This is a genomic window from [Clostridium] colinum (assembly GCF_940677205.1).
GTDB lineage: Bacteria > Bacillota > Clostridia > Lachnospirales > CAG-274 > Tyzzerella > Tyzzerella colina.
Genome location: NZ_OW712331.1, coordinates 115,344 through 173,014, shown reverse-complemented (window position 1 = coordinate 173,014; position 57,671 = coordinate 115,344). Strand labels below are relative to the sequence as shown.

The following is a 57,671-nucleotide window of genomic DNA, read 5'->3' as shown; positions in this document are numbered from 1 at the left end:
AAAAATAAAAAAGCCTAATTAATTAGGCTTTTTTATTTTTTATATATTATTTATTAATTGAAAGTAAAGTATCATATAATTTAGACATTATAGTAGCCATTTCTGCTCTAGTAACAGGAGCAGTAGGGTTTAATTTACCGTTATTTCCAGATATAATACCTGAGTTAACTAATATAACTACACTTTCTTTTGCATAAGATGATATTTCATTTGAATCGTTAAATTTATTTAATACACTTGCATCTGCATTAACATCTAAATCTAATGATTTTAATATTTGTGCTATCATAACCATTGTATCTTGTCTAGATATTATACTTTCTGGTTTAAACATACCGTTAGACCCATTTACTATACCATACGTAGATGCAGTTCCTACATATGGTGCATAATATGCAGAAGGATTAACATCTGTAAATTTATTGTTAGCTTGTGGTTGTAATCCTAAAAGATTAACAAGCATAACTGTAACATCTGCACGTTTTGTTTGACCATTAGGATTAAAGTTTCCATTTGAACCGTTTATAATACCTGCTTTAGATAATTTATCAATATGAGCTTTTGCCCAATGATTAGCAGAAACATCTCCAAATGCTTTAGCTTCACCTTCTACACTAGGTAATTTAATAATATCTAATGTAAGTTTTTTATCTTCTACAACTGTTTGATTATTTTCTGTGTTTGTATTGTTTTCTGTCGTATTATTATTGTTAGTAACACCTATGTTAGCTCCACTACCATTATCATAAGAGCCTGTTGAGCTTGAACCTGAACCATCTGTTGAAACACCACCACTTGGGTTGCTTGGTTTTACTGTTTCTGTATTATTACCATTAGCAACTGTTACATTATTTGAGCTGGAATTATTAACTGCTGATATAATAGTATTTTTACTTTCACTATTAGTTTCAACTTTATCAAGGTTTTTAACTCCTGTAAATATATCTGATGCTACAGAAGTGCTTGTTGCTTCTTTACCTAAATTAGCTGTACGAACATCAGTATCTGCAAATGCTTTAGATTCTATGTTTGTAACTTTAGGTAATTCAACAGTTGTTACTTTAGATGCACCTTCAAATGCACTAGCTCCTACAGTTGTAACATTTTTAAAGTTTACATTTGTAATGTTTGTATTTCCTTTAAATGCATTATCTGCTATAGTTGTTACATTATCTGTATGGCCTTTTAAAGCTTCATCTGTTAAAGTGGTTATAGGATTAGTTCCGTTACCTATTTGTGTTAATTTATATTCTTTGTTTTCATAGTTTAATGTTCCGTTATTAAATGAAGCTACCTCTCTTCTAGCTCTTGCAACTGGTTGAAAATCTACTAATGTAACTTCATTATCTTTATTACCTACTTCAAAAATATACCCATCAACAATAGCTTTTTGATTTGAAATTTTAACATTTTTATTTGTTAAATGATTTTTAAGTGCCTCTATATCTTCTTGAGAAGTATTAAAAGGTACTACTAAATTAATTGGTGCTCCGTTTTCATCTCCAAAAGCATTAGCATCTATTGTAACTGTATTTTTTTCATAAGTTGGTAAGTAAATATTAACTGTTTCTGTATTAGCTACATCAAATGCATCTTTTTCAATTTTTGTTACTTTTTCAAGAAATATATCAGATGGTACTGTTACACCTTTTAATAAAGCAGTTGGTATAATAGATTCTTTAGAGATATTACCTAAATTTTTGATAGTTGCTCCTCTAAAGAAACCTTTGTCTTCAAACTTAACATTATCAAATTCTATATTAATATTTTCAATAATTGCATTTTTAAATGCATCATCTACACTTTTAAACATTCTATCTTTTGTTTGAGATTTAATATTTAACTGATATACTTTAGAATTTTCAAAAGCACTTTTTCTAACATTAAATTCATTGTTGAATTTAGGCATAATATTTACAATACCGTTAATAGTTGCTCCTTTTAAATTCCCTTCTTTAAAATAGTCTTGAACAGTACGTATTAATTCAACTTCTTCAGTTTCTTCACTACCTATTGTTGCATTTTTATATAATTCTTTTATATCTGTATCACTAACTGCTATTTTTAATTCTTTTCCTATTGTAACATTTTCAAACTCATTGTTTTGTAATTTATGTGTTTTAGGTAATGGTTTTTCATTTTTATAAGTAATTAATGAACCATCAACCATAACCCCTTTATTATTTTCATCACCTTTAAAAGGTTGTTTAGATAAATCAATACTACCTTCTTTGTTTGTTTTATCTTTTATACTTGAAAAATCTAAATTGCCTTTTACATGTGCATTTTGGAAAGCTTTCTCACCTATTTTAAAATCTTTATCAACAATTATTTCTGGGAATACTAAATCACCCTCTACTGTAACACCATTAAAAGCATTTGCTCCTATTTCTGTAGCATCACTTGTAAGAACTGTTGATATATCGTTAGCCTTAATAGTTGTAGCAGTAGTACTATTTCCAGATAAATTGTTTGTTCCATCACCTATTTTAGTTATTTTAAACGAATAAGTTTTTGTTTCTCCATCAAGTACTTTTACTCTAATAGTTTTTGAGTCTAAAGTTCCTTGAAAAATATTATTTTCTGCTTTATCTGATACTGTATTATCTATAGAAACAAGATCTACAGTCCCTGCATAGCTTGTGCTATCCCCTACTACATCAGAAACTCCATTATTGTCTGGTGTAATTACTTTAAAAGTATAATTTACCCCTTCTTGTGTTGTAACATTAATTATATCATTTTCCTTAGGTGCTGGTGCTACATTTACAACATCCTCTTCTCCATCTTCATTAACAGCTGGTAATTCTTCTGCATAAGCAGTTGTACTCATAGTAGCTGTACTCCCCATAGTAACAGCCATACTAATAGCCATAGCTTTAATAATTTTACTTGAAATATTTTTTTTCATTATTTCAACCTCCATAAAAAATAAATATTAACTTCTCATATACAATTCATTTTATCATAAGTATGTTTATATAATATACCCTGTATAGTATTTTGTCAATGAGTAAAATATTACGTATTTGTTACAATTTTCTTTATTAATAACTTTAATTTTTTTAATATATTAATTATACTAAAATCCCAAAATTTGTAAATTAAATTACTTAAAGTTTATTATAATATAAATATTAATTTAAACTATTTTATACATTTTTTATATAATAATTAATTTATAAATATTAACCTTAAAAGTTTTATAAAAAATATGATTTTAAATAATTTTTATATTTTTTAATTTAATTAAATATTTTTAATAAATTTTTATTTTTAATTTGAATACAAAATTTTATATGCTACATCAAAAAAATAATCTTGCTATTTTCTTGAAATATTATATACTTTATCTACATTCTCAAATATAAAAAATCCTATTTATTTAAAATAAATAGGATTTTTTATATTTGTTTTTAGCTTTAATTATTATAAAAGGTTTTTTATTTAGAATAATATATAAATTTTCCATAAATTAAGAGGTTTGGCATATTTATTAAAATTTATCATTCTTCTAACTCGTTAGTGTTTGCTAACTATCTATATGTTAGCATATACTAACACTTTTGTCAATAAATTTTTTAAATTTTTTTATAAAAATTTTTAAAATAATAAATATCCTTTTTCTATACTTTCATCTATTATGCTTAAAACGTATTGTTTTAGCCTTTCATCTGCCTCTTCAAATATTATATTCCCTTTTTGTAAAATAGTTTCTTTTTTTATATTATATTTTTTCCATGTGCCACCTTCTGTTAAATAGTTTAATATAATAGGTTGAATTCGGTCTAGTATACCACAAAATATAGCCTCATTTGTTTTCTTTTCTTCAAATTCTTGCCACAAGGCTTTTATTTCCTCCCCTTGTTGTTGTGGTAAAATAGAATATATTTTTTTAGCAGCCTCTTTTTCTCTTTTTTCTTTTGTTTTTATCATTTCTTCATCATACAAAAAAGTGTCTCCTGCATATATTTCTATTATATCGTGTATTAAAGCCATTTTTATAACCTTTAATATATCTGTACCCTTTGGTGCATATTCTTCTAATATTATTGCATACATAGCCATATGCCAAGAATGCTCTGCATCATTTTCATTTCTAGATTTATCATATATTAAAGTTTGTCTAAATACATTTTTTAATTTTTCTATCTCTATTAAAAAAGACATTTGTTTTTTTAACTTTTCCATTACTATCTCCTATATTTACATTAAAACTTATAAAAAGGTTGATTTTATAAAAACTAAAAGCTCTTTAAAAACCAACCTTTTACATAATATAAATTATTTATTTAAAATATTTTTAACTTTATCACATACATTTTGTGCTGTAAATCCATATTTTTCAAATAATTGTGCAAATGGTGCCGATTCGCCAAAATTATCCATAGATAGTATTTCTCCATCTATTCCTATATATTTATGCCAACCAAAAGAGCTACCAGCCTCTACACCTACTCTTTTAGTAATATTTTTAGGTAAAACGCTTTCTTTATATTCGTTGTCTTGTTCTTCAAATATTTCAAAACTAGGCATACTTACTACTCTTACATTTATGCCTTCTTTTGCTAAAATTTCACTAGCCTCTACAGATATTCCAACTTCAGAGCCTGTAGCTATAATAATAGCCTCTGGTGTTTGACAGTCTTTCACAATATATCCACCTTTAAGTGCTTTTTTAGCATCTCCTACTGGTTTTGTGTTTTGTCTTGTAAAAATTAATCCTGTTGGACTTTCTTTTCTTTTAATAGCAAGATACCACGCTGCCGCAGTTTCGTTAGTATCACAAGGTCTAATAACTGTATAATTTGGTATACTTCTAAGTCCTGCTAAATGTTCTATTGGTTGATGCGTTGGTCCGTCTTCTCCAACTCCTATACTATCGTGTGTAAATATGCTAACTACACCTAAGTTCATAAGAGCTGATAACCTAAGACCTGGTTTCATATAATCAGTAAATACAAAGAAACCTGCTATATATGGTCTAAGTCCACCATGAAGATAAATTCCGTTTGCAATAGCTGTCATAGCGTGTTCACGTATTCCAAAATGTATATTATCGCCTTCTGGTGTTTCTTTAGAATATTCTCCTCTACCTTTCATAACAGATTTATTAGACGGAGATAAATCGGCAGACCCACCAAACATATTTGGCATAACTTTAGCTAATTTATTTAAAACTATTTCAGATGATAATCTTGTAGCTGTTTCTTCTGTATAGCTCCAAAAGCTTTCATCATTTTCTATATCTTTTAAGAAATCATCTGCATACCATTTTTCATATTCTTCATATAATTGGCTATAATCTTTTTTATAGTTTTCTAAAAGTTCATTCCACTCTTTTTCATAGCCTTCTAAAGTATTTTGAATATTTTGCATAGTAGATTTAACTTCTTCATCTACATAAAAATCTTCATCTTTTAGGCCTAAATATTCTCTCATAGCTTTTATTTCATCTTTGCCTAAAGGCTCGCCGTGTGCTGATGCTTTACCAGCCTTATTAGGAGCACCATATCCTATAACTGTTTTTATTTCTATTAAAGAAGGCTTGTCAGATTTTTTAGCATTTTCTATTGCTTTTGATATTGCTTCTATATCATTTCCATCATTTACAACTTGTGTATCAAATCCACAAGCTTCAAATCTTTTACAAACATCTTCTCTAAATGCAATATTTGTGTTTCCTTCTATTGTTATGTTGTTGCTATCATATAATATAATTAATTTATTAAGACCTAATGTGCCTGCTAAAGATATTGCCTCATAAGCTACCCCTTCCATAAGACAACCGTCACCACAAAGCGCATATGTATAATGGTCTACTATGTTATAACCTTCTTTATTAAATTTGCTAGCAAGGTGATTTTCTGCCATAGCCATACCAACTGCATTTGCTATACCTTGTCCTAAAGGTCCTGTTGTAACCTCTACCCCTACTGTATGTTTATATTCTGGGTGTCCTGGTGTTTTAGAATCTAATTGTCTAAATTGTTTTAAATCGTCTAAAGACAATCCATATCCAAAAATATGTAATAAGGAATATAAAAGAGCAGACCCATGCCCTGCAGATAGTATAAATCTATCTCTATTTCTCCAGTTTGGATTTTTAGGGTTATGTTTTAAATGTTTAGCCCAAAGAGTATATGCTGTTGGTGCTGACCCAAGTGCAATACCAGGATGACCTGAATTTGCTTTTTGAATAGCATCTACGCTAAGGCTTCTAATAGTATTTATAACTTGTATATCTTTATCTATCATTTTTAAGTCCTCCTAATTATATTATTTATTTTAGTTTATCATAAAAAATATTCCTTGTCGATAGGTTAAAATGTATTAAAATATTTTAATATTATATTAACTATAATACACAAAATATTAGATTGAAGACAAAATATTTTAGGCTAATTTTTTCATTTTTATGATTTGCATAAAAAATTTATGCAGGCATAAACATTCTAATCATAAGACATGACTTTGCCTCAAATTATGTAAAAAGCTAAATTTCTAAAAACTTTAACCCTTGTATGAATAAATATACTTTTTCATACATTGCATCAAAATATTTTAATATTTTTTACCTATTCATAATCATTTTTTATATTAATATAATAAAATATAATATGATAAATTATATTAATTTTAACTTTTTTATTATATTAAATGTTTATTTTTTAAATATTATAAAAATATATTGACATTTTTTATAATATTTCATATACTTTAATATAAATAAGAACAAAGGCGTTCAAAACACTTAGGTGTTTTACGCCTTTTTTAGTATAAAATAATATTTTAGGTTTTATGGGAGGTAGTTATGGCAAAATATAACAAAGAAGATATTAAAAGAATTATTAAAGAAAATGATGTAAAATTTATTAGGCTACAATTTACAGATGTTTTGGGAAAATTTAAAAATGTTGCTGTTACCTCATCTCAAATAGACAAAATATTAGATGATGGTATGATGTTTGACGGTTCGTCTATAGAAGGTTTTGCTAGAATAGAAGAATCCGATATGTATCTTAAGCCAGATTTAGACACTTTTGTTATATTCCCTTGGCGTCCTCAAACGGGAAAAGTTGCTCGTTTTATATGTGATGTTTATAAACCAGATGGAACTCCTTTTGAGGGTTGCCCTCGATATATATTAAAGAAAACTTTAGAAGAAGCTAAAGCTATGGGCTATGATTTTAACGTTGGTAACGAGCTTGAATTTTTCTTATTTAAAGTTGATGAAAATGGTAACCCTACTACAGAAACAAATGATAGAGCTGGTTATTTTGATTTAGCTCCAATAGATAGTGGCTCCAATGCACGTAGAGATATTTGTTTAACATTGGAAGAAATGGGATTTGAAATAGAAGCCTCTCATCACGAGGTAGCCTCTGGCCAACACGAAATAGACTTTAAATATGACAGTGCTTTAGCTACGGCAGACAATGTAACAACATTTAGAATGGTTGTAAAAACTATTGCTCAAAAATATGGTTTACACGCTACTTTTATGCCAAAGCCTATTTATGGTATAGCTGGTTCTGGTATGCACACTAATATGAGCTTGTTTAAAAATGGTAAAAATGCTTTTTATGACCCACAAGATAAACTAGGCCTTAGTAAAGATGCTTATAGCTTTATAGCAGGCGTTTTAGCCCACGTTAAAGGTATTACTGCTATTACAAACCCTCTTGTAAATTCTTATAAAAGGCTTGTACCTGGATATGAAGCACCTTGTTATATAGCTTGGAGTGCATCTAACAGAACAGATATTATTAGAATACCAGCTAGTAGAGGTGTAGGAACAAGAATAGAGCTTAGAAGCCCAGACCCTACTACAAACCCTTATCTTTGCTTAGCCCTTTGTTTAGCTGCTGGTCTTGATGGTATAAAAAGAGGACTAAAATGTCCAGACAGTGTAGATGAAAACCTATTTAAAATGAGTAAGGAAGAACGTCAAGCAAGAGGTATAGAAAACTTACCAGAAACATTAAGCGAAGCTTTATATTATATGAAACAAGATACAATGGTTAAAGAAGTTTTAGGCAAGCATGCTTATAAATCTTACAGAGCTTGTAAGAAAAAAGAATGGGAAGCCTATAAAACATATGTTTCTAACTGGGAACTTGAACAATATATGACTATATATTAAAAATTGTAAATAAAATTTACTTTCCTTTTAAATGCTAAAATTTTATTTTTTACAAAAGATAAAGCTAAATCAAAGTTTTATAATACAAAAAGCTAATTTTTTCTCACAAGGGTAAAAAGCTATAAAAATCTAACTATTAAGCCAACTAAAAAGATAGTATTAGTTTAAAATTTAAGTACTAATACTATCTTTTAGTTTATGTATTAAAATTTTATTATTTTTTATTATTTTGATTATTTAATATACTATTTATTGTAATATTCATTTTTTCACGCATTTCATCTTCTTGTAAAAATATAGTTGTTAACACATCTATAATATATAATGTGGAAAATTGTGTATTAACAAAAGAATTTTTTGTTAATAAGTTGGGATTAGGTACAATAATAAAAAAGTCCGAATTTTCCGATAATGTACTCGTAGGAAAACTAGTAATAGATGCTACAAAACACTTATTTTTCTTTGCTAGCTTAACAGCATTTATTACATCTAATGTTTCACCAGATGAAGAAAGCGCTATAACCAAATCATTTTCATTTAAAATAGAACTATTTATAATCATAAGGTGAGAATCTGTAATGGCTTGGCAATGAAAGCCCATTCTAATAAGCCTAAGCATAAACTCTATGCCAGTTAAACCAGAACTACCAACACCATAAATATATATTCTTTTTGCACTTTTTATTTTATCGTATAATACCTCTAAATCTTTTAAATTAACTAAATCTTTACTAATATTAAGAATATCTTTATAAAATGAATATACTTTATTTAAAGGGTCATTTATTGTAGATATAGAAGGTGATGTTAAATTTATAGAACTAAGTTTTATTTTTAAATTAACAAAACTTTGACAATCTAATTTTTGACAAAATCTAGTTACTGTAGCTGTAGATACATTACAATTTTGAGCAAAAACAGTAATATTCATATTTTCAATATATTTTACATTTTCTAATATATAATCTGCTATTTTTTGTTCTTTTATAGAAAATTCTAAATATTTTAATTGTATTAATTCTAAAATATTCATTTGTCATCCTACTTTCATCATTTGTATAAAAATATTATATCATAATTACCATAAAATTCAAGTATATAAAAACTTTAAACATATATTTTTTATGCATCTTGCATATTTTATTTTATAAAAATATATTTAAGGCTTATATAATTTGTATTATATGTATATTTTTTATAATTACATATTCTTCTGTTATTAAAACTATATAATTTTTAATATATATTTTTTTACAACATTACCATTGATTAAAATAATTTTCAAAAATATAATATATATATAAATTATTTTAATATTATATTAATATTAAATTTTAAAAGGAGCGATTATTATGAAAAAAGAAGAATTAAAAGGTATTTTTAGCGCTTTATTAACCTCTTTTGATGAAAATGGTAACATCAATGAAAATGGTATAAGACAAATTGTACGACATAATATTGATAAAATGAAAGTAGATGGGCTATATGTTGGAGGTTCAACTGGAGAAAACTTTTTAATATCAACAGAAGAAAAGAAAAAAATTTTTAAAATAGCTAAAGATGAAGCTAAAAATGATATTAAACTTATAGCTCAAGTAGGTTCTTTAAATATTCACGAGTCTATCGAACTTGCAAAATATGTTACAGAGCTTGGATATGATGCTATATCGGCAGTTACTCCTTTTTATTATAAATTTAGCTTTGAAGAAATTAAAGATTATTATAATACAATTATAAATAGCGTAGATAACTACCTTATAATATATTCTATACCTTTTCTAACAGGCGTAAATATTAGTGTAGAACAATTTGGAGAACTATTTGAAAATGATAAAATAATCGGTGTTAAATTTACTGCCGCAGATTTTTATCTTTTAGAACGACTTAGAAACGCATATCCAAACCATCTTATTTATGCTGGATTTGATGAAATGATGCTTCCTGCTACTGTATTAAACATAGACGGTGCTATAGGTTCAACATTTAATATAAATGGTATAAGAGCTAGACAAATTTTTGAACTTGCAAAACAAGATAAAATAGAAGAAGCATTAAAAATTCAAAATGTAACAAATGATTTAATTACAGATATTTTAAATAATGGTTTATATCAAACAATAAAATATATACTACAATTACAAGGTGTAGATGCTGGATATTGTAAAAAACCTATGGCCGTTATAACAGATTCTCAAAAAGAAAAAGCAAAATGTATGTATGAAAAATATTTACAAAATATTTAAATAAACCTAGGAGATAAAAGCTTATTAATACAAAGTTTCTTTATCTCCTCAATGTCATTTTAATAGTAAAGGAGAGAGAATTATGAACACTAACGAATTAGGCTTTACAACAATAGATTTAATTATTTTAATAGTATATTTATTATCCGTTTTAGTTGTTGGTATACTTTTTTCCAAAAAAGATATGAAAGGCAAAGAGTTTTTTAAAGGTGATGGAACAATACCTTGGTGGGTAACTAGTGTATCTATATTTGCCACTCTTTTAAGCCCTATCTCCTTTCTATCTTTAGCTGGTAACTCTTATGCTGGAACGTGGTTTTTATGGTTTGCTCAATTAGGCGTTATTATCGCTGTGCCTCTTACTATAAAATTCTTTTTACCTATATATAGCAGACTAGATATAGACACAGCTTATCATTATTTAGATATAAGATTTGGTAGTAAAGGTCTTAGAATATTAGGAGCTTTAACATTTATTGTATATCAAATAGGACGTATGTCTATAATAATGTTTTTACCTTGTGTAGTATTATCTGGTCTTATGGGTATAAACGTAAATATATTAATAATCGTAATGGGTATAATTGCTATTATTTATTCTTATACTGGTGGTTTAAAATCTGTATTATGGACGGACTTTATACAAGGTGCTGTTTTAATAATAGGTGTATTATTTGCTTTAATATATCTTATTAATGGTATTGACGGTGGCTTTGGTGAAATTTTAAAACAATTTACTCAAAATCACAAATTCTTAGCAGAAAATGAAGTTTTATTTGACCCTAATATATTTAAAACAAGTGTATTTATTGTTGTAGTTGGTGCAGGCTTTAATACCTTTGCTTCATATGTATCAAGCCAAGACATAGTTCAAAGGTTTACTACAACAACAGATAGAAAAAAATTAAATAAAATGATGCTTACAAACTGTTTATTATCTTTATTTGTAGCAACTGTATTTTATTTAATAGGTACTGGTTTAAGTGTATTTTACACACAAAATCCGTTACCTGCTATTGCAAAACAAGACCAAATATTTGCTTCTTATATATCTTTAGAGCTACCAGTTGGTATAACAGGTATATTATTAGCTGCTATATATGCTGCTAGCCAGTCTACATTATCAACAGGGCTAAACTCTGTTGCAACAAGCTGGGCTTTAGATATACAACCTTATATAAGTAGCAAAATAGATGAACATAAACAAACAAAACTTGCTCAATATATTTCTCTTGGTGTAGGTATAATTACTATTGGTATATCTATGCTCCTTGCAAATGGTGGTATAAAATCTGCTTATGAAACATTTAATGCTTTTATGGGGCTTGTTTTAGGTGTATTAGTAGGTATATTTGTTTTAGGTGCATTTACTAAAAAAGCAAATGCAAAAGGTGCATTTATAGGATTTATATCTGCTAGTATAGTAATAATTTTTATAAAATATAATGTTCCAAGTGTATCTAGCTGGTCTTATGCTTTAATATCTATTTTTGTTTCTTTAGTTGTTGGTCTTTTAGCTAGTTCAATGTTTAAACCTAATAAAGAGCTTGATGAAAGAGCAACCATATATTATAAATAGGAGGTATTATTATGATATATAGTAATATAAAAAATATTGAAGAATATAAATTTTTACCTGAAAATATACAAAAATGCTTTGAATATATAAAACAAAACAATTTAAAAGCCTTACCTAAAGGTATATATGAAATATGTGGGAAAGATTTATTTGTAAATATAGTAGAATATGAAACAACAACAGAAGATAAACGCTTTTTCGAAGCTCATAAAAATTATTTAGACCTACATTTTATGATAGATGGCGAAGAAATTATTAATATAAACTTTATAAAAAATATGGAACAAAAGCCTTTTGTAGAAGAAGAAGACTTTTTACCTCTAGAAGGAGCCAAAAAAAGTAGTATTGTTTTACAAGAAGAAGATTTTTTAATATTATATCCTAATGATGGTCATATGACAGCTGTTAAAATTTCTGAACCTAAAAAAATAAAAAAAGCAATATTTAAGGTGAAACTATGATTAAGCAATATATAACAATAGATATAGGTGGTACTATGATTAAATATGGTATCATAGATGAAAATGGTAATATTTTAGAAGCTAATGAAATAGAAACGGAAGCTTTTAAAGGTGGTAGCCATATTTTTGATAAAGTAAAAAATATATGTAATGGATATATATCACAAAAAAGTATAAGTGGTATATGTATATCTACTGCAGGTATGGTAAATGCAGATACTGGTGCAATTATATATGCCAATAGTTCTATACCTAATTATACAGGTATAAATTATAAAAAATCTTTTGAAGAAATATTTAATATTCCTTGTGAAGTTGAAAATGATGTAAACTGTGCCGGAATTTGTGAAAATTATGTTGGTGCTTCAAAAAATACTCATTCTAGCTTGTGCCTTACAATAGGCACAGGCATAGGTGGGTGTATTATTATAAACAATACTGTTATAAATGGATTTTCTAATAGCGGTTGTGAAATAGGCTATATGAATATGCTAGGAGATACTTTTCAAAATTTAGCTTCTACAACCTCATTAATAAAAAATACGGCAAAAGTCTTAGGTGCCACCCCAAACAGTATTAATGGAAAAGTTATTTTTGATAAAGCAAAACAAGGTAATAAAGTTTGTATAGAACAAATAGACACTTTATGTGATTATTTAGGTTATGGTATAGCTAATATTTGCTATGTTATAAATCCAGAAGTAGTTGTATTAGGTGGTGGTATAATGGCCCAAAAAGATTACTTATATGATAAAATAGTAAATAGTTTATCCAAATATTTAATAGAACCAATATTTAAAAACACTAAACTTATATTTGCACATCATAAAAATAATGCTGGTATGATAGGTGCATATTATAATTTTTTAAATAGACAAAATAAAAATACCAATAAATAGTAAAATTTTATAATTTTAATATAGCAATTAACTATTTAACATAGTATAATACTCATATAATATTATTTTTCAGGAGGTAAGTCCTATGTTTAAACAATTACAAAAACTAGGAAAAGCTTTTATGTTGCCTATTGCCATTTTACCGGCAGCAGGTTTACTATTAGGTATAGGAGGTGCATTATCTAATCCAAATACATTAAATGCATATCCTTTCTTAAATGTACCTTTCATACAAGGTATATTCCAAATAATGTCTGCTTCTGGCAATATAATATTTGCTAATATTGCCCTTATCATGTGTATTGGTCTTGCAGTTGGCCTTGCTAAAAAAGATAAAGGTACGGCTGGTCTTGCCGCTGTTGTAGCATTTTTAGTTATGAATGCTGCTATAACAGCTATGATAGGTGTATTTAAACCAGAAGGTATAGAAAGTATCGACACTGGTGTAGTAGGCTCTATTGTTATTGGTTGTATGGTTGTATATTTACATAATAAATATGGAAACATACAGTTACCTCAATTTTTAGGCTTTTTTGGTGGCTCTAGATTTGTTCCAATAGTATCTTCATTTTGTGCAATATTTATAGGTGCAATATTCTTTTTAATATGGCCACCTTTCCAAAAAATGTTAGTTGTTGTTGGTGAGCAAATAGGCAATATGGGTGCCTTTGGTACATTTTTATATGGCTTTTTATTAAGATTAACTGGTGCTGTTGGTCTTCATCACACAATATATCCTCTATTTTGGTATACTGAGCTTGGTGGCACTGCTATCGTTGCTGGTAAAGAAATAGTTGGTGCACAAAACATATTTTTTGCAGAGCTTGCAGATGCTACTCATAATGGACTTTACACATATGGTACAAGATTTTTTGCAGGTAGATTTGATACAATGATGTTTGGTTTACCTGGTGCTGCTTTAGCAATGTATCATTGTGTACCAAAAGAAAGAAGAAAATTAGTTGGTGGTTTATTATTTAGTGGTGCATTAACATCATTTTTAACTGGTATAACAGAGCCTTTAGAATTTATGTTTTTATTTGTTGCTCCTTGGTTATATGTTGTACATGCAATTTTAGATGGTTTATCATTCTTCTTGGCCGATATTTTATCAATAAGAATAGGTAATACATTTTCTGGTGGATTAATAGACTTTTTATTATTTGGTGTATTCCAAGGTAATGATAAAACAAATTGGATATATGTTGTATTAGTGGGTATTCCTTGGTTCTTTATATATTATTTTATATTTAGATTCTTTATAACAAAATTTAATATACAAACTCCTGGTAGAGAAAGTGATGATACTAGTGAGATAAAAATAGAAACAAAAACAAGTATAGCAGAAGATGCAAAAGAAGTTTTAAAAGCTTTAGGCGGTAAAGAAAACATAGAAGATTGTGATGCTTGTATAACAAGACTGCGTGTTGCCGTTAAAGATATTAATAAAGTTGATAAAAATAGAATTAAAGAACTTGGTGCAACAGCTGTATTTGATGTTAAAGGCGGTATACAAGCAGTGTTTGGTGCAAAAGCCGACTTAATAAAAAATAAAATAAATGAACTATTAGATATAAACTAAAGGAGGGCTTAATATGAAAAACGGTCTTATAGTATCTTGTCAAGCTTTAGAAAACGAACCATTGCATAGCTCTTTTATAATGGGTAAAATGGCTTTAGCAGCTTATCAAGGTGGTGCCGTTGGTATAAGAGCCAATAGCGTTGAAGATATTAAAGAAGTAAAAAATAATGTAAATTTACCTATAATAGGTATTATTAAAAAAGATTATGAAAATCTTATACCATATATAACTCCGACTATAAAAGAAGTAGAAGCACTTGTAAATGAAGGTGTTGATATAATAGCTTTAGATGCTACTATAAATCAAGATAAAAATTTTTTAAAAGAAGTAATAGAAAAATATAAAGGCCAGAAATTTATGGCAGATATATCTACTTATGAAGAAGGTATAAGAGCCGATAAAATAGGCTTTCATTATGTAGGAACTACTTTAATAGGATATACAGAACAATCTAAAAATATGGAAAAATTTGAAATTTTAGAAAAACTCATAAAAGATTGTAAAAATGCTAAAATTATAGCCGAAGGAAACTTCAATACTCCAGAACAAGCTAAAAAAGCTATTGATATGGGCGCCTATGCTGTTGTTGTAGGTAGTGCTATAACTAGACCTCAGTTAATAACAAAAACTTTTGCAGATGCTTTAAAATAAAAAATACCATACGCTAAAGCGTATGGTTAGGGTGTAGACTTTGTCTACACCCTTTTGTTATAATAACAAGATTATCACAACAATTATATTTTTAAAGCTAACTTTCTTATACAAGGAATAAATCTAATAAAAATCTAGCTTTTTCATAATACAAAGTATTTAAAAATATAAGGATAAATTAAAATTAAAGGTTATTCTTTATTTTGTTTTTAGCATTATCATATACTAAAATTAATTAAGGTGTATTAAAAACTGGTGCTCCAGTAGTTTGTTGTTGTGTAGTTGGTTGTTGTGTTATATGATGTGTAGTAGTTGCCTCTGTTGATTGTTCTTGTGGTACAGAAGGAACTATATTACCAACTTCTTGTGGCATAGTAGTTGATTGTGTAGTATTATTTGTGTTTTGATTTTGTGATGTAGCATCATTTGGATTAATAGTAATAGATGGTGTTTCTTGGTTTGTTTCACTGCTAGTACTTTCCGTAGATTCATTTGGGTCTATTGTTATATCTTTTTCTAAATGAATATCACAAACATCTGTTGGTGCTTTATTTTCTTCATTAAAATCAAACACAGACTTAAATATAATACTTTCTTTTGGACAAAAATCTCCTGCTAATTTTCCACTATCTTTACATATAGCTATTACTTGATGTTTATCACATATTTTCTTAGGTTCTGTACCTTTAATGAACATATCTACAATAACTCTATTTCCTCTAGGGTCGTTTTTACAATCTTCTGTTGCTAAAAGTCCCGAATCTAAACATATAGACACATCTACTATATCTTTTGGCCTAGGTCCAAAATTAGCTTTTGGCAAATCTTTGTGTATTTTTTCCATTACATCTCGCCATAAAACAAGATGATATCTATCATTAGGTATAACACGCTTTCCACCTACTCTAGCTATCATATTAGGCACTGTGTTGTCATATCTATCATATCCAAACCATACCCCTGCAACATAATAAGGTGTATATCCTACAAATGTTAAGTCTTTTGTTTCTTGTGTAGTACCTGTTTTACCTGCAATAGGCATAGATATATTTTTAAACTTTGCTGCTGTTCCTGTACCTTTTGTAACAACACCTTTCATCATATCTGTAAGCATATAGGCCGTTGTTTCTTTTATAACTTGTTTAGGTTCTCTTGTTGTTGCATCTAATATAACATTTCCATCGTGGTCTAGAACTTTAGTATAAAGTTTAGGTTCATAATATTTACCACCATTAGCTATTGTAGCATAAGCCGCAGTTACCTCCATTTGAGTAACACCATATGTTATACCACCAAGTGCTGTTGATAAATGATTATCATTTTCTAATGTTGTAAACCCAAAGTTTAAAAGATATTGGTAAGCTGCGTCTACTCCAACCATATCCATAGCCTTAACAGCTAATATGTTCATAGACTGTTCTATACCCTCACGAACAGTAGAAGGTCCTCTATATGACTCTCCATACCAGTTTTTAGGGCTATATTTACCTATTTTTATTGGCTCATCTACTATAACGCTACCTGGCATTAAAACTCCTGTATCTATAGCTGGTGCATAAGCCGCCAACACTTTAAATACAGACCCTGGTTGTCTTTTAGAATCTGTTGCCCTATTAAAGCCTCTATTAACTGTTTTTTCTCCTCTACCACCCATAAGCGCTGTTACATTTCCTGTTCTATAATCCATTATAACCATTGATGCTTGCGGTTGTGTAGAAAAATTAGCTCTATCTGCTACTATTCTTTGATTTTGTGAAAGACCACTTTCTATTTCTGCCTTTTTATTGGCTACAAAAGCATCACCTTCTTCTTTAGTTTTTACAAACTGACGATAATCTTTATGCTCTTGTTTGCCTGTTGTTGTATCTTCTATTGAAACTGTGTAGGTTACGTCATATTTATATACTACATTAGGGAAAAGCTCATTATTATTAAAAGAAGCTTCTAAAATATTTTGCATATTAGAATCTTTTGTAGAATGTATTTGAAGCCCTCCATTATATATAAGGTTATCTGCTTGTCCTTTACTTATATTATGCTTTTCTTGTAAATCTTTTGAAACTTGCTCAAACAGTGAATCTTCAAAGTATCCGTGTATAATATTTCCTTCTACTTTTTTATGTGCATTACCATCTGATACTTTAGAATATATATCTTCTAGTAAGGCTTCATCATATTGAGCTTTTGTAATCATACCTTGCTCTAGCATATGGTTTAATATTTTTGTTACCCTTTTTTTGTTGTTCTCTGGTTGAGTTCTAGGTGAATATAAAGAAGGGTTATTTGTTATAGCTGCTATACAAGCACTCTCTGCTAATGTTAAATCTTTTGCGTCTTTATTAAAATATCCTAACGCCGCAGCTTGTACACCATTATAACCATGACCTAAAGCAATAGTATTTAAATACAATTCTAATATATATTTTTTAGCTTGCATTTTGCTACCAAATTTATTTTCTAAATATTTTTCATAGCTAACTGCTAAATATTGTTCTTGTATTTTAGTTTCTATTGTATTTCTAGTTACTTTTGTTACGTTATTTTTTATAAGCTGTTGCGTTATTGTACTAGCGCCTTGTAACCCACTAGAGCCTATAATTTTATTTTTTATAGTTGTATAAACAGCCCTTAATATACCTTTAATATCTATACCAAAGTGGTCGTAAAATCTTTCATCTTCTACAGATACAATAGCATTTTGTAAATTGGTAGATATTTCATCTAAAGTTACATACTCTCTATTTTCTTTGCCATGAAAACGATCTATCTCTTTTCCATCTTTGTCATAAACAATAGATGTATAAACGTTAGGCTCTACAGATATTAGCTGTAAGTTAGGTGAATCTTGTATTATCCTTACAAAAATACCAGCACCTATACCACCTATAGTTGCTATAACTATTATCATAGTTAATATAAACCCAAGGCAAGTTCTTTTAAACCTTTTTTTCTTTGATTTTTTCTTTTTCTTAGTTTTAGTAGCTTGACTTTTAGGTTTTTGAGATTTAACACCTTGACTAGATGTATTTTTATGTATATCTCTTTTAGCCACATTTTGTGGTGTTTTTCCTATATCTGTTCTAACTTGTCTACTATTAGTCGTTCTTGGTCCTTTAACATTATTTTGTTTGTTTTGAGGATTATTTCTTTGTTGACTCATTAAATCGACTCCTTTTCAAGCATATATTATAACAAATTTAAATAAATTAATAAAGTATAAAAACAAATTTTTAAAAATATTGTAACAATTATTAAAATATTCTTATACTAAAAGGTGATTATATATGTATTATAGAAAAAAAAGACATAAACCCAAAAAAAAAATTAAAATAAAATTTTTACCTCTTATTTTTTTATGTATATTTGTTTGGTCTATTTACATGTTTGTTGTACAGTTTGAAGAAGAAGTTTTGCCTACTGCAATAAAAGTAAGTGAAAAATATGCAGCTAATATTGTAAGCCAAGAAATAAATAGAAGTATTGAAAAAATAATACAAGAAATGAACTTACATACTAATGATTTTTTTAATAAAAATATTGATAAAGATACAAATAAGGCTTATTTAGATGTTGATACTATATTAATAAATACTATTTGTAGTAAAGTATCTGAAGAATTGTCTAAAAATTTAAAAGAAATTAAAGATACAAAAGTAGAACTTCCTATTGGTGTATTTTCTGGTATAAGCGCTTTTTCTGATTTTGGTCCTTGCTTTAATGTTTATTTAAGCTCTATAGGAGATGCCGTTGTAGATTATGAAACAAGTTTTCAATCGGTAGGTATAAACCAAATAAACTTTCAGGTATATTTAAATATAAATACTAGTATTGGAATAATAAATCCTATGTATAAAAAAGATATAAATATATCTAGAAAGTTAATGCTTGTAAATACTGTATTTAATGGTGATATACCTAATACTTATATTAATACAAGTATTGACTAAATATTTATATTATTATATAATTTATTTATTGTCAAAATAATAGCCTTAAGTTGCTATATATTTTATTTTGATACATAAAAACTTTATGGGAGATGTTAATATGAATTTTGTACTATTAAACACAGTTATAACTGGTGGTTCTCAAAGTGCTCCTCAAGCTAGCCAAGCTGGAGAACAAGTTGCAAATGTTGCTCCTCAAGCTACTAATGGATTTAACTTTTTTGCCACACCTATGGGTATAATTGTCTACATTATTTTCATTGTTTTAATATTCTATTTTATAGGTATTAGACCTCAGAAAAAAAGAGAAAAAAAATTATTAGAACTTCAATCTGATATAAAAATTGGCGATTGGGTTTTATTAGATAGCGGTATATACGGTAAAGTTACTGATATAGCAGACCAAGTTTTTATTATAGAATTTGGAACAAACAAAGGTGTTTTAATACCTGTTTTAAAACAAAGAATTATGTCTAAAGGTGAGCCTAATCTTACTAGCACAACAAAATAATTTTTTGTTATTAAATATTTAATATATACTTTTTTTGTAGTAAATAAACAAAAACTATATATTAAAAGTAAGATTTATTATTATTAACTAATAAATCTTACTTTTTTTAGCTTTTCCTCTTGAAAATCTAAAAAATCTATTGTATTATTTAATTATTATCAATAATTTATATAAAATAAATTTAGATAATTAACCTTTATTTTACGTGACTTAAATGTCAAGTTTACCCCTAGTTAACTAATAATCAAAGCCACTAGTTCTGCTAGTGGCTTTTTCATGCCCTTATAAGGGCTTTTTTATTATATCTATAAAAATTATAAACTATATATTTTATCTATTTTCAATACTTATAATAGACTAATATATCACCTAGTAACTGTCATCAAACTATTTATAGATTTTTTCAAAACTTTTTACGATTTTATTTAAATTTAAAGATACTTAAACTTTTTTTATACAATCAGTATCTATAATATATAAGTAGGATAAAAATAAAATATAAATATTATAAAGGAGGAAAAATGTTGAATATATACAACAAGTTATCTAAACATATAATAGAAAATCAAGACAAGTTTTATAGGCTATCCTATACTTATGTTAGAAATAAAGATGACGCTTTAGATATAGTACAAAATGCAGTAGTAAAAGCCTTAGAAAAATATAAATCAATAAAAAATGAAGAAGCAATCAATTGTTGGTTTTATAAAATTTTAGTAAATGAAAATCTTTTATTTTTAAGAAGTAAAAAAAGAGATATTAAAAATGAAGTATCAATTGAAGAAATGCCGTATTTTGAAAAATTTAATGATGATATTGACATTTTTGACCAAATTAAGTTCTTACCAACAGATACACAAACTATAATTATATTACATTATTTTGAAGATTTAACATTAGCACAAGTATCGGAAATAACTAATTGCAATTTAAATACTGTTAAAAGTAGATTATATTCTGGACTTAAAAAATTAAAAATAAAATTAGAGGAGGAAAAACTATGAAAAAAATAAAAAAAGCTAAAGAAATATACAATAATATTGAAGTACCATTACAATTAAATGAAATAATAAATTTAGAAATAAATAAAAATAAACCTAAATACAAATGGAAATATTTAACATCAACAGTTGCAAGTGTTTTAATATTATTTGTTATAGGTGTTAATGTTAGTGAAACATTTGCTATGGCTTGTTCAAAAATACCTATAATAAGTGAAATAGTTTCTGTAATATCAATTCACGGCAAAAAAATAGATAATGATAAAACAATAAATACTCAAATACCACAAATATCTACTGACGATGAAAATATAAAACAAATAACAGATAAAGTTAATAATCAAATAAAAACTATTGTAGATGAATATACAAAACAAGCAGAGCAAGATATACAAGAATATAAAGAAGCATTTATAGAAACAGGTGGCACCGAAGAAGAATTTAAACAAAAAAATATAGTTGTAGATGTATCTTATGATTTGAAATCTAAAAGTAAAGACCATATATCACTTGTTTTAAATGCTAATGAAGGTTGGGCAAATGCTTATAATATATCATATTTTTACAACATAGATTTAAACACAGGTAAAAATATAACACTAAAAGATATTCTAGGCGATGATTATATAAATATAGCTAACGAAAGTATAAAAAATCAAATAGAACAACAAATTAAAGAAGATGAAAATTTATCTTACTTTGGTTATAATGTTGATAGTATAGATGGATTTAAAACTATAACAGATGAAACAAATTTTTATATAAATAAAAATGGTAATCCTGTTATTGTTTTTGACAAATATGAAATAGTTCCTGGATATATGGGACAAGTTTCATTTGAAATAAATAAAAATAAATAATTAAAAGGCTAAAGATAAAATCTTTAGCCTTTTAATTATTTATACAAATTTAAAAAAGTCCTATTATATTACCTTCTTCATCTATATCTAAATTTTCTGATGCTGGATTTTTAGGTAATCCTGGCATAACCATAACATCTCCTGCTAATGCTACTATAAAGCCTGCCCCTGCTGATACGCTAACTTTTTTTATAGTTATATCAAACCCTTTAGGACAACCTAAAAGCTTAGGATTATCCGAAAATGACACTGGTGTTTTGGCTATACATATAGGCATCTTATCTAAGCCTATTTTTTCTATTTGTGCTATTTCCTCTTTAGCTTTAGGTAAAATTTTAACACTATCTGCTCCATATATTTCTTTAGCTATAATGTTTAACTTTTCTTCAATAGATAGTTTTTCATCATATAAAACTTTAAAATTTGAAGGTTCTTTTAAAGCCTCTAAAACTTTTTTAGCAAGCTCTACACCACCTTCTCCACCTTTTTCCCATACTTTTGATAAAGCAAAATGTACACCTATATTTTCACATTTATTTTTAACAAAGTTTATTTCTTCTTCACTATCTGTTAAAAATGTATTTAATGTAACAACCATAGGTACTCCATATTTTTTTATATTTTCTATATGTTTTTCAAGGTTTGCAAAGCCTTTTTCTACCGCATTTAAATTAGGTATAGAAAATTCTTCTTTAGATACACCACCGTTAAATTTTAAGCTTCTTATAGTAGCTACTAACACAACTGCATCTGGTTTTAACCCTGCTATACGACATTTTATATCAAAAAACTTTTCTGCTCCTAAATCTGCACCAAACCCTGCCTCTGTAATTGCAACTTCTGATAATTTTAAAGCAAGTTTTGTGGCTTGAACACTGTTGCACCCGTGAGCAATATTAGCAAAAGGTCCTCCATGTATTATAGCTGGTGTATGTTCTAATGTTTGTACAAAGTTAGGCTTTATAGCATCTTTTAATAAAACTGTCATTGCTCCATGTGCATTTAAATCTTTAGCTGTAACTGGTTCTCCTTTTGTATTATATGCTACTATTATTTTACCTAATCTATCTTTTAAGTCTTTTAAATCGTTTGCTAGACATAATATGGCCATTATTTCAGAAGCAACTGTTATCATAAAGCCTTCTTCACGTGGTACACCATTTATTTTGCCTCCAAGACCTATTGTAATATTTCTAAGTGCTCTATCATTCATATCTAGTGTTCTTTTCCACGTTATATTTCTTATATCTATATCAAGACTATTTCCTTGATGTATATGATTATCTAATATAGCGCTAAGAAGATTATTAGCTGTTGTTATTGCGTGTATATCTCCTGTAAAATGTAAATTTATTTCGTCCATAGGCACTACTTGAGAATATCCTCCTCCTGTAGCACCACCTTTTATCCCCATACAAGGACCAAGAGAAGGTTCTCTAAGTGCAACAACAGATTTTATACCTATTTTATTAAGCGCTTGCGAAAGACCTATTGTTGTTGTTGTTTTTCCTTCTCCTGCTGGAGTTGGATTTATAGCTGTAACTAATACTAATTTACCATCTTTTTTATCTTTTAATTTATTATATAATTGATTAGAGGCCTTAGCCTTATATTTTCCATAAAATTCTAAATTATCAGAACATATATCAAAATTTTTTAATACATTTTCTATATTTTCCTTTTTTGTCTCATTAGCTATTTGGATATCTGTTTTCATAAAATCCCTCCCTAATGTGTAATTTTTATACGTCTATTATTTTATCACATATAAGACTAAAATAATAGACTTTTAAAATTTTATATACTATATTATTTCCTATTCTATAATTTTAAATAATAAATATTAATATTTATTGTATTTTTTTGTTAATTTATATATATTATATATACATATGTAAAATTTTTTAATAAAATATTACCTTAATTAGGTCAAAACACTTATTGAAATTTTTATTTTAATTATGTATAATAAAATTATTATATTTATTTTGGGAGGTATAAAAAATGGTTATATATAACGCTAAAGACTATAATGATATGAGTAGAAAGGCAGCTAATATTGTTTCAGCTCAAGTTATAATAAAACCTAACTGTGTTTTAGGTTTAGCAACTGGCTCTACGCCTGAAGGTACATACAAACAGCTTGTAGAATGGTATAAAAAAGGTGATTTAGACTTTGCTAATGTAAAATCTGTAAACTTAGATGAATATAAAGGTCTATCTAAAGATGATGAACAAAGCTACGCTTATTTTATGAAAAAACATCTTTTTAATCATGTTAATATAGATATTAATAATACTTTTATACCAAATGGCCTTGAAGAAGACACTAAAAAAGAATGTGATAGATACAATCAAATAATAAAGTCTTTAGGCGGTGTAGATTTACAACTTTTAGGCATTGGTAGCAATGGCCACATAGGATTTAATGAACCAGATGAGGCTTTTGAAAAAGAAACTCATTGTGTTAAACTCACTGAAGAAACAATAAAAGCTAATTCTAGATTTTTTGAAACACTAGATTTAGTTCCAAAATTTGCTTATTCTATGGGTATAAAAAATATTATGCAAGCTAAAAGTATTTTATTATTAGCTTCTGGTAAATCTAAAGCAGAAGCCCTTTATAAATCTATATATGGACCAATTGTACCTAGCGTACCTGCCTCTATATTACAACTCCATAATAATGTAACAATTGTTGCAGATGATGAAGCATTATCTATTATAAAAGAAAAAGGCCTTTTATAATTATTATGCACTCTTAGAAAGAAGGTAAATTATGATTATAAAAAATGGTTTAGTTTTTAATGAAAATAATACTTTTGAAAAAAAAGATATTTATATAGAAAATGGTATAATCGTTAATAATATACAAGAAGTTATAGATAAAACTGAAATAGATGCTAAAGATTGCTATGTTATCCCTGGACTTATAGATACACATATACACGGTGCAACTGGCCACGATTTTTGTGATAAAGATGTTAAAGGTCTTTTACAAATAGCTAAATATTTAAAAAGTAATGGGATAACTGCATTTTGCCCTACTTCTATGACACTAAAAAAAGAGGTATTAAAAGAAATTTTTAATACGGCTACAACATATTTGCCTAAAGATTGTGCTAATATAGTTGGTATCCATATGGAAGGTCCTTTTTTATCATCTGAAAAAAAAGGAGCTCAAGATGCTAAGTTTATAGTAAATCCTCAAGCAAATATGTTTAAAGAACTTAATAAAGCTTGTAACAATATGATTAAAATTGTTACTATGGCTCCAGAATGTGAAGGTGGTTTAGACTTTATTAAAGAAATGTCAGACAATGTTAATATATCTATTGGACATACTATAGCTAATTATGAAACCGCTCAACAAGCTTTTAATCTTGGAGCTACAAGAGTTACTCATTTATTTAATGCTATGCCTGCATTTACACATAGAGACCCTGGTGTAGTAGGTGCAGCACTTGATAATGATAATGTTTTTGTTGAGGTTATATGTGATGGAATACATATACATTCTAGTATGATTAGAGCTATTTTTAAAATGTTTACAGACGAAAGAGTAGTATTAATAAGTGATGGTATGATGGCCACTGGTATGGAAAATGGTACTTATGAGCTTGGAGGTCAAAAAGTTATTATGCAAGATAGAAAAGCCGTTTTATCTGATGGAACTATTGCTGGGTCTGCTACAAATCTTTTTGATTGTATGAGAAAGGCAGTATCTTTTGGTATTCCTCTAGAATCGGCTATTAAAGCTTGTACTGTAACCCCTGCTAAAAGTATAAATATATTTGATAAAATGGGCAGTATATCTGTTGGTAAAGTTGCTAACATCGTTATAATGGATAAAAATTTAAATATAAAACAAGTAATTTAACTTTATAAAAAGCTGTAGATAAAATCTACAGCTTTTTATATTATACTATTATTTTTACACATTAATTTAGACTATTTACTTCTCACAGTAAAAAGTCTATTAATATTTTATCTTTGATAAATAATTTTCTTGAAAATCTTTTAACTGTAATATATTTTCTAAATCACTAGATATAGATATAGGTGTAAAATTCCTTCTTCTATCAAAAAAGCTTTGACAAGTATCTATGTATCTATTAGGAAATTTAATAAGAGCATATAAAATCGGTAAAATATTACCATCTATATAATTTATTTTCGAATATGTAATTAAAATGTTTTCTAACGATAGATAATCCTCTGGGTGCTTTTTTATATACCTAATAATAAAACTAGCCAAATCATATACAAAATGTTCCGTAGTTATATTTTCAAGTTGTGTTAAATATGATTTATCACCTATTAAAATATTTTCTTCTTTAATTTTATTATGACATATCATCAAATTTTTCTCTGCCAATTTGTTGAGGTTATCATATTTATATTTGTCTAATATTTCTATTGCCTCCACTGCACTTTTATAAAAATAATCAAAGTTTTTTATAAATAATAGCTCAAAATCTGTAAGCTTTTTTTGCTTACTTGCTTGCTTTTTCATTTTTAATAAATTCTCTAATTTTTTGTTGAAATTCTCTTTTATATCAAAAGATTTAAACTCAAAATTTATATCTGTATTAAATCCTTGTGATAATTTATGAAAATTAGCCAATAATTCTATTGCTTTTTTAGTATGTTCATTATTGGATAAATCACATTCGTCTAAATCTATATAATCTGTCATAATATATATAATATCTTCATTTATTACATATGGTAAATTTTCATCTGACATATAATAATAATCTAATTGATTAAACCCTTGATTTATAAGGTGTTGTTTTATATTATGTACAAATATTATTTTATCTGCAGTATAATTTGCTGGTCTTATTACTTTAATACCCTTGTCTGTATTGCATATATACATATATTTTTTTCTACGAATATACTTAGGCTTAAAATTAAATTTTTTAACAAGAGTAGAAGTAAATTCGTCCATAACTACACCTCCTTTAATATTTTATCATATTTTTATAATATTCATTTTAATACCAAAATATGATATATATTAAAAATATATGAAATTAAGATTTTTAATATATAAATATAAAATAAATTAAATTTTATATTTTACATAAAAATAAAAGGTTCTATAATATATCAAAATAAATTTAGTATAAAAATATACTAATTTCCCCAATATATATAGAACCTAATCTTTACGTTAATAAATATTTTACTATGCTAAAGAATTTAACTTAGCAATAATATCTTCTTTTTCTGCCATACCAACTATTCTATCAACTTCTTTACCATCTTTAAAAAATACAAGAGTTGGTAATAATTTTATAGAATATTCTACACAAAGCTCACCTAATTGGTCGCTATCTACTTTAGCTACAACAGCTTTTCCTTGTAACTCTTCAGCTATTTCATCTATAACCGGACTTAACATTTTACAAGGTCCACACCAAGTTGCAAAAAAGTCTACCATAGCTGGAAGATTTGTTTTTAATATATCATTTTCAAAGTCTAATTTACTATTTAATATATTAGCCATAAAATAACCTCCAATACATATTCAAAATTCAATATTTAACATTTAATGTTTAATATTTAGTATTTATACTTATATTGTAAATTATACTATAATTATTAAAACTTTTCAATAACTATTTAATTAATTCTTAGTATTTTTCTATGTTTACTTCTTCAGCAATATGATTTTCTTTTAATATCAATGAACAAATAAAATCAAATTTATCATTTTTATCACTTACATAAAATTTATGTTTTCCACCTCTTGTATTATTCATATTATTATCTATTAAATAATTTTTCATTTTTATAGCTGTTTCAAATGCTGGATCTACAATATTAACATTATCTCCTACAACTTTTTTAATTGTACTTTTTAATAATGGATAATGAGTACAACCCAAAATAAGTGAATCTATATTATTATTTTTAAACTGTTGTAAATACATTTTAGCAATATCTATACTAATATTATCTTGCAAAAAACCTTCCTCTGCAAGTGGAACAAATAAAGGACAAGACTTAGAAAACACTTCAACACCAACTAACTTATCTTTTAATTTTTTTTCATATTGCCCACTTCTTATGGTAGCTTCTGTTCCTATAACACCTATTTTTTTATTTTTAGTAACTTTTATAGCAGAGTTTACACCTGGTTCCAAAACTTCTATTATTGGTATATTGGGAAACTGTTTTTTTAAATCTTCATAACAATTTGAGCTAACAGTATTGCAAGCAATAATAATAGCTTTAACACATTTTTCTTTTAAAAATTTTATTATCTGACAAGAAAACTTATACACTAATTCCTTAGACTTTGAACCATATGGAACTCTTGCTGTATCACCAAAATAAACTATATCTTCTTTGGGTAAAAGATTTATAACCTCTTTTGCAACTGTAAGTCCACCTACTCCAGAATCAAATATACCTATTGGTCTTTCACTAATATTCATATATTTACTCCATCTTTTTATTATTAAAGTCTTCAAAAGCTAAATCTATAAGCATATCTAAAAGTTTAGGCAAGTTTATCCCTTTATTGTTCCATAACATATGATACATACTTATAGGTGTAAATCCTGGAAATGTATTTATTTCATTAAATATAACTTTGTTAGTTTCGTTTTGGATAAAAAAGTCAACTCTAGATAATCCTCTGCCATCTAAAGCTTTAAATATTTTAACAGCTTTTTCTTGTATCTCTTCAGATATATTAGTAGATATATTAGCTGGTATAACTGTTTTAGAGTCTTTATTATTATATTTTGCATCAAAATCATAAAAATCAGCTGCTGATAAAACTTCGCCTACATTAGTAGCTTCAACATTATAGTTACCTAAAACAGCACATTCGACTTCTTTACCATCTATATTTTCTTCTACAATAACCTTAATATCATATAATAAAGCATTATTAATAGCTTCTATTAATTCTTTTTTATTATTAGCTTTTGATACACCTTTTGATGAACCTGCATTAGCTGGCTTTACAAAACAAGGATATCCTAAATATTGCTTTATTTCTTTACAAATATTATCTAAATTATCCATCTCATATTTATAAACTGCTTTATATTTAGCTTGTTCTATATTTATGCTATCAACAATAATTTTAGTATATAATTTATCCATAGATACAGAAGAAGATAAAACTCCACAACCTACATAAGGTATTTGAGCTAATTCTAACAAACCTTGTATAGTTCCATCTTCTCCCCATTTTCCATGAAGAACTGGTATTACAACATCTACTGGCATAAATTTTATTCTATCTCCTGTAATTCTTATTATGCCTTTATGTGATGTATCTGGACTTATAATAGCATTATTAGCATATATTTCCCAATCTGTATTACAAATATTTTCTATAGGTCCATCATAAATTTTCCATTGTCCATCTTTAGATATATATATAGGCAAAATAGAGTATTTTTCTTTAGATAAATTATATATTATTGTAGATGCAGAAATTTTTGATATTTCATGTTCTGAAGATTGCCCTCCAAATAATACTGCAACAACTTTTTTAGACATATTTATCCCTCTTTTCTATATTCAATATCAAATACTATATTATATGCAAAAAATATTATATTGTTTTTTGTACTATTAATTATAAAATAAAATTGTATAATACCATATATATTTTTATTTTAATCTTATGCAAAAAATAATCTTATTTAATAAATATTTTGGTAATTTTATTAATGAGTATTACTCAATAATATATAATAATTAAATTTAAGTAATATTTTATAATTTTATCTATAAAAATAATTTTAATATAAATATAAAGAAAAATCAGATATATTTCTATATCTGATTGAAAATATGAGTCACCCGGGGCTCGAACCCGGGACACCTGGATTAAAAGTCCAGTGCTCTACCAACTGAGCTAGTGACCCGCAATTATATTTGAGGGTGGATAACGGGATTCGAACCCGTGACCTCCAGAGCCACAATCTGGCGCGCTAACCAACTGCGCCATACCCACCATATGTTAGCAAATGAACCAGGAGGGATTCGAACCCCCGACCCACGGCTTAGAAGGCCGTTGCTCTATCCAGCTGAGCTACTGATCCATAAATTAGCATTTAATAAATACTTTAAGTTAAATCGGGGTGACAGGATTCGAACCTGCGACCTCCTGATCCCAAATCAGGCGCGCTAGCCAAGCTACGCTACACCCCGTTAAATCTGGCAACCACTTACTTTCCCAGGCGGTCCCCCACCAAGTATCATCAGCCGCTTAGGTCTTAACCTTCGTGTTCGGTATGGGAACGGGTGTTTCCCCTAAACGCATCATCACCAGAAAATTTTTATTTATTAAATAACTGACCCGTAGGGGAATCGAACCCCTGTTTTAGCCGTGAAAGGGCCACGTCTTAACCGCTTGACCAACGGGCCTTAAAAAGCTCCCCGAGTAGGATTCGAACCTACGACCTATCGGTTAACAGCCGAGTGCTCTACCGCTGAGCTATCGAGGATTATTACTTACTAAAATAGTATATCACATTTTTTATACTTTTGCAAGCTATTTTTTAATTTTTTTCAATTTTTCAATATTTACATAAAAAATAATAACAAACACAAACCAAACTAAAAGAATTAAACAAAATCATTGGACAAGCACTCGACCATTAGTACCTATCAGCTGAATACGTTACCGTACTTACACCTTAGGCCTATCAACCTCGTCGTCTTCAAGGGGTCTTACTTGCACTAGGCAATGGAAATCTAGTCTTGAGGTTGGCTTCACGCTTAGATGCCTTCAGCGTTTATCCTTTCCAAACTTGGCTACTCTGCCGTGGCATTGGTTACCAACAGATACACCAGCGGTTCGTCCATCCCGGTCCTCTCGTACTAAGGACAGCTCCTCTCAAATTTCCTACGCCCACAACGGATAGGGACCGAACTGTCTCACGACGTTCTGAACCCAGCTCGCGTACCGCTTTAATGGGCGAACAGCCCAACCCTTGGGACCTACTTCAGCCCCAGGATGCGATGAGCCGACATCGAGGTGCCAAACCTCCCCGTCGATGTGAACTCTTGGGGGAGATAAGCCTGTTATCCCCAGGGTAGCTTTTATCCGTTAAGCGATGGCACTCCCACTTGTTACCACCGGATCACTAAGTCCTACTTTCGTACCTGCTCGAACCGTCGCTCTCGCAGTCAAGCCTTCTTCTGCCTTTACACTCTTTGAATGGTTTCCAATCATTCTGAGAAGACCTTTGAGCGCCTCCGTTACTCTTTCGGAGGCGACCGCCCCAGTCAAACTGCCCGCCTAACAATGTCCCTCTTCTGGATCACAGAAGCAGGTTAGAAATCCAATACTACAAGAGAGGTATCCCAACATCGACTCCACCAATACTGGCGTACTGGCTTCTCAGTCTCCCTCCTATCCTGTACATGTAATACCGAATCCCAATATTAAGCTGCAGTAAAGCTCCATGGGGTCTTTCCGTCCTGTTGCGGGTAACCAGTATCTTCACTGGTTCTTCAATTTCACCGGGCGTGTTGTCGAGACAGTGCTCAAATCGTTACACCTTTCGTGCGGGTCAGAACTTACCTGACAAGGAATTTCGCTACCTTAGGACCGTTATAGTTACGGCCGCCGTTTACTGGGGCTTGAATTCAAAGCTTCGGATTGCTCCTAACCTCTCCTTTTGACCTTCCAGCACCGGGCAGGTGTCAGCCCCTATACTTCACCTTTCGGTTTAGCAGAGACCTGTGTTTTTGCTAAACAGTCGCTTGAGCCTCTTCTCTGTGGCCTACTCTCGTAGGCTCCCCTTCTCCCTAAGTTACGGGGTCATTTTGCCGAGTTCCTTAACAACACTTCTCCCGTCGGTCTGTGGATTTTCTCCTCGTCTACCTGTGTCGGTTTGCGGTACGGGTACTAATAACACTATAGCGGCTTTTCTTGACAGTGTGGATTCAGAAACTTCGCTACTTTTCTTCACTCCCTATCACACTTCACCTTTAGATATGTGATTTGCATCATATCCACAGCTTTGTGCTTAGCCGAGTATTTCCTTTCCTCGGTTTTCCTATCCTCCTGTGTCCCCACAGTTCTGATTATTAGTAGTACAGGAATTTAAACCTGTTATCCATCGACTACGTCTTTCGACCTCGCCTTAGGTCCCGACTTACCCAGAGCAGATCAGCTTTACTCTGGAAACCTTAGACATTCGACCTATATGATTCTCACATATATCTCGCTACTCATTCCGGCATTCTCTCTTCTGCTTCGTCCACCATTCCTTTCAGTTTGGCTTCATCCTTGCAGATTGCTCCTCTACCAATTGTACATTCGTACAATTCCGTAGCTTCGGTGGTGTGTTTTAGCCCCGGACATTTTCGGCGCAAAAACTCTCGACTAGTGAGCTGTTACGCACTCTTTAAATGAGTGGCTGCTTCTAAGCCAACATCCTAGTTGTCTTCGAATTCTCACATCCTTTTCCACTTAACACACACTTTGGGACCTTAGCTGTCGGTCTGGGCTCTTTCCCTTTTGACTATGAAACTTATCTCACATAGTCTGACTCCTGTGCATCATCTTTCTGGCATTCTTAGTTTGATATGATTTGGTAACCCGCGAAGGCCCCGCACCAATTCAGTGCTTTACCTCCAGTAGATTAACACAAGGCTAGCCCTAAAGCTATTTCGAGGAGAACCAGCTATCTCCGGGTTCGATTGGAATTTCTCCGCTATCCACAAGTCATCTCAACCTTTTTCAACAGATACGAGTTCGGTCCTCCATTACCTTTTACGGTAACTTCAACCTGCTCATGGATAGGTCACCCGGTTTCGGGTCTACACCTACAAACTTGTCGCCCTTTTCAGACTTGGTTTCCCTTCGGCTTCTTAGCTTCTTACTAATTAACCTCGCTTGCAAATGTAACTCGCCGGACCGTTCTACAAAAAGTACGCAGTTGTTACTATTGTAACTCCCACTGTTTGTAAACAAAGGGTTTCAGGTTCTTTTTCACTCCCCTCCCGGGGTTCTTTTCACCTTTCCTTCACAGTACTATTTCACTATCGGTCATCAAGGAATATTTAGGCTTGGGGGGTGGTCCCCCCGGCTTCCCACAGGGTTTCTCGTGTCCCGTGGTACTCTGGATTCTGCCTCCTGACTCCAAATTTCGTCTACTGGACTTTCACCTTCTTTGGTTTGCTTTCCCAAAACAATTCGACTATTCTTTGTCAATGGATTATGCAGTCCTCAACCCCGACAAGCACGCTCGTCGGTTTGGCCTTCTTCCCTTTCGCTCGCCGCTACTTAGGAAATCGATTTTTCTTTCTCTTCCTGTTGCTACTTAGATGTTTCAGTTCACAACGTTCCCCCTACATACCTATTTATTCAGTATGCAGTAACAGAGCTTTTCTCTGCTAGGTTTCCCCATTCGGATATCCACGAGTCGCTGACTGTTTGCGTCTCATCGTGGCTTTTCGCAGCTTTCTACGTCCTTCTTCGGTTCTTGATGCCAAGGCATTCACCCTTTGCTCTTATTAGCTTGACCTTTCGGTTTTTTATTCACCGAGATATTGTTTAAATCTTTTTCGGAAAAACTTTTATTTCTTGCTTTTACCTCTTAAATATTTTTGTCTGGCTCACGATATCGTTTTCTCAAACTTTATCGCGTTGTGTTTGTTATTTAATTTTCAATGTACAATATATGTGAGTGTGTATATAATTTTACTTTGTAAAATTAATACGTTTTAAACACTCAAAACTAAATAATCAATGAATTAGCTTCCCTTTTTCCTTAGAAAGGAGGTGATCCAGCCGCACCTTCCGATACGGCTACCTTGTTACGACTTCACCCCAGTCACTGGCTTCACCTTCGACTGCTCCTCCCTTGCGGTTAGGTCACAGGCTTCGGGCGCTTCCAACTCCCATGGTGTGACGGGCGGTGTGTACAAGACCCGGGAACGTATTCACCGCGACATTCTGATTCGCGATTACTAGCGATTCCAACTTCATGTAGTCGAGTTGCAGACTACAATCCGAACTGGGACTGCTTTTTTGTGCTTTGCTCCATATCACTATCTTGCTTCACTTTGTTACAGCCATTGTAGCACGTGTGTAGCCCTAAACATAAGGGGCATGATGATTTGACGTCATCCCCACCTTCCTCCGTGTTATCCACGGCAGTCTCCCTAGAGTGCCCATCCGAATTGCTGGCTACTAAGAATAGGGGTTGCGCTCGTTGCGGGACTTAACCCAACATCTCACGACACGAGCTGACGACAACCATGCACCACCTGTCACCGATGTTCCGAAGAAAGTCTGCATTACACAGATTGTCATCGGGATGTCAAGTTTAGGTAAGGTTCTTCGCGTTGCTTCGAATTAAACCACATGCTCCACCGCTTGTGCGGGTCCCCGTCAATTCCTTTGAGTTTCAACCTTGCGGTCGTACTCCCCAGGTGGAGTGCTTATTGCGTTTGCTGCGGCACCGAGAATCTCTTCCCAACACCTAGCACTCATCGTTTACGGCGTGGACTACCAGGGTATCTAATCCTGTTCGCTCCCCACGCTTTCGTGACTCAGCGTCAGTTTCAGTCCAGTAAGCCGCCTTCGCCACCGGTGTTCTTCCTAATATCTACGCATTTCACCGCTACACTAGGAATTCCGCTTACCTCTCCTGTACTCTAGTTACACAGTTTCTTATGCAGCCCTGAGGTTGAGCCCCAGAATTTCACATATGACTTGCATAACCGCCTACTCACCCTTTACACCCAGTAAATCCGGATAACGCTTGCACCATACGTATTACCGCGGCTGCTGGCACGTATTTAGCCGGTGCTTCTTATTCAGGTACCGTCATTTATTTCTTCCCTGTCGATAGAAGTTTACATACCGAAATACTTCTTCCTTCACGCGGCGTTGCTGCATCAGGGTTCCCCCCATTGTGCAATATTCCCCACTGCTGCCTCCCGTAGGAGTTTGGACCGTGTCTCAGTTCCAATGTGGCCGATCACCCTCTCAGGTCGGCTACTGATCGTCGCCTTGGTAGGCCTTTACCCCACCAACTAGCTAATCAGACGCGGGCCCCTCCTATACCACCTCAGTTTTTCCAACTTGCAGATGCCTACTTGTTGGCTTATCAGGTATTAGCATCAATTTCTCAATGTTATCCCTGTGTATAGGGCAGGTTACCCACGCGTTACTCACCCGTCCGCCGCTAAATTTTATAAAAGCAAGCTCCCATAAAACTCCGCTCGACTTGCATGTGTTAGGCACGCCGCCAGCGTTCATCCTGAGCCAGGATCAAACTCTCATTTTAATTCTTTAAACTTTAAGTTTAATTCGCTCAGATTACTCTGACTTTTTCTCTTTTTTAGTGTTTTTTCTCACTTGAATTTTTCGGGTTGTCTAATTCACTTTTTGATTATTTAGTTTTCAATGTTCAATTTTTAAGCTTGTCTTTAGCGACTTGCTTATAATATCATATTTCTTCAACCTTGTCAACAACTTTTTTCATTTTTTATTATTTTTTAAAGTTGTTTAATATTAGCTGACGGAGAAGGTGGGATTTGAACCCACGCACCGCTATTAACGATCTACTCCCTTTCCAGGGGAGCCCCTTCAGCCACTTGGGTACTTCTCCCCAATGTTTGAATATGTAGTCAAAAAAATAACGGAGGATCAGGGATTCGAACCCTGGCGCCGCTCTCACGACCTGCCGGTTTTCAAGACCGGACCCTTCAACCACTTGGGTAATCCTCCATATTAATTATTTTAATTATTTAACCTTGTTGGCTTTTCTTTCCCTCAAGGACAATATTTATTATATAAGACTTTTCAAAAAATGTCAACACTTTTTTTAAAATTATTTTTAATATTTTTTCTTCCTATTATGTATACTAAATTTTAATAATAAATTTAATAATATTTTTAAAATTTTTTAATATTTTTTCTTAAAATGTTTAGAATATTATTCAATGTACAATTAAGAAAAATATATTTATAGACAGTAAATTTTTATAATGCTATAATTATAAAATCATATAATTAATAAAAATATTTAATAAGGAGGCTTATTATGGATATAGAAAAAAGTGTTATAAATAATTTTTGTTCGTTAATTAAATTTGATACTACTTCAAATATGCAGTCCAACACATACCCTTCTACCCAGTCTCAAAAAGATTTTGCTAAAATATTAGCTAAAAAATGTGCAGATTTAAACCTTGAAAATATAAAAATAGATGATAATGGTTATGTTTTTGCTACACTAAAGTCTAATACAAATAAAATTGTGCCAAAAATAGGCTTTATAGCACATATGGATACAAGTTCAGACTATTGTGGAAAAAATATAACTCCTAATTTTATAAAAAATTATGATGGAAGTAATATTATACTAAAAAATATAGTCCTTTCCCCAAAAGATTTTCCATCATTAAAATCTTATGTTGGAAAAAACCTTATTACAACTGATGGAACTACTCTTCTTGGAGCAGATGACAAGGCAGGTATAGCTGAAATATTAACTGCTTTTGAATATTTAAAAAATAACCCACATATAGAACATGGTGAAATAAAATTGGCTTTTACACCAGATGAAGAAGTAGGAAATGGCGTTAATTATTTCAATGTTAAAGATTTTGATTGTGATTTTGCCTATACAATAGATGGTGGAGGCATTGGAGAATTAAACTATGAAAATTTTAATGCCGCCGATGCAACTATTACTATTTAATGGTAAAAATGTACACCCAGGTCAAGCTACAAATATTATGATAAATTCTGCCCTTATAGCTAATGAACTTCTATCTATGATACCAGATGAAACGCCAACTAATACTAAAGATTATGAAGGTTTTTATCATCTTACCGATATAAATGGTAATGTAGAAAAAACTAAATTACATTTTATTATCCGTGCTTTTGATAAAGAAGAATTTGAAAATAAAAAACAAACAATAACTAATATTGTGTCACACTTAAATGAAAAATATAATAATCTTTTAGACCTAAAAATAAATGATAGTTATTTTAATATGTATGATATTTTAAAAGATAATTTACACATAATAGAAAAGGCTAAAAATGCTATAATAAAAGCTGGTATAAAGACAAATGTAAAGCCTATAAGAGGTGGTACAGATGGTGCAAGACTTTCTTTTATGAACTTGCCTTGCCCTAACCTTTTTACTGGTGGTCATAACTTCCATGTCCCTTATGAATATATTTGTATAGAGTCTATGGTTTCTGCCGTAAATGTAATAATAAATATTGCAACAGATATTTAAGTTTTACTTGCATTTATGTTATTTATATGTTACAATATTTAAAATTTTATATTATAAATATGATGATAAAGGATAAAGCTTTGTTTGGTTACAACTAAGAGAGTTAGCCGGTTGGTGAAAGGCTAATAGCACAAACAAAAGAACCTACACCTTTTGAATATTTAAGGTTTGCTCCTTTATAGGCTTTTGAGGTAATGTTTTACATTATAAATTAAGGTGGTAACACGGGTATTCTCGTCCTTTGGGCTTGAATATCCGTTTTTTATTAAACTTTATTCTTTTTAATAAATAAAGAAAGGAATGATTATTATGTCTAAAAACGTATATGATATTTTAAAAGAAAGAGGATTTATAGAGCAATGCACAAACGAAGATGAAGTTAGAAAGCTTTTAGGCGAAGAAAGTGTAACTTTTTATATTGGCTTTGACCCAACAGCAGATAGCCTAACAGCTGGACACTTTTTAACAGTTATGGCAATGAGCCATATGCAAAAAGCAGGTCATAGACCTATTGCACTTGTTGGCGGTGGCACTGGTATGGTTGGTGACCCTTCTCATAGAACAGATATGCGTCAGATGATGACTTTAGATACAATAGAGCATAATGTAAATTGTTTTAAACAACAACTATCACGCTTTATAGAATTTGGTGAAGATAAAGCCCTTATAGTAAATAATGCAGATTGGCTTAAAAATTTAAATTATATAGATTTTATACGTGATGTGGGTGTCCACTTTTCTGTAAACCGTATGTTAACTGCCGAATGTTTTAAAAGTAGAATGGAAAAAGGCTTATCATTTTTTGAATTTAACTATATGCTTATGCAAAGCTATGACTTTTTAGAGCTTAACAGAAAATATAATTGTAAAATGCAATTAGGTGGTAGCGACCAATGGTCAAACATTATAGGTGGTGTAGAACTTATTAGGCGTATGGATAAAAAAGAAGCCTATGGCCTTACATTTAAGCTATTAACAACAAGTGAAGGAATTAAAATGGGTAAAACACAAAAAGGTGCTGTATGGCTTGACCCTAAAAAAACAACTCCTTATGAATTTTATCAATATTGGAGAAATGTTGCCGATAGCGATGTAGAAAAATGCTTAAGCTTATTAACATTTTTACCTATGGACGAAGTTAAAAAACTTGGTGGATTAGAAGGTAGTGAAATAAACAAAGCTAAAGAAATATTAGCTTATGAAGTTACAAATATTGTTCACGGTGAAGAAGAAGCTAAAAAAGCTATGGAAGCCTCTAGAGCACTTTTTGCAGGTGGTGTATCTGGTGGTTCTATCCCTACTACAAATATGGATAAATCTACTTTTGAAAATGGTATTAATATACTAGATGTTTTAGTTACTTTAAAACTAGCTCCTTCTAAAAGCGAAGCAAGAAGACTTGTTCAACAAGGTGGTATTAAAGTAAACGATATAAAAATAGAAAAAATCGAACATAGCTTAACTATTGACGATTTTACTGATAATAAATTATTAATACAAAAAGGCAAAAAAGTATTTCATCAAATAAAACTTGACTAATTTAAATATTGGAGGTTATTAATATGAATATATGGACTGAGAAAAGTATAGAGCTAGCTAACCAAAAAAACTATTTAGATTTGCTATTTAAAATTTATCCTATGTCTATAAATTTAAAAAGAGAACTTGATAAAGAAGATACAAATCAAATAACAAAAGCTTTTTATGAAAGAGATTCTGAAAAACTACTTGAAGTATTGCTATCACAAGAAATATTTCCAATTAAAGATTCCTATGTGGCATATTTAAAAAGAGATAAAACTGCTATAAAAAGAAATCCAAATACAGTTCAAAGACTAACTGGAATGCTTTATGAAATGGGTTTAGCAGAAATTTTTGATAAAACTACTGTTCCTAAGGAAACAAATAGACAAATAGGCCCTTTATTTAAAAAATGGATTGATAGTGGAGCTTTGGGCTGTAAAGTTACATCAGATGAAAATGAATTTTTATACTTTAATGATAATATAATTTTTAATAGCTCCGATATTTCAATGAAAAACTTTGCCAATAAGTATTTAGGATATAATAGAAATAAAGGTTTGGATTTTATAGCAAAATTTAATAATGTATTTATCTTAGCAGAAGCAAAATTTTTAACAGACTTTGGCGGTCATCAAAATGCTCAATTTGAAGATGCTATATCAACAATGAAAAGTAAATTAATAGAAACTAATTTTAATGTCAAAATAATATCTGTTTTAGACGGCGTTTTATTTATTAAAAGTAAAAATAAAATGTACACCAGTTTATGTACTAATTTTACAGATAATGATGTTATTATTTCTGCTGTTTTATTAAGAGATTATTTATTTAGCTTATAGGAAGGTTTTATTATGAATCTAATTTATAAAGATAAAAAAACTATTTATGAAATCGAAAGCTTAATCAATAATATGAGGAAGATTGTAAATCCTATATTAAAAGGCAATGAAAAAGGTATGTTTATTAGTAATGATAATTTTATTTCTATGGTAAGACTGTTAGATGATTTTGAATCTAAAATTGATTTAGTATACATAGACCCTCCTTTTAATACAAATTCAACATTTCATTATAATGAAACCTTAACATCTACTATTAGCTCATCAAAAACAGATCCTATAGCTTATACAGATAGTATGTTCATGGATGATTATTTAGAATTTATTAGAGAAAGATTAATCTTAATAAAAAAATTACTAAGTGATAAAGGTACTCTATATTTACATATAGACTATAAAATAGGTCATTATATTAAAATATTATTAGATGAAATATTTGGTATAGACAACTATATAAATGATATAAGTAGAATAAAGTCTAACCCTAAAAATTTTCAAAGAAAAGCATTTGGCAACGAAAAAGATATGATCCTTGTATATTCTAAAGTTCCTAAAAATAATATTTTTAATGATATTAAAATTAAATTAAATGCTGAAGAATTAATAAAATCTTTTAATAAAATTGATAGTGATGGAAGGAGATATACGACTGTTCCATGCCATGCTCCTGGAGAAACCGTTAACGGTTGTACAGGAAATAAATGGAGAGATATGTTACCACCTAAAGGGAGACATTGGAGATGTTCTCCTGAAGAGTTAGAAGCTATGGCTCAAAATGGATTAATAGAATGGTCTAAGAATAACGTACCTAGAATTAAAAAATACGCTGATGATCATAAAGGTAAAAAAATTCAAGATGTTTGGAAAAACTATAAAGATCCACAACGTCCTATATATCCAACAGAAAAAAATATAGATATGTTAACAATGATAATAGAACAGTCTTCAAATGAAAATTCTATCATTATGGATAGCTTCTGTGGTTCATCATCTTTTCTAAAAGCAGGTCTTAAAAAAAATAGATATGTTATTGGTATAGATAAATCACATATATCTAAGGAGCTTTTTAAAAAAAATAAAAATTTAAATACCCTTAAACTCATTGAGTAAAATATACTTAAAATTCTAAACTATATTTTACTAATTAACATACACCATTACTTTTTTACATATATTCTATTAAAAAGGTAATGGTGATTTTTATGGCTCGTTTAGAAGATTTAAGACAAAAAGAAGTTATAAATATAAAAGATGGTGCAAGGCTTGGCTTTGTTACCGATGTGGAAATAAATATTAAGACTGGTTGTGTTTTAAAAATTATTATAGCTGGTCCTTGTAAAATGCTTGGTTTTTTTGGAAAAGAAACAGAGTATGTAATAAACTGGTGTGATATAAAAAAAATAGGTGATGATATAATTTTAGTAGATGTAGATGTAGATTGTGTATTAAGAGATGTAAAATAAGGAGATTTTATAATGATAACAAAAGATAATATTTTAGAAAAACTAAAAGATTTTATAAACATAGATTATTTAACAAAAGCTATTATAAGTAATCCTATTAAAAAAGGTGAAAATTTACCTAAAAAAATTGATATTAAAAAAATTACGTTAAAAAATAAAATATATTTTCAATTTTCTTATTATATAGATAAAAAAGTAATACATGAAAATATAGAAGATAGCAATATAATATTACAAAAGATAATATCTATTATGACTGAAAATTTTAAACAATGTGATATATTAGCTAATAATAGTCTTACTTTATTGATGAATAAAAAAGGTAATTTTAAAATAACTGGTGTTAAAAAAAGCACTATTGTAGATACTGTTCCTCAAAGTCATAATAAAACTAAAAATTATATTCTAAAAGATGGCGAATTTGTAGATTGGCTTTATAAACTAGGTATTATAGATAAAAATGGTATTGTTGTAAGCCATAAACAAAAGAAATTTAGACAAATAAATAAATTTTTAGAAATGATTAAAGATATAGAAGAAAATTTACCTAAAAATGCTAAAATAATAGATATGGGGTGTGGAAAAAGCTATTTAACATTTGCCATGTATCATTATTTTAATAATATAAAAGAAAAAAATGTTACTATAAATGGGTATGATTTAAAAAAAGATGTTGTAGACCATTGTAACAATCTAGCAAAAGAGTTTGGTTTTAAAAACTTACAATTTTTTAATGAAGACATACAAAATATTGATGAAAACGAAAAAGTTAATATGATAATTTCTCTCCACGCTTGTGATACTGCAACAGACTACGCTATATATTTTGGTGTAAAGCTAAATTGTGATGTTATATTAAGTGTGCCTTGTTGTCAACACGAACTTTTTAAACAAATAAAAAATGATACCCTTTCTTGTGTGTTAGGCTATGGCATATTAAAAGAGCGTTTTTCTTCTATCCTAACAGACTCTTTAAGAGCAGAAGCCCTAAAATTATGTGGATATAAAACAAATATTATAGAATTTATAGATATGGAACATACTCCAAAAAATATAATGATTAAAGCAATAAAAAATAAAAATTTCCAAAAAAATGTTAAAAATATTGAAGAATTTGAAAAAATATTGTATAATTTTGGCGTAGACCCTACAATATACAAATTATTGAAAAATTATTTTTAGTAAAAGGAGGTAATATTATGATATTATCTACATTACAAATGTTACCAAATAAAAATTTTGAAGTTTTAGGTTTAGTTGAAGGTAGTACAGTACAATCTAAACATATAGGTAGAGACCTTGGCGCTTCTTTTAAAACTATTGTTGGTGGAGAGCTTAAAGGTTATACTGAAATGTTAGAAGAAGCTAGAAAACAAGCTACTGAACGTGTTATAGAACAAGCTAAAGCACTCGGAGCAGACGCTGTTTTAGGAATACACTATTCTTCTAGTGCTGTTATGCAAGGTGCTTCTGAAATATTGTGCTATGGTACTGCAGTAAAATTTATATAATAAAGTTTTGGCGTACAATTAGTTTAATTTTTATCAAAAAGACCATAATAATATCTACAGTTTAAGTCTTTAGATATTATTATGGTCCTAAATTTATCTTTATATTTTTAAATACAAAATGTTAAAAAATTAAAATCACAAAACGAAGATTTATTTCGTAAATATAAAACTTATTAGTAATAATGAAATTATTACAATATAAAAGGCAGTAGATAATATCTACTGCCTTTTATTACTATTTATCAAGCATTATATTTAATATTTCTGTATCTGTTTGTTTCATACCCTCTTTACCAAGACGACCTACTGCATTTATAGTTTTTTCCACATCATCTTTTAATATTCCTGTATTATTTTTATAAACTTTATTTTCCATAGCTAAATAATGTCCCATTAAAGCCCCATCTAAGCTAGATGCTATTTTTGCTCCACAAGCCGGCTTTGCTCCATCACAAACTATGCCAGAAATATTAGCTAATGTATTTGTTATAGTGTCCTCTATTTGTTTTAAGTTACCTCCTGCTAAATATGTTATGCCCGCACCACTTGCACAAGCAGCCGATACAACTCCACAAAAAGCAGATAATCTACCTATAAGCGTTTTTTGGTGTATAGCCAAAAGGTTAGACAAAACTAAGCCTCTATAAAGCTTTTCTTTACTTATGTTTTTTTCTTTAGCATACACTACAAGAGGTACAGAAACTGTTATTCCTTGGTTTCCACTACCAGAATTTGTAACAACTGGCATAGGGCTACCGCTCATTCTTGCCTCAGAGGCTGCTGCGGTATATGCTTTTATTTTTATAGTTATATCATCGCTATAATGGTTTAATAAAACTTTCCCTATACCTGTTCCATATGCACCTTTTATACCTTCTTTTGCAATAGCAAAATTCTTTTCTATTTGGCTATCTAAAAGCTCTTTTACATCATCTAAATTAACATTATTAGCAAAATCATAAATATCTTTTACATGTAGCGTATTTCTATCTACAAATACACCAAGATACTTATCTTCACTTTCTTCTTGACTAAATATTATTTCATCATTTTTAACTATTTTTGTTATATTTGTATGCGTTTGTTTTATCTCAACAGAGGCACTTTCTTCACCGCTATATACCTCAACAATAACGTGTAAACTAATAGGTGTATCTAATAACATAACTATACAATAATCTGTATTTATAAGTCTTTCTATTTCTTCTAAATATTTAGCATCTAATAAACTAATAGTTTCTAGCTCTTTTGTTGCATCTCCTGCCAATACCCCTGTTATAGCACTTGCACCTATTCCTATTAGCCCATTAGTATTAGGCACAGTAACACATTTTGCATTTTTTATAATATTTCCACTACATCTTACTATAATTTGGTCTGGTTTTTTTTCCTAAAACTTCTCTGGCTTTAGCTCCTGCATATGCTATTGATATAGGCTCAGTACAACCCATAGCAACAACTAATTCTTCTTTTAATATTTGGATATAATTATCATACAATGCTTTTTCCATAAAATAGCTCCTTTATTTAGCAACATTACCTACTCTATTTAAAACATCCCACGTTCTTGCAAAAGGTGGTGAATAACAAAAATCCATCATACCTAGTTGTTCTGTTGTAACTTTTGCATAGATAGCTACTGCAAGAGCATTTGTTCTTTGCACAGCATCTTTTTTCCCTACAACTTGTGCTCCCAAAATAACTTTTGTATCGGCATTATATATAAGCTTTATAGATATTTCTTCTTGCCCTGGATAATAATCTGTTTGATTTTTATCTGTAACAAAAACTGTTTTAAAGTTAAGACCTAATTTTGTAGCCTCTTCTTCTGTAATACCTGTTCTACCAGCTTCTATATCTAACACTTTAATACAAGCAGAGCCTAAGCTACCTTCATATTCCATATTTTTGCCACCAAGATTTTCACCTACAATACGCCCAAATTTATTAGCTACTGTTGCTAACGGTATATATGTTGGTTCTGGTTTTAAAAGATGTGTAACTGTTGCACAATCTCCTGCACTATATATATCTTCAATAGATGTTTTACCTTGTTTATCTACAACGATAGCTCCATTTTTAAGCATTTTAATGCCTGTATCTTTTAAAAATTCTGTGTTAGGTTTTACACCTGTTGCCAATACAACTAAATCTGCCTCTATTTCTTCATTTTCTGTAACTACTTTATTTACTTTGCTATCTCCTTTAAATTCTACTACTTTACTATTTAAAAATAAATTTACACCTTTATTTTTAAGCTCTTCTTCTAATATACTTGTAACTTCTTTATCAAACACTTCTTTTAAAATTCTATCTTCTAACTGGAATACAGATATTTCTTTATTATATTCTCTAGCCGCTTCTACTGCCTCTAACCCTATAAATCCTGCACCTATTATTGCAACTTTTTTAATAGAATTATCTTTCATTTTTTCTCTTAAAATTTTTCCATCTTCCATTGATTTAAGAGTATGCACATTATCAATATTAAAATTTTTAATAGGTGGTATTATTGCAGAAGCTCCTGTTGCTATCATTAATTTATCATAACTATCCTCAAAAACATTATCTGTTTTTAAATCTTTTACTTTAATTTTTTTATTAACTGGATCTACTGCTATAACCTGATGTTCTACGCTTATATCTATGCCAGACTCTTTAAACTTTTCTGGGCTTCTTGCTATCATTTGATTTTCATTATCAAAAAATCCTCCTACAAAATAAGGCAATCCACAAGCACCAAAAGAAACAATAGGTGTTTTTTCATATACTTTTATTTCAGCATCTTTGTCAAGCCTTCTAAATTTTGCCGCTGCGCTCATTCCCGCTGCTATTCCACCAATAACAATAACTCTCATTATATACACTCCTTTGTAATGCTATTTTTTTAGCATCTTTATCAAAGACAAAGATGCTAAAACTATATTGTATTATTATTTACTCATATCTTTAAAATGTTCCATATTAAGTTGACCTAAACTCTTATCTACAATAAGAGCATTTGTCATAGACCCTGTAACGTTTAATAACGTTCTTCCCATATCAATAATAGGGTCTATTGCTAATATAGGGCTAATAGTTGGGAAAAGACTAGCCATACCTATACCAGATAAAGCAACAGATGCTGCCATTGTAGCCGTGCCTGGTATACCTGCTATACCAAACGAACCAATTACTATAACAACTAAAGCCATAACAATAAATGTAATATCCATAGGTCTACCTGTAACATTACATACAAAAACTAACAATAAAGCTGGAAAAACACCTGCACAACCTTGCATACCAGCTGTTGTTCCAAATCCACCTACAAAACTTGCCGTACCATCATTAACACCCATTTTATCTACCAATGTTTCAATTGTTAGAGGCAAACAACCTACACTAGAACGTGATGTAAAGGCTAATACCATAACAGCTACACCTTTTTTAAGATATATTATAGGGTTAATGCCAAATAAAGATATTGCTATAAGTTGGATAATAAACATAATTATAACGGATACATATAAAGCTACTATAAATATGCCAACTTCTTTAATACTTTCAATACCTCTTTGTGCAATTGTATTTGCTAAAAGTGCAATAACTGCATATGGCATCCATTTAATTATCGTCATAGCTATACTCATAATAATTTTTTGTAAAGCGTTAATTAAATCAATAAATGGTTTAACAACGTCCATATATTTTTTGCTCATACGTTTTGCACCAATACCAAAGAAAGCAGATATAATAACAAGCGCAATAATGTTAACATCAACCATAGCTTTTACAGGATTAGAAGGTATTAATCCTCTTAATGTATCAACAATAGTTGTTACTTCTTTTATTTCAGCACTACCTTGTTCAACTGTTATACTACTTCCTACTTTAAATAAATTACCAACAGTTAAACCTACTATTACAGATATAGAAACCATAACAACTGTTACTATCAAAGTTTTTTTAGTAAAGCTAGCAATGTTAGCGCCTTCTTTCATATTAACAATAACGTGTATTATAGAAACCATAATTAAAGGTATAACTAACATTCGTATTAAATCGATAAATCCATTTCCAAATAAACTATACCATTTAGTTGTTTCAACCACAAATGTAATTTCCATTGAGTCCTTTGCAAACCCTGATGCTACTTGTATAACAACCCCTAAAACTAAACCTACTACTGTTGCTATAATCATCCTAGTAGAAAATGCTACTTTTTTCTTTTCAATCATTTTCATACCAAAGAAAAGTGCAAATAAAACAAATATAAAAACAACCGTTTTTATCTCACTAATCATTAAAAATTCTTTGAAAAATACTGAGTCCATAGTTTTCCCTCTTTCTATAATTTAAAAATACTTATTAATAACAATATTTTACTAGTTTTACATAATTTTGTCAATAATGTATATACAATTTGCACTTTCATAAGTTTTAAAGTCATATTTTGAAAATATTTTTATATATAATTTACACAATATTTTTTTTACTTTATATAATATATTATCATATTTTAATAATTATGTTTAATTATACTTTTATTGATACTTTTATCTTATATATAAATTATTTGTAAAATTTAACTTTTTTAATTTTTTTACTTGTTTATTGTTAAAAAATATATTATAATGTAAAAAAATAATAAAATGTTAAAGAGGTGGGTTAAAATGAATTTTTATAAAAATCTAAAACTTAAAGTTAGGTTTGGAGTAGTAGTTACAATACTAGCTATATTAGTTGTAACTTTGGGGTTTTATGGTAGCGGTGCTTTAAGAAAACTCGATAAAAATTTTGTATCTAAAATAGAATCTGTACAAAATGTAAATAATGACATTATAAACTCTATACCAAATATTGTAAATATTAGATTTGTTGCATATCAAACTATTTCTTATATTGCAAAAAAAGAATTCAATACTGCTAGAAATAATCTTACATTAGCATATGAAAAATCTCGTAATATTTTAGAAAATTACTTATCAAATTTAAATGAATTTTATATTGATAATAATAGTGAATCCTTAAAAAATGATTTAATATCTAAATATAATAGCGCATTAGTGTTATTAGATGAATACTATGAAGGTGTTTTAGAGTATATTAATTTTTCTGAACAAGGTGATTTAAAAAAAGTTGCCGAAAAAGATGCATCTACTACAACTACTATTGAACAGTTATTTGACATATTATATTCCTTACCAGATTTAACTTTTTCTATAATGGTAAATGATTTAAATACATCTTCTAAAAATATTAGCCGTATAACTACAAATTTATTTGTATTAACTATAGTTATTGTTGCTCTTATATATTTATTTATGATAAGCTTATCAAGGTCAATAACAAAACCTGTAGCAAAAATTAAAAATGCTGCTTTAGAGGTATTAAAAGGTAATCTAGATGTAGATATTCGTAGTAATATTAAAAATGAACTTGGTGATCTTTCAAATTCTATAGCAAATATGTCTGGCACTATTCAATGTATTATAGATGATATTAACAGCCTTTCTGAACATTTAGAAATGGGTGAAACTAGTTATAGAATAAATACACAAAAATATAGCGGTGCTTTTAAAGATGCAACAGAAGATATAAACAATGCAGTTAATGGGTTAGTAGAAGACTCTGTATATGTAGCAAATTGTATTAAAGAAATAGAAGATGGAGAATTTGATAACGATATTAAAGAACTTCCAGGAGATAAAGATGTTTCTACACACGCTTTAAAAAATATTCAAACAACATTAAAAACATTATCTACAGAAATAAATTCTTTAGTAAATGAAGCTATAAATGGTAACTTAGAATATAAATTAGATAGTACACAATATGATGGACAATGGAAATTATTATTAGATGGTCTTAATGAATTTATAGACAAAATAGTAGGTCCTATTAAAGAAGTTCAAAATTCACTTAACGAATTTTCTATAGGTAACTTTAGCTACAGAATATCATCTAATTATAAAGGTGAGTTTAATAAAATAAAAGAATCTGTAAATTCTACTGGTCAAAGTATCAATTCTTATATTTTAGAAATTTCAACTATCCTTAACGAAATGGCTAATAAAAACTTTGACGTTTCTATTAATAGAGAATATTTAGGTGATTTTAAAACTATACAAAAATCTGTAAACTTAATTGTTGAAAATCTTAATGCTCTTACAAGAGACATTATAGATTCTGCAGAGCAAGTTTCTGCAAGTGCTAAACAAATATCTGAATCTAGTATATCTTTAGCAGAAGGTGCTACTCAACAAACAGAATCTGTTGAAAAACTTACTTACATTATGTCAGATATTGAAGACCAAATAAAAGAAAATAGTAAAAACTCTAATAAAGCTAATAAACTTTCTATAGAAACTAGAGAAAATGCCTCTAAAGGTAGCGAACAAATGAACAGTATGCTTAATGCTATGGAAGATATTAATAATGCTTCTAGTAGTATATCAAATATTATTAAAGTTATAGATGATATAGCTTTCCAAACAAATATACTAGCTCTTAATGCTGCTGTTGAAGCTGCTCGTGCTGGTGAACACGGTAAAGGATTTGCAGTTGTTGCAGAGGAGGTTAGAAGCCTTGCTGCTAGAAGCCAACAAGCCGCTAGAGAAACAACAGAACTTATAGAAAGTTCTGTTCAAAAAGTAGCTGAAGGTTCTAAAATAGCTAATCAAACTGCTGATGCCTTACTTACTATAGTACAACAAATAGAAGATATATCTAAAATTATAGATTCTTCTGCTAAATCTTCTTTAGAACAAGAAAAATTTATACACGGAGTTGCTGATGCTATATCTAAAATAGCATATGTAACAATAAATAATACGGCTACAAGCCAAGAGTCTGCTGCTTCATCTGAAGAATTAGCAAGTCAAGCTGAAGTATTTTATGCATCTGTTGCAGACTTTAAATTAAAAAATGATGATAAAAAAGTTGATATTGTTAATGTAAATACTAATTCTAACAAACCTATAATTGATAATAAAATAGAAAATCAAAAACCTACAACTAACAATAATAAATCTAACACAGAAAATGTAAATAAACCTACAACTAATAAAAATAAATCTATTAATATAGATTTATCATCTGATGATTTAATTATATTAGATGATGAAACTGACATTATTATTAATGAAAGTTTAGATTTTGGTAAATATTAAAAAATGTAAAAGTATTAAATAAAGGTGTAGACAAAGTCTACACCTTTTCTTCGTGATAATTTTATTATTACCGCGAGTACATTTTTTTAAATTTGATTTTCTTACACAATGGCTAAAGTCATTAAACATCTGTATTTTTAAATAATGTAAAGCAAAGCTTTTTATTATTAGAATTTTTAAATATAAAGTGAAGTTAAATGTTATTCTTTATTTTTTCTTAAGTATATTCTATATTTTATAACAAAATAACTTAATTAATGTTTACATTTTTAGTTTACAATGGTATAATTATATAGACTTATAAAATTTAGGAGGTTTAATATGAGTGATAAATCTCAAAAAAGTGAAATTGATAATAAAAAAGATAATCTAGATGAAAATATTGTTACAACAAAAAGTCAAAAAATAAAAAGAGATTTAATAGAAATTGCAAAAACTATTCTTATTGCAGTAGTTACTGCATTTATTATTACTCACTTTATAATTGTAAATGCTGTTGTTCCTACTGGTTCTATGAAAAATACTATTATGCCAAATGATAGATTAATAGCTTTTAGGCTATCCTATCTTTTTTCTGAGCCACAAAGAGGCGATATAATTGTATTTAAAGCTCCAGACCACGAAAAAACTTTATATGTAAAAAGAATAATAGGTCTACCTGGAGAAACAGTAAATATTATAGATGGTAAAGTATTTATAAACGATAGTACAACACCACTACCTGATGATTATATTATGGAAGATATGTTAGGTAGCTTTGGTCCATATACTGTGCCTGAAAATAGCTACTTTATGATGGGCGATAATAGAAATGATTCTCAAGATTCTAGATATTGGGAAAATACATTTTTGCCTGAAGACAATATATTAGGCAAAGTTTTATTTAAATATTATCCTAAAATAGAAGCTTTATGGGATAAATAATCTAAAATAATGGAGGTTTAAAAATATGAAACAAGTAACAAAAGATATGAAAGTAATAGATGTATTAAATTTAGACAAAGGCGTATTCCCTATTATGATGAATGCTGGTATGCATTGTTTAGGTTGTCCTTCTTCACAATTAGAAACATTAGAAGAAGCTTGTGAAGTTCACTATCTAAACTGTGATGAATTAGTAAACAGTATAAATGAATATTTAAAAACAGTTCAGTAATTTTATAAAGGGTGTAGATAAATTCTACACCCTTTATAAGTATTTATCTCTATAAATTTTAAATTAATATAAAAAATTATTTTATTATTTAAAACACCTAAATTTCTATATCTTTTAAATAATTCTAATTAATACCTGTAATCATAATTATATATTATTTAACAGTATATTTTTCGCATATATTATTAAAATCTTGTGTACCTTTAAAATCTTCAAATTTTATATTTTTATTATCTAAACTTTCATATATTTCTTGTAAAAATATAGGTATATCTTTTGATAAGATATCACATACTACTTTTCCAAATCTTGTATTGCCTATTGTAAATCCACCATCTATACTAAGCTCACATACGTCTACTATTTCTCCATCTACCATTCTTCTTTTACCCATAAAGCCAATCATAGCAACTTCGTGTCTACTACAAGAATTAGGGCAACCTGATATATGAATTTTAGGTAATAAATCTTTATTTAAGTTATTATTTTTAAAATGCTCTATTATGTTATTTAATAAACTTTGGCTTTCTATTAACCCTATTTGGCAAACAGGCACACCTATACAACTTAAGCTTTGTGATAACTTAGTTGTTTCATTAAATTCTTTACATAAATCCAAAAGCTCCTTAGCTTCTTTAGCATCAAGATTATTTACATAAAAACTTTCTTCCATACTAGCTATTAAAGATATATAATCTTTACTTTTAGTATTTTGTATAAAGTTAACAATATTATTAAAATCTTTTAAATCTAAAAATCCACCAATAGGTTTTATAACAACTGTATATCTTCCTTTTTGCTTTTGTGCTATAATATTATTATTTTCTTCTAACGTACCTTCATTAGCCTCTGGTATAATAATCTCTTTAGGCTCTTCTACATCTAAATCTTTCTCCTTAGACTTTTCTATATAACTATTGTACAAAGCTAAAAATTCTTCATTTCCTTTTTCTTTTAAAATATATCTTATTCTTGCTTTATTTCTATTTTCATAATTACCATTTTCTTTAAAAAGCTCTACTAGGGCATCTACATAATATAAAATGTCTTTAGGTTCTATCAGTTGCGGTAGCTCTAGCCCAATTTGAGGGTTTTTACCAAATCCTCCGGCCACAAAAACTTTAAAGTATTTTTTATTATCTTTTATAGTGGCTAAAAATCCTAAATCTGTTACAGTTACATTAGACAAATCAGTGTTACTATTAGAAAAACCTACTTTTATTTTTCTAGGTAACTTATAAGTATCCATTCTTTGTAAAAAATAGTCTGTTGTATATTTTGCATAAGGTATAACATCAAAACATTCATTAACTTCAACATTAGAAAGTGGTGATATTGTTACGTTTCTTGGAAAATTGCCTCCACAACCATAACCTATAAAGTCATTTTCTAAAGTTTCTTTAAATATTTCTAAAACAGTGTCTAATGATAAATGATGAAACTGGATAGCTTGTCTTGTTGTAATATGAATATATTTTATGTTATATTTCTTCATAAAATATTGTGTAAGCTCAATAGCTTTAGTTGTAAATATACCAAAAGGTATTTTTATTCGTATCATAAAAGATTCGCCACCACGTTCAGCATAAATACCAAACCTGCCAGATTCTTTTTTAAATTCGTGCATTGTAATTTCTCTTTTTAAAAATTTATTACCTTTTTCTCTTAATATTTCCAATTCATTTTCTAAAAATTTTTTTAAATCTGACATAACCTTTTCCCCTTTCAATAAGCTTTTTTTAATTATAGCACCCCTATTTTTTAAAAGTCAATGTTACAATATATAATATATATTAATGATACCCATAAACTTTTTATTATATAATCTGTTTTAAAAAAATTAAATATATTAAAAAAATATATTGACAAATTAGAATAATATATATAAAATCATATTATTAAATGCTATGAAAAAGAGGAGTAAATATTGGCTGGCAAAAGAGAGAGTTACTCATAGGCTGTAAGGTAACTTTGCATATGTAATATTGAACGTAGCTTTGGAGCAGATAGGCTGAGCTTAGTAAGCCTATACGGGTAGCTTTTCCGTTAAAGGCTTTGAGTGCTTGCATTTTTGCTTGAAATAAGGTGGTACCACGATGCTTTCGTCCTTTGTTTGATGAGAGCTTTTTTTGTTTTAATAACATAAAAGTAGGTGATATTATTAAAATATTAGCTTTAATCTTTATATTAATTGGTATAATTATTATATTAAAATACCTTTTTAATAATAAACCTAAACAAAATATTAATAAAGATTTATTAGACATTGACAAAGAAGATATAGAAGATAATAATAAAGAAAAAGATTCTTATATGTCTGAAATGTTTTCTAATAAAGGAAACCTTTTTTTAATGATAGGTTTATTTTTAATTTTTATTATAATTATAATATATATATCTTTAGGAGGTTTTTTCAAATGAAAAAAGAACTAGAAAAAAATTATAATCCTTCTATCGAAGATAGGATTTATAAAAATTGGTTAGAAAAAAAATACTTTCATGCAAAAGTAGACAAAAATAAAATACCTTATACAATAGTTATTCCACCACCAAATATCACTGGCCATCTTCATATGGGACACGCCCTTGATAACACTTTACAAGATATTCTTATAAGATGGAAAAGAATGCAAGGCTATTCTGCCCTTTGGCTACCAGGCACAGACCACGCTAGTATATCAACAGAAGTAAAAATAATAGATAAATTAGCTAAAGAAGGTATAACAAAAGATGACCTTGGCAGAGAAGAATTTTTAAAAAGAGCTTGGCAGTGGAAAGAAGAATATGGCGGAACAATAGTAAATCAGCTTAAAAAGCTTGGTAACTCTTGCGACTGGGACAGAGAACGATTTACAATGGACGAAGGTCTATCTAATGCCGTAACAGAAGTATTTATAAAGCTTTATGAAAAAGGTTATATTTACAAAGGTGAAAAGCTTATCAACTGGTGTCCTAATTGTCAAACTACTATATCTGACGCAGAAGTAGAACACGAAGATAAAAACGGCTTTTTCTGGCATATAAAATATCCTATTAAAGGTACAAATGAGTTTTTACAATTTGCCACTACTCGTCCAGAAACAATGCTTGGTGATACTGCTATTGCAGTAAACCCAAATGATGATAGATATAGAGATTTTATAGGCAAAACTTGTGTTGTTCCTTTTGTTAATAGAGAAATACCTATCATAGCTGATGAATATGTAGATATGGAATTTGGTACGGGTGTTGTTAAAATAACACCAGCCCACGACCCTAACGACTTTGAAGTAGGACAAAGACACAATCTACCAAAAATAAATATTTTTAATGATGATGGAACTATAAATGAAAATGGTGGTCAATTTAAAGGTTTGTATAGATATGATGCAAGAAAAGAAATTATAAAAGAGCTTGATAAACTTGGACTTTTTATTAAAGAACAACCTATAAGCCACGCAGTAGGTACTCACGAACGTTGCTCTCACGTTGTAGAGCCTCTTATTAAAAGCCAATGGTTTGTAAAAATGGAAGAACTTGCAAAACCTGCCCTAGAGGCTTACTATAAAAATGAGCTTCGTTTTATTCCAGATAGATTTGGCAAAATATATACTCATTGGTTAGAAAATATAAAAGACTGGTGTATATCTCGTCAACTTTGGTGGGGACACCGTATACCTGCTTATTATTGTGAAAAATGTGGTCATATAGAAGTATCAAAAGAAATGCCTAAATGTTGTTCTAAATGTAATCATACTTCTTTAGTACAAGATGAAGATACACTAGATACTTGGTTTAGCTCTGCTTTATGGCCTTTTTCTACTCTTGGTTGGCCAGAAAAAACAGAAGAATTAGAATATTTTTATCCTACAAACGTACTTGTTACTGGTTATGATATTATCTTCTTTTGGGTTGTTCGTATGGTATTTTCTGGACTTGAACAAATGAACGAACTACCTTTTAAAGATGTTCTAATTCACGGACTTGTTAGAGATTCTGAAGGTAGAAAGATGAGTAAATCTTTAGGTAATGGTATAGACCCATTAGAAGTTATAGAAAAATATGGGGCAGATGCTTTAAGGCTTATGCTTATATCTGGCAACTCTGCTGGTAACGATTTAAGATTTTATTGGGAAAAAATTGAATCTAATAGAAACTTTTTAAATAAAATATGGAATGCTACTCGTTTTATATTAATGAATTTAGAAGATGAAGATTTATCTGAGATTTCTTTAGATACACTTACTGATACTGATAAATGGATTTTATCTAAATGTAATACACTTACAAAAGAAGTAACTCAAAATTTAGAAAGCTATGATTTAGGTGTTGCTTTATCAAAAATATATGACTTTATATGGGACGAATATTGCGACTGGTATATAGAAATGGTTAAACCTCGCCTTTATAACAAAGATGATAATACAAGAAAATCGGCTTTATATACTTTAAAAACAGTCCTTATAAACTCTTTAAAACTTTTACACCCATTTGCTCCTTTTGCAACAGAAGAAATATTTACAACTATACAAGATGACGAAGAAACTATTATGTTATCAAAATGGCCTACTTTTAATACAAACTTAAACTTTAAAGAAGAAGAAGAAAAAGTTGAGCTTATAAAAACTGCTGTAAAAGGTATAAGAAACCTTAGAGCCGAAATGAATGTTCCTAATAGTAAAAAAGCCCAAATTATTATATCTTCTAACAATGATTTTGTTAATAACACCTTTAAAACAAGCGAAGTATTTTTTAAAACATTAGCTTTTGCTAGTGATATGACAATTAAAGAGCATAAAAATGCTCCAGAAGGTGCTGTATCTGTTGTTATACCTAATGGTGTTATATATATGCCTTTTGATGAGCTTGTAGACATAGAAAAAGAACTAGATAGACTTAAAAAAGAAGAAGATAAGCTTATAAAAGAAGTAGAACGTGTTGATAAAAAGCTTTCTAACCAAGGCTTTGTTGCAAAAGCTCCACAAAAAGTTATTGAAGAAGAAAAAGAAAAAATGTCAAAGTATAAAGATATGTTAGAAAAAGTTAAAGAACAAATTAATACTTTGAAAAAATAGCATAAAAATGTTGCTAAAATATTATATATATGTTAGCAACATTTTTACTTTTATAATACATTTAAGCTAAGCTATAAAACTATTTATATTAACAAAATAATATATATTTATAAAAATAACTTTATAAATATATATTATAATGTATTAAAAATCACAATATTTGCATATTAAAATATAACAAATAAACAAAATATTGTTTTTTTATTATATATAAGTGCAATACTATTCATTTTATGGTATAATGTGTCTATTACAATTAAAAAAAGGAGATGATAAAATGGCTAGTTTTACAGAAAGCTTTGCTAATATATTAGGCAGTATGAGTAACTTTTTATATACTTGGATATTAGTAGCTCTTCTTATTATTACCGGATTATACTTTAGCTTTAAAACAAAATTTGTACAAATAAGAATGTTACCAGAGGCTTTAAAAGTTATTACAGAAAAAAAGTCTGATTCTGGCATATCTTCTTTTCAAGCCTTAATGATTTCTACCGCATCACGTGTTGGTACTGGTAACATTGTTGGTGTAGCTCTTGCAATAGGAACTGGTGGAGCTGGAGCAGTGTTTTGGATGTGGGTCCTTGCAATAATTGGTAGTGCATCTGCCTTTGTAGAAAGCACACTAGCACAAATATATAAAATTAAAGATGGTGAAGGTTTTAGAGGTGGTCCAGCATATTATATTCAAAATGCTTTAAAAAGCAGACCACTTGGTATTCTTTTTAGTATATTTTTAATAGCTTGTTTTGCTTACGGCTTTAATGCTTTACAAGCTTTCAACATAGGAGATTCTTTAAAATACTATTTCCCTAATTATTCTAATAGTATAATTCCCGTTGTTCTTGGGCTTATTTTAGCTATATTAACTGGTGTAACTATATATGGTGGTGTTAAAAGAATTGGTATTATAACTTCTGGTATAGTACCTATTATGGCTTTAATATACATAGGATTAGGTCTATTTATAACAATAAAAAATATTAATATTTTACCAGATGTTTTTAAAAATATTTTTTCAGAAGCATTTAACTTTAAAGCTATTTTTGGTGGTGGCATTGGTGCATTTACAAGCTCTTGTGTTATGCAAGGTATAAAAAGAGGTCTCTTTTCAAACGAAGCTGGTATGGGCTCTGCCCCTAATGCTGCTGCTACGGCAGATGTATCTCACCCAGTAAAACAAGGTCTTGTACAAATGTTCTCTGTTTTTATAGATACAATATTTATTTGTTCAACTACTGCTATGATTTTATTATGCTCTGGTGTTACTGAAGGAAGAGGAATACAACTTGTTCAAAATGCTGTAAGTGCAAATTTTGGTGAATTTGGTATACATTTTATATCTGTAGCTATATTCTTATTTGCCTTTAGCTCATTAGTTGGTAACTATTATTATGCCGAAGCTAACATTAAATTTATTAAAAATAACAAAACTGTATTAAATATATTTAGGTTTACTTGCTTAATAATGATTTTTTTAGGTACACAAATGAGCTTAGATACTGCGTGGAATTTAGCCGATTTACTTATGGGTTGTATGGCAATAGTAAATATAATAGCTATTCTTCTTTTAAGCGGTATATCTATAAAATGTCTTAAGATTATACTAATCAGAAAAAACAAGGCAAAAACCCTGTGTTTAAAGCTAAAGATATTGGCTTAGATAATACAGAATGTTGGAAATAATATAAAAAGGTTAATTTTAAGTATTAAATATGCTTAAAATTAACCTTTTTATTAATTATAATTTATTATTAATCTTTTACTCAGATTTTATAGCTTTTAAAGCCTCTATCTTAACTGCTCTTTTTGCAGGAAAGTAACCAGA

The 57,671-nt window shown here is 29.1% G+C and carries 42 protein-coding genes, 8 tRNA genes, 3 rRNA genes, 1 pseudogene and 2 other annotated features (1 of these 56 only partly in view); of the genes and pseudogenes, 27 read left to right on the top strand and 27 right to left on the bottom strand.

Annotation, left to right across the window (positions count from 1 at the left end):
• Window positions 1-46: 46 nt before the first annotated feature.
• The 3 genes from NBW53_RS00800 to tkt all read right to left on the bottom strand — a co-directional run bounded on the left by NBW53_RS00800 (window position 47) and on the right by tkt (window position 6,258).
• The gene (locus tag NBW53_RS00800) at window positions 47-2,911 is read right to left on the bottom strand and encodes an S-layer homology domain-containing protein (protein ID WP_250278231.1); all 2,865 of its coding nucleotides are present in this window, start codon (window positions 2,909-2,911) and stop codon (window positions 47-49) included.
• Between the two features lie 692 nt (window positions 2,912-3,603).
• Window positions 3,604-4,191 carry an HD domain-containing protein gene (locus tag NBW53_RS00795; RefSeq protein WP_250278230.1) on the bottom strand — a complete coding sequence of 196 codons (588 nt, stop codon included), beginning with the start codon at window positions 4,189-4,191 and terminating at the stop codon, window positions 3,604-3,606.
• 93 nt (window positions 4,192-4,284) lie between these two features.
• Window positions 4,285-6,258 carry a transketolase gene (gene tkt, locus NBW53_RS00790; RefSeq protein WP_250278229.1) on the bottom strand — a complete coding sequence of 658 codons (1,974 nt, stop codon included), beginning with the start codon at window positions 6,256-6,258 and terminating at the stop codon, window positions 4,285-4,287.
• Between the two features lie 556 nt (window positions 6,259-6,814).
• Here tkt and glnA point away from each other — a divergent pair.
• On the top strand, window positions 6,815-8,146 hold the full coding sequence (gene glnA, locus NBW53_RS00785) for a type I glutamate--ammonia ligase (RefSeq protein WP_250278228.1): 1,332 nt from the start codon (window positions 6,815-6,817) through the stop codon (window positions 8,144-8,146).
• Between the two features lie 214 nt (window positions 8,147-8,360).
• On the opposite strand, the gene NBW53_RS00780 is transcribed toward glnA, so the two are convergent.
• Window positions 8,361-9,179 carry a MurR/RpiR family transcriptional regulator gene (locus NBW53_RS00780; protein ID WP_250278227.1) on the bottom strand — a complete coding sequence of 273 codons (819 nt, stop codon included), beginning with the start codon at window positions 9,177-9,179 and terminating at the stop codon, window positions 8,361-8,363.
• Window positions 9,180-9,498: 319 nt separating this feature from the next.
• On the opposite strand from NBW53_RS00780, the gene NBW53_RS00775 reads away from it, so the two are divergent.
• The 6 genes from NBW53_RS00775 to NBW53_RS00750 all read left to right on the top strand — a co-directional run bounded on the left by NBW53_RS00775 (window position 9,499) and on the right by NBW53_RS00750 (window position 15,562).
• Window positions 9,499-10,389 carry an N-acetylneuraminate lyase gene (locus NBW53_RS00775; RefSeq protein WP_250278226.1) on the top strand — a complete coding sequence of 297 codons (891 nt, stop codon included), beginning with the start codon at window positions 9,499-9,501 and terminating at the stop codon, window positions 10,387-10,389.
• Between the two features lie 82 nt (window positions 10,390-10,471).
• Window positions 10,472-11,968, top strand: coding sequence for a sodium:solute symporter (locus NBW53_RS00770; RefSeq protein WP_250278225.1), 1,497 nt, complete (start codon window positions 10,472-10,474; stop codon window positions 11,966-11,968).
• An 11-nt stretch (window positions 11,969-11,979) separates the two neighbouring features.
• Window positions 11,980-12,429 carry a YhcH/YjgK/YiaL family protein gene (locus NBW53_RS00765; protein WP_250278224.1) on the top strand — a complete coding sequence of 150 codons (450 nt, stop codon included), beginning with the start codon at window positions 11,980-11,982 and terminating at the stop codon, window positions 12,427-12,429.
• Window positions 12,429-13,328 carry an ROK family protein gene (locus NBW53_RS00760; RefSeq protein WP_334302890.1) on the top strand — a complete coding sequence of 300 codons (900 nt, stop codon included), beginning with the start codon at window positions 12,429-12,431 and terminating at the stop codon, window positions 13,326-13,328. Before NBW53_RS00765 ends, NBW53_RS00760 begins: the two co-directional genes overlap by 1 nt.
• 85 nt (window positions 13,329-13,413) lie before the next feature.
• Window positions 13,414-14,910: a PTS transporter subunit EIIC gene (locus NBW53_RS00755; RefSeq protein WP_250278222.1), complete on the top strand. Its 1,497-nt coding sequence runs from the start codon at window positions 13,414-13,416 to the stop codon at window positions 14,908-14,910.
• A gap of 13 nt (window positions 14,911-14,923) precedes the next feature.
• Window positions 14,924-15,562 carry an N-acetylmannosamine-6-phosphate 2-epimerase gene (locus NBW53_RS00750; protein ID WP_250278221.1) on the top strand — a complete coding sequence of 213 codons (639 nt, stop codon included), beginning with the start codon at window positions 14,924-14,926 and terminating at the stop codon, window positions 15,560-15,562.
• A 235-nt stretch (window positions 15,563-15,797) separates the two neighbouring features.
• On the opposite strand, the gene NBW53_RS00745 is transcribed toward NBW53_RS00750, so the two are convergent.
• Complete coding sequence (locus NBW53_RS00745) at window positions 15,798-18,722, bottom strand: transglycosylase domain-containing protein (RefSeq protein WP_250278220.1); 2,925 nt, start codon at window positions 18,720-18,722, stop codon at window positions 15,798-15,800.
• 124 nt (window positions 18,723-18,846) lie between these two features.
• Between NBW53_RS00745 and yunB the strand changes: the two genes are divergently transcribed.
• From yunB to NBW53_RS00725, 4 genes are all read left to right on the top strand, one after another.
• Window positions 18,847-19,509 (top strand): sporulation protein YunB, encoded by a 663-nt coding sequence (gene yunB, locus NBW53_RS00740; protein WP_250278219.1) that lies wholly within the window; start codon window positions 18,847-18,849, stop codon window positions 19,507-19,509.
• Between the two features lie 100 nt (window positions 19,510-19,609).
• On the top strand, window positions 19,610-20,020 hold the full coding sequence (gene yajC, locus NBW53_RS00735; protein ID WP_250278218.1) for a preprotein translocase subunit YajC: 411 nt from the start codon (window positions 19,610-19,612) through the stop codon (window positions 20,018-20,020).
• A gap of 521 nt (window positions 20,021-20,541) precedes the next feature.
• Entirely contained in the window at window positions 20,542-21,024 is a 483-nt protein-coding gene (locus NBW53_RS00730) for an RNA polymerase sigma factor (protein WP_250278217.1), read from the top strand.
• Window positions 21,021-21,881: an RsiV family protein gene (locus NBW53_RS00725; protein ID WP_250278216.1), complete on the top strand. Its 861-nt coding sequence runs from the start codon at window positions 21,021-21,023 to the stop codon at window positions 21,879-21,881. Before NBW53_RS00730 ends, NBW53_RS00725 begins: the two co-directional genes overlap by 4 nt.
• A 49-nt stretch (window positions 21,882-21,930) precedes the next feature.
• Here NBW53_RS00725 and NBW53_RS00720 read toward each other — a convergent pair whose 3' ends face one another.
• On the bottom strand, window positions 21,931-23,598 hold the full coding sequence (locus NBW53_RS00720) for a formate--tetrahydrofolate ligase (RefSeq protein WP_250278215.1): 1,668 nt from the start codon (window positions 23,596-23,598) through the stop codon (window positions 21,931-21,933).
• Between the two features lie 287 nt (window positions 23,599-23,885).
• Between NBW53_RS00720 and nagB the strand changes: the two genes are divergently transcribed.
• Window positions 23,886-24,629 (top strand): glucosamine-6-phosphate deaminase, encoded by a 744-nt coding sequence (gene nagB / locus NBW53_RS00715; RefSeq protein ID WP_250278214.1) that lies wholly within the window; start codon window positions 23,886-23,888, stop codon window positions 24,627-24,629.
• A gap of 31 nt (window positions 24,630-24,660) precedes the next feature.
• Window positions 24,661-25,761 carry an N-acetylglucosamine-6-phosphate deacetylase gene (gene nagA / locus NBW53_RS00710; RefSeq protein WP_250278213.1) on the top strand — a complete coding sequence of 367 codons (1,101 nt, stop codon included), beginning with the start codon at window positions 24,661-24,663 and terminating at the stop codon, window positions 25,759-25,761.
• Between the two features lie 99 nt (window positions 25,762-25,860).
• On the opposite strand, the gene NBW53_RS00705 is transcribed toward nagA, so the two are convergent.
• The 15 genes from NBW53_RS00705 to NBW53_RS00635 form a co-directional block, all read right to left on the bottom strand.
• Complete coding sequence (locus NBW53_RS00705) at window positions 25,861-26,838, bottom strand: CotS family spore coat protein (protein WP_250278212.1); 978 nt, start codon at window positions 26,836-26,838, stop codon at window positions 25,861-25,863.
• 240 nt (window positions 26,839-27,078) lie between these two features.
• Window positions 27,079-27,399, bottom strand: a complete 321-nt coding sequence (gene trxA, locus NBW53_RS00700) for a thioredoxin (RefSeq protein WP_250278211.1) — start codon at window positions 27,397-27,399, stop codon at window positions 27,079-27,081.
• 127 nt (window positions 27,400-27,526) lie between these two features.
• A complete protein-coding gene (murI, locus tag NBW53_RS00695; RefSeq protein WP_250278210.1) occupies window positions 27,527-28,333 on the bottom strand; it encodes a glutamate racemase in 807 nt (268 codons plus the stop codon).
• 4 nt (window positions 28,334-28,337) lie between these two features.
• Window positions 28,338-29,414: a D-alanine--D-alanine ligase family protein gene (locus NBW53_RS00690; RefSeq protein WP_250278209.1), complete on the bottom strand. Its 1,077-nt coding sequence runs from the start codon at window positions 29,412-29,414 to the stop codon at window positions 28,338-28,340.
• A gap of 298 nt (window positions 29,415-29,712) precedes the next feature.
• Window positions 29,713-29,785 (bottom strand) — tRNA-Lys (locus NBW53_RS00685).
• Between the two features lie 15 nt (window positions 29,786-29,800).
• Window positions 29,801-29,874: transfer RNA gene (locus NBW53_RS00680), tRNA-His, on the bottom strand.
• 14 nt (window positions 29,875-29,888) lie between these two features.
• A tRNA-Arg gene (locus NBW53_RS00675) sits at window positions 29,889-29,962 on the bottom strand.
• Window positions 29,963-29,996: 34 nt separating this feature from the next.
• Window positions 29,997-30,071: transfer RNA gene (locus NBW53_RS00670), tRNA-Pro, on the bottom strand.
• A gap of 4 nt (window positions 30,072-30,075) precedes the next feature.
• Window positions 30,076-30,193, bottom strand: a 5S ribosomal RNA gene (gene rrf / locus NBW53_RS00665).
• A 22-nt stretch (window positions 30,194-30,215) separates the two neighbouring features.
• Window positions 30,216-30,287, bottom strand: a tRNA-Glu gene (locus NBW53_RS00660).
• 8 nt (window positions 30,288-30,295) lie between these two features.
• Window positions 30,296-30,367: transfer RNA gene (locus NBW53_RS00655), tRNA-Asn, on the bottom strand.
• A gap of 134 nt (window positions 30,368-30,501) precedes the next feature.
• Window positions 30,502-33,400 (bottom strand): 23S ribosomal RNA (locus NBW53_RS00650).
• Between the two features lie 250 nt (window positions 33,401-33,650).
• Window positions 33,651-35,170 (bottom strand): 16S ribosomal RNA (locus NBW53_RS00645).
• Together the 16S, 23S and 5S rRNA genes with 8 tRNA genes alongside form the textbook arrangement of a ribosomal RNA operon.
• Before the next feature lie 235 nt (window positions 35,171-35,405).
• A tRNA-Ser gene (locus tag NBW53_RS00640) sits at window positions 35,406-35,494 on the bottom strand.
• 31 nt (window positions 35,495-35,525) lie between these two features.
• Window positions 35,526-35,613: transfer RNA gene (locus NBW53_RS00635), tRNA-Ser, on the bottom strand.
• A gap of 316 nt (window positions 35,614-35,929) precedes the next feature.
• Between NBW53_RS00635 and pepT the strand changes: the two genes are divergently transcribed.
• The 8 genes from pepT (at window position 35,930) to NBW53_RS00600 (ending at window position 42,479) form a co-directional block, all read left to right on the top strand.
• On the top strand, window positions 35,930-36,589 hold the full coding sequence (gene pepT / locus NBW53_RS10100) for a tripeptide aminopeptidase PepT (RefSeq protein ID WP_330651623.1): 660 nt from the start codon (window positions 35,930-35,932) through the stop codon (window positions 36,587-36,589).
• On the top strand, window positions 36,549-37,142 hold the full coding sequence (locus tag NBW53_RS10095) for a peptidase dimerization domain-containing protein (RefSeq protein ID WP_330651622.1): 594 nt from the start codon (window positions 36,549-36,551) through the stop codon (window positions 37,140-37,142). The genes pepT and NBW53_RS10095 overlap by 41 nt, the downstream gene beginning before the upstream one ends.
• A gap of 53 nt (window positions 37,143-37,195) precedes the next feature.
• Window positions 37,196-37,387: a binding site (T-box leader), on the top strand.
• A 64-nt stretch (window positions 37,388-37,451) separates the two neighbouring features.
• Window positions 37,452-38,681: a tyrosine--tRNA ligase gene (tyrS, locus tag NBW53_RS00625; RefSeq protein ID WP_250278208.1), complete on the top strand. Its 1,230-nt coding sequence runs from the start codon at window positions 37,452-37,454 to the stop codon at window positions 38,679-38,681.
• Window positions 38,682-38,704: 23 nt separating this feature from the next.
• Window positions 38,705-39,505 carry a restriction endonuclease gene (locus NBW53_RS00620; RefSeq protein WP_250278207.1) on the top strand — a complete coding sequence of 267 codons (801 nt, stop codon included), beginning with the start codon at window positions 38,705-38,707 and terminating at the stop codon, window positions 39,503-39,505.
• Window positions 39,506-39,517: 12 nt separating this feature from the next.
• The gene (locus NBW53_RS00615) at window positions 39,518-40,615 is read left to right on the top strand and encodes a site-specific DNA-methyltransferase (RefSeq protein ID WP_250278206.1); all 1,098 of its coding nucleotides are present in this window, start codon (window positions 39,518-39,520) and stop codon (window positions 40,613-40,615) included.
• A 92-nt stretch (window positions 40,616-40,707) separates the two neighbouring features.
• Window positions 40,708-40,968 (top strand): YlmC/YmxH family sporulation protein, encoded by a 261-nt coding sequence (locus tag NBW53_RS00610; protein ID WP_250278205.1) that lies wholly within the window; start codon window positions 40,708-40,710, stop codon window positions 40,966-40,968.
• Between the two features lie 12 nt (window positions 40,969-40,980).
• A complete protein-coding gene (locus tag NBW53_RS00605; protein ID WP_250278204.1) occupies window positions 40,981-42,150 on the top strand; it encodes a class I SAM-dependent methyltransferase in 1,170 nt (389 codons plus the stop codon).
• A 17-nt stretch (window positions 42,151-42,167) separates the two neighbouring features.
• A complete protein-coding gene (locus NBW53_RS00600; RefSeq protein ID WP_250278203.1) occupies window positions 42,168-42,479 on the top strand; it encodes a YbjQ family protein in 312 nt (103 codons plus the stop codon).
• A gap of 235 nt (window positions 42,480-42,714) precedes the next feature.
• Here NBW53_RS00600 and NBW53_RS00595 read toward each other — a convergent pair whose 3' ends face one another.
• The 4 genes from NBW53_RS00595 to NBW53_RS00585 all read right to left on the bottom strand — a co-directional run bounded on the left by NBW53_RS00595 (window position 42,715) and on the right by NBW53_RS00585 (window position 46,795).
• The gene (locus NBW53_RS00595) at window positions 42,715-43,800 is read right to left on the bottom strand and encodes an L-cysteine desulfidase family protein (RefSeq protein ID WP_330651621.1); all 1,086 of its coding nucleotides are present in this window, start codon (window positions 43,798-43,800) and stop codon (window positions 42,715-42,717) included.
• Between the two features lie 34 nt (window positions 43,801-43,834).
• On the bottom strand, window positions 43,835-43,990 hold the full coding sequence (locus NBW53_RS10090) for a hypothetical protein (RefSeq protein ID WP_330651620.1): 156 nt from the start codon (window positions 43,988-43,990) through the stop codon (window positions 43,835-43,837).
• 12 nt (window positions 43,991-44,002) lie between these two features.
• Complete coding sequence (locus tag NBW53_RS00590; RefSeq protein ID WP_250278202.1) at window positions 44,003-45,337, bottom strand: CoA-disulfide reductase; 1,335 nt, start codon at window positions 45,335-45,337, stop codon at window positions 44,003-44,005.
• Between the two features lie 75 nt (window positions 45,338-45,412).
• Entirely contained in the window at window positions 45,413-46,795 is a 1,383-nt protein-coding gene (locus tag NBW53_RS00585; RefSeq protein ID WP_250278201.1) for a cation:dicarboxylate symporter family transporter, read from the bottom strand.
• Window positions 46,796-47,134: 339 nt separating this feature from the next.
• Here NBW53_RS00585 and NBW53_RS00580 point away from each other — a divergent pair, with 339 nt between their 5' ends.
• The 3 genes from NBW53_RS00580 to NBW53_RS00570 all read left to right on the top strand — a co-directional run bounded on the left by NBW53_RS00580 (window position 47,135) and on the right by NBW53_RS00570 (window position 50,789).
• Window positions 47,135-49,633, top strand: coding sequence for a methyl-accepting chemotaxis protein (locus NBW53_RS00580; RefSeq protein ID WP_250278200.1), 2,499 nt, complete (start codon window positions 47,135-47,137; stop codon window positions 49,631-49,633).
• A 321-nt stretch (window positions 49,634-49,954) separates the two neighbouring features.
• Complete coding sequence (gene lepB, locus NBW53_RS00575) at window positions 49,955-50,557, top strand: signal peptidase I (RefSeq protein ID WP_250278199.1); 603 nt, start codon at window positions 49,955-49,957, stop codon at window positions 50,555-50,557.
• Between the two features lie 25 nt (window positions 50,558-50,582).
• The gene (locus tag NBW53_RS00570; protein ID WP_250278198.1) at window positions 50,583-50,789 is read left to right on the top strand and encodes a DUF1858 domain-containing protein; all 207 of its coding nucleotides are present in this window, start codon (window positions 50,583-50,585) and stop codon (window positions 50,787-50,789) included.
• A 154-nt stretch (window positions 50,790-50,943) separates the two neighbouring features.
• On the opposite strand, the gene NBW53_RS00565 is transcribed toward NBW53_RS00570, so the two are convergent.
• Complete coding sequence (locus NBW53_RS00565; RefSeq protein WP_250278197.1) at window positions 50,944-52,500, bottom strand: nitrite/sulfite reductase; 1,557 nt, start codon at window positions 52,498-52,500, stop codon at window positions 50,944-50,946.
• A gap of 187 nt (window positions 52,501-52,687) precedes the next feature.
• Window positions 52,688-52,902: a binding site (T-box leader), on the top strand.
• Between NBW53_RS00565 and NBW53_RS00560 the strand changes: the two genes are divergently transcribed.
• The 3 genes and pseudogenes from NBW53_RS00560 (at window position 52,899) to NBW53_RS00550 (ending at window position 57,529) form a co-directional block, all read left to right on the top strand.
• Window positions 52,899-53,210: a hypothetical protein gene (locus NBW53_RS00560; RefSeq protein WP_250278196.1), complete on the top strand. Its 312-nt coding sequence runs from the start codon at window positions 52,899-52,901 to the stop codon at window positions 53,208-53,210. It overlaps the preceding feature by 4 nt.
• Window positions 53,207-55,843, top strand: coding sequence for a valine--tRNA ligase (locus tag NBW53_RS00555; RefSeq protein WP_250278195.1), 2,637 nt, complete (start codon window positions 53,207-53,209; stop codon window positions 55,841-55,843). The genes NBW53_RS00560 and NBW53_RS00555 overlap by 4 nt, the downstream gene beginning before the upstream one ends.
• A 277-nt stretch (window positions 55,844-56,120) precedes the next feature.
• Window positions 56,121-57,529: pseudogene (locus NBW53_RS00550) on the top strand (alanine/glycine:cation symporter family protein).
• 76 nt (window positions 57,530-57,605) lie between these two features.
• On the opposite strand, the gene NBW53_RS00545 reads toward NBW53_RS00550, so the two are convergent.
• Window positions 57,606-57,671, bottom strand: partial view of an ABC transporter permease gene (locus NBW53_RS00545; protein ID WP_250278194.1) — the 3' portion only. The gene runs 1,311 nt beyond the window's last position; the window shows 66 of its 1,377 coding nt (coding positions 1,312-1,377); the start codon falls outside the window, past its right edge; the stop codon is at window positions 57,606-57,608.

What these genes read in the sequence shown, in the direction of transcription:
- NBW53_RS00800 (WP_250278231.1), bottom strand. Translation starts at nt 2,911, where the DNA reads ATGAAAAAAAATATTTCAAGTAAAATTATTAAAGCTATGGCTATTAGT.
- NBW53_RS00795 (WP_250278230.1), bottom strand. Translation starts at nt 4,191, where the DNA reads ATGGAAAAGTTAAAAAAACAAATGTCTTTTTTAATAGAGATAGAAAAA.
- tkt (WP_250278229.1), bottom strand. Translation starts at nt 6,258, where the DNA reads ATGATAGATAAAGATATACAAGTTATAAATACTATTAGAAGCCTTAGC.
- glnA (WP_250278228.1), top strand. Translation starts at nt 6,815, where the DNA reads ATGGCAAAATATAACAAAGAAGATATTAAAAGAATTATTAAAGAAAAT.
- NBW53_RS00780 (WP_250278227.1), bottom strand. Translation starts at nt 9,179, where the DNA reads ATGAATATTTTAGAATTAATACAATTAAAATATTTAGAATTTTCTATA.
- NBW53_RS00775 (WP_250278226.1), top strand. Translation starts at nt 9,499, where the DNA reads ATGAAAAAAGAAGAATTAAAAGGTATTTTTAGCGCTTTATTAACCTCT.
- NBW53_RS00770 (WP_250278225.1), top strand. Translation starts at nt 10,472, where the DNA reads ATGAACACTAACGAATTAGGCTTTACAACAATAGATTTAATTATTTTA.
- NBW53_RS00765 (WP_250278224.1), top strand. Translation starts at nt 11,980, where the DNA reads ATGATATATAGTAATATAAAAAATATTGAAGAATATAAATTTTTACCT.
- NBW53_RS00755 (WP_250278222.1), top strand. Translation starts at nt 13,414, where the DNA reads ATGTTTAAACAATTACAAAAACTAGGAAAAGCTTTTATGTTGCCTATT.
- NBW53_RS00750 (WP_250278221.1), top strand. Translation starts at nt 14,924, where the DNA reads ATGAAAAACGGTCTTATAGTATCTTGTCAAGCTTTAGAAAACGAACCA.
- NBW53_RS00745 (WP_250278220.1), bottom strand. Translation starts at nt 18,722, where the DNA reads ATGAGTCAACAAAGAAATAATCCTCAAAACAAACAAAATAATGTTAAA.
- yunB (WP_250278219.1), top strand. Translation starts at nt 18,847, where the DNA reads ATGTATTATAGAAAAAAAAGACATAAACCCAAAAAAAAAATTAAAATA.
- yajC (WP_250278218.1), top strand. Translation starts at nt 19,610, where the DNA reads ATGAATTTTGTACTATTAAACACAGTTATAACTGGTGGTTCTCAAAGT.
- NBW53_RS00730 (WP_250278217.1), top strand. Translation starts at nt 20,542, where the DNA reads ATGTTGAATATATACAACAAGTTATCTAAACATATAATAGAAAATCAA.
- NBW53_RS00725 (WP_250278216.1), top strand. Translation starts at nt 21,021, where the DNA reads ATGAAAAAAATAAAAAAAGCTAAAGAAATATACAATAATATTGAAGTA.
- NBW53_RS00720 (WP_250278215.1), bottom strand. Translation starts at nt 23,598, where the DNA reads ATGAAAACAGATATCCAAATAGCTAATGAGACAAAAAAGGAAAATATA.
- nagB (WP_250278214.1), top strand. Translation starts at nt 23,886, where the DNA reads ATGGTTATATATAACGCTAAAGACTATAATGATATGAGTAGAAAGGCA.
- nagA (WP_250278213.1), top strand. Translation starts at nt 24,661, where the DNA reads ATGATTATAAAAAATGGTTTAGTTTTTAATGAAAATAATACTTTTGAA.
- NBW53_RS00705 (WP_250278212.1), bottom strand. Translation starts at nt 26,838, where the DNA reads ATGGACGAATTTACTTCTACTCTTGTTAAAAAATTTAATTTTAAGCCT.
- trxA (WP_250278211.1), bottom strand. Translation starts at nt 27,399, where the DNA reads ATGGCTAATATATTAAATAGTAAATTAGACTTTGAAAATGATATATTA.
- murI (WP_250278210.1), bottom strand. Translation starts at nt 28,333, where the DNA reads ATGAATATTAGTGAAAGACCAATAGGTATATTTGATTCTGGAGTAGGT.
- NBW53_RS00690 (WP_250278209.1), bottom strand. Translation starts at nt 29,414, where the DNA reads ATGTCTAAAAAAGTTGTTGCAGTATTATTTGGAGGGCAATCTTCAGAA.
- pepT (WP_330651623.1), top strand. Translation starts at nt 35,930, where the DNA reads ATGGATATAGAAAAAAGTGTTATAAATAATTTTTGTTCGTTAATTAAA.
- NBW53_RS10095 (WP_330651622.1), top strand. Translation starts at nt 36,549, where the DNA reads ATGAAAATTTTAATGCCGCCGATGCAACTATTACTATTTAATGGTAAA.
- tyrS (WP_250278208.1), top strand. Translation starts at nt 37,452, where the DNA reads ATGTCTAAAAACGTATATGATATTTTAAAAGAAAGAGGATTTATAGAG.
- NBW53_RS00620 (WP_250278207.1), top strand. Translation starts at nt 38,705, where the DNA reads ATGAATATATGGACTGAGAAAAGTATAGAGCTAGCTAACCAAAAAAAC.
- NBW53_RS00615 (WP_250278206.1), top strand. Translation starts at nt 39,518, where the DNA reads ATGAATCTAATTTATAAAGATAAAAAAACTATTTATGAAATCGAAAGC.
- NBW53_RS00610 (WP_250278205.1), top strand. Translation starts at nt 40,708, where the DNA reads ATGGCTCGTTTAGAAGATTTAAGACAAAAAGAAGTTATAAATATAAAA.
- NBW53_RS00605 (WP_250278204.1), top strand. Translation starts at nt 40,981, where the DNA reads ATGATAACAAAAGATAATATTTTAGAAAAACTAAAAGATTTTATAAAC.
- NBW53_RS00600 (WP_250278203.1), top strand. Translation starts at nt 42,168, where the DNA reads ATGATATTATCTACATTACAAATGTTACCAAATAAAAATTTTGAAGTT.
- NBW53_RS10090 (WP_330651620.1), bottom strand. Translation starts at nt 43,990, where the DNA reads ATGGAAAAAGCATTGTATGATAATTATATCCAAATATTAAAAGAAGAA.
- NBW53_RS00590 (WP_250278202.1), bottom strand. Translation starts at nt 45,337, where the DNA reads ATGAGAGTTATTGTTATTGGTGGAATAGCAGCGGGAATGAGCGCAGCG.
- NBW53_RS00585 (WP_250278201.1), bottom strand. Translation starts at nt 46,795, where the DNA reads ATGGACTCAGTATTTTTCAAAGAATTTTTAATGATTAGTGAGATAAAA.
- NBW53_RS00580 (WP_250278200.1), top strand. Translation starts at nt 47,135, where the DNA reads ATGAATTTTTATAAAAATCTAAAACTTAAAGTTAGGTTTGGAGTAGTA.
- lepB (WP_250278199.1), top strand. Translation starts at nt 49,955, where the DNA reads ATGAGTGATAAATCTCAAAAAAGTGAAATTGATAATAAAAAAGATAAT.
- NBW53_RS00570 (WP_250278198.1), top strand. Translation starts at nt 50,583, where the DNA reads ATGAAACAAGTAACAAAAGATATGAAAGTAATAGATGTATTAAATTTA.
- NBW53_RS00565 (WP_250278197.1), bottom strand. Translation starts at nt 52,500, where the DNA reads ATGTCAGATTTAAAAAAATTTTTAGAAAATGAATTGGAAATATTAAGA.
- NBW53_RS00555 (WP_250278195.1), top strand. Translation starts at nt 53,207, where the DNA reads ATGAAAAAAGAACTAGAAAAAAATTATAATCCTTCTATCGAAGATAGG.